Origin of the sequence: Sporosarcina saromensis, assembly GCF_033253735.1 — a bacterium.
Lineage (GTDB): Bacteria > Bacillota > Bacilli > Bacillales_A > Planococcaceae > Sporosarcina > Sporosarcina saromensis.
In genome coordinates this window covers 1-57671 of the sequence record NZ_JAUBDI010000015.1, presented here as the reverse complement: position 1 = coordinate 57671, position 57671 = coordinate 1, and the positions used below count along the sequence as shown (strand labels likewise).

General features: G+C 40.5%; 57 protein-coding genes (1 of these 57 running past the window's edge). 42 read left to right on the top strand and 15 right to left on the bottom strand.

Annotated elements, in window-relative coordinates; genetic code table 11:
* The 19 genes from rpsF to QT711_RS14115 form a co-directional block, all read left to right on the top strand.
* Positions 1-30: the 3' portion of a 30S ribosomal protein S6 gene (gene rpsF, locus QT711_RS14205; RefSeq protein WP_317945294.1), read on the top strand. Its footprint begins 258 nt before the window's first position; the window shows 30 of its 288 coding nt (coding positions 259-288); the start codon falls outside the window, past its left edge; its stop codon occupies positions 28-30.
* 72 nt (positions 31-102) lie between these two features.
* Positions 103-612 carry a single-stranded DNA-binding protein gene (gene ssb / locus QT711_RS14200; RefSeq protein WP_317945293.1) on the top strand — a complete coding sequence of 170 codons (510 nt, stop codon included), beginning with the start codon at positions 103-105 and terminating at the stop codon, positions 610-612.
* 41 nt (positions 613-653) lie between these two features.
* On the top strand, positions 654-890 hold the full coding sequence (gene rpsR / locus QT711_RS14195; protein ID WP_317945291.1) for a 30S ribosomal protein S18: 237 nt from the start codon (positions 654-656) through the stop codon (positions 888-890).
* 355 nt (positions 891-1245) lie between these two features.
* Positions 1246-2184: a YybS family protein gene (locus QT711_RS14190; RefSeq protein WP_317945289.1), complete on the top strand. Its 939-nt coding sequence runs from the start codon at positions 1246-1248 to the stop codon at positions 2182-2184.
* Between the two features lie 12 nt (positions 2185-2196).
* Positions 2197-4164 (top strand): DHH family phosphoesterase, encoded by a 1968-nt coding sequence (locus QT711_RS14185; protein ID WP_317945287.1) that lies wholly within the window; start codon positions 2197-2199, stop codon positions 4162-4164.
* A 2-nt stretch (positions 4165-4166) separates the two neighbouring features.
* Positions 4167-4613 carry a 50S ribosomal protein L9 gene (rplI, locus tag QT711_RS14180; RefSeq protein WP_317945286.1) on the top strand — a complete coding sequence of 149 codons (447 nt, stop codon included), beginning with the start codon at positions 4167-4169 and terminating at the stop codon, positions 4611-4613.
* Positions 4614-4628: 15 nt separating this feature from the next.
* Complete coding sequence (gene dnaB, locus QT711_RS14175; RefSeq protein ID WP_371390766.1) at positions 4629-5984, top strand: replicative DNA helicase; 1356 nt, start codon at positions 4629-4631, stop codon at positions 5982-5984.
* Positions 5985-6332: 348 nt separating this feature from the next.
* Positions 6333-7793, top strand: coding sequence for a M23 family metallopeptidase (locus QT711_RS14170; protein ID WP_317945282.1), 1461 nt, complete (start codon positions 6333-6335; stop codon positions 7791-7793).
* A gap of 847 nt (positions 7794-8640) precedes the next feature.
* Positions 8641-9351, top strand: a complete 711-nt coding sequence (yycF, locus tag QT711_RS14165; RefSeq protein ID WP_317945280.1) for a response regulator YycF — start codon at positions 8641-8643, stop codon at positions 9349-9351.
* A gap of 5 nt (positions 9352-9356) precedes the next feature.
* Complete coding sequence (gene walK, locus QT711_RS14160; RefSeq protein WP_317945278.1) at positions 9357-11180, top strand: cell wall metabolism sensor histidine kinase WalK; 1824 nt, start codon at positions 9357-9359, stop codon at positions 11178-11180.
* Entirely contained in the window at positions 11171-12514 is a 1344-nt protein-coding gene (locus QT711_RS14155) for a YycH family regulatory protein (protein WP_317945277.1), read from the top strand. Before walK ends, QT711_RS14155 begins: the two co-directional genes overlap by 10 nt.
* A complete protein-coding gene (locus QT711_RS14150; protein ID WP_317945276.1) occupies positions 12501-13346 on the top strand; it encodes a two-component system regulatory protein YycI in 846 nt (281 codons plus the stop codon). Before QT711_RS14155 ends, QT711_RS14150 begins: the two co-directional genes overlap by 14 nt.
* A gap of 12 nt (positions 13347-13358) precedes the next feature.
* Positions 13359-14147, top strand: a complete 789-nt coding sequence (locus QT711_RS14145) for an MBL fold metallo-hydrolase (protein WP_317945275.1) — start codon at positions 13359-13361, stop codon at positions 14145-14147.
* A 349-nt stretch (positions 14148-14496) separates the two neighbouring features.
* The gene (locus QT711_RS14140; RefSeq protein WP_317945336.1) at positions 14497-15684 is read left to right on the top strand and encodes a S1C family serine protease; all 1188 of its coding nucleotides are present in this window, start codon (positions 14497-14499) and stop codon (positions 15682-15684) included.
* A 205-nt stretch (positions 15685-15889) separates the two neighbouring features.
* Positions 15890-16054, top strand: coding sequence for a CxxH/CxxC protein (locus QT711_RS14135; protein WP_317945273.1), 165 nt, complete (start codon positions 15890-15892; stop codon positions 16052-16054).
* Between the two features lie 79 nt (positions 16055-16133).
* Positions 16134-16613, top strand: a complete 480-nt coding sequence (rlmH, locus tag QT711_RS14130; RefSeq protein ID WP_317945271.1) for a 23S rRNA (pseudouridine(1915)-N(3))-methyltransferase RlmH — start codon at positions 16134-16136, stop codon at positions 16611-16613.
* 125 nt (positions 16614-16738) lie between these two features.
* Positions 16739-18142, top strand: a complete 1404-nt coding sequence (locus QT711_RS14125; protein ID WP_317945270.1) for a deoxyguanosinetriphosphate triphosphohydrolase — start codon at positions 16739-16741, stop codon at positions 18140-18142.
* A 25-nt stretch (positions 18143-18167) separates the two neighbouring features.
* Positions 18168-18860, top strand: a complete 693-nt coding sequence (locus tag QT711_RS14120; protein ID WP_317945268.1) for a hypothetical protein — start codon at positions 18168-18170, stop codon at positions 18858-18860.
* Between the two features lie 240 nt (positions 18861-19100).
* Positions 19101-19826, top strand: a complete 726-nt coding sequence (locus tag QT711_RS14115; RefSeq protein WP_317945266.1) for a Fic family protein — start codon at positions 19101-19103, stop codon at positions 19824-19826.
* Between the two features lie 203 nt (positions 19827-20029).
* Here the strand turns inward: QT711_RS14115 and QT711_RS14110 are convergent, their stop codons facing one another.
* A complete protein-coding gene (locus QT711_RS14110) occupies positions 20030-20383 on the bottom strand; it encodes a hypothetical protein (RefSeq protein WP_317945265.1) in 354 nt (117 codons plus the stop codon).
* A gap of 20 nt (positions 20384-20403) precedes the next feature.
* Entirely contained in the window at positions 20404-21078 is a 675-nt protein-coding gene (locus QT711_RS14105) for a DUF2225 domain-containing protein (RefSeq protein WP_317945264.1), read from the bottom strand.
* Positions 21079-21604: 526 nt separating this feature from the next.
* Here QT711_RS14105 and QT711_RS14100 point away from each other — a divergent pair.
* Entirely contained in the window at positions 21605-22873 is a 1269-nt protein-coding gene (locus tag QT711_RS14100) for an MFS transporter (RefSeq protein WP_317945263.1), read from the top strand.
* A 317-nt stretch (positions 22874-23190) separates the two neighbouring features.
* Complete coding sequence (locus QT711_RS14095) at positions 23191-23667, top strand: hypothetical protein (RefSeq protein ID WP_317945262.1); 477 nt, start codon at positions 23191-23193, stop codon at positions 23665-23667.
* A 75-nt stretch (positions 23668-23742) separates the two neighbouring features.
* Here the strand turns inward: QT711_RS14095 and QT711_RS14090 are convergent, their stop codons facing one another.
* A complete protein-coding gene (locus tag QT711_RS14090) occupies positions 23743-24510 on the bottom strand; it encodes a DeoR/GlpR family DNA-binding transcription regulator (RefSeq protein ID WP_317945261.1) in 768 nt (255 codons plus the stop codon).
* A 238-nt stretch (positions 24511-24748) separates the two neighbouring features.
* Between QT711_RS14090 and QT711_RS14085 the strand changes: the two genes are divergently transcribed.
* From QT711_RS14085 to phnX, 5 genes are read left to right on the top strand one after another with little or no spacing between them, the layout of a single operon-like run.
* A complete protein-coding gene (locus QT711_RS14085) occupies positions 24749-25507 on the top strand; it encodes an ABC transporter ATP-binding protein (protein WP_317945260.1) in 759 nt (252 codons plus the stop codon).
* Positions 25494-27116, top strand: coding sequence for an ABC transporter permease family protein (locus tag QT711_RS14080; protein ID WP_317945259.1), 1623 nt, complete (start codon positions 25494-25496; stop codon positions 27114-27116). The genes QT711_RS14085 and QT711_RS14080 overlap by 14 nt, the downstream gene beginning before the upstream one ends.
* A 15-nt stretch (positions 27117-27131) precedes the next feature.
* A complete protein-coding gene (locus QT711_RS14075) occupies positions 27132-28112 on the top strand; it encodes an ABC transporter substrate-binding protein (RefSeq protein WP_317945258.1) in 981 nt (326 codons plus the stop codon).
* A gap of 19 nt (positions 28113-28131) precedes the next feature.
* Positions 28132-29226 carry a 2-aminoethylphosphonate--pyruvate transaminase gene (locus QT711_RS14070; RefSeq protein WP_317945257.1) on the top strand — a complete coding sequence of 365 codons (1095 nt, stop codon included), beginning with the start codon at positions 28132-28134 and terminating at the stop codon, positions 29224-29226.
* The gene (gene phnX, locus QT711_RS14065; RefSeq protein ID WP_317945255.1) at positions 29223-30044 is read left to right on the top strand and encodes a phosphonoacetaldehyde hydrolase; all 822 of its coding nucleotides are present in this window, start codon (positions 29223-29225) and stop codon (positions 30042-30044) included. The genes QT711_RS14070 and phnX overlap by 4 nt, the downstream gene beginning before the upstream one ends.
* Before the next feature lie 79 nt (positions 30045-30123).
* Here phnX and QT711_RS14060 read toward each other — a convergent pair whose 3' ends face one another.
* Positions 30124-32196, bottom strand: a complete 2073-nt coding sequence (locus QT711_RS14060) for a S9 family peptidase (RefSeq protein ID WP_317945253.1) — start codon at positions 32194-32196, stop codon at positions 30124-30126.
* A gap of 153 nt (positions 32197-32349) precedes the next feature.
* Here QT711_RS14060 and QT711_RS14055 point away from each other — a divergent pair, with 153 nt between their 5' ends.
* From QT711_RS14055 to QT711_RS14020, 8 genes are all read left to right on the top strand, one after another.
* On the top strand, positions 32350-32952 hold the full coding sequence (locus QT711_RS14055; protein ID WP_317945251.1) for a TetR/AcrR family transcriptional regulator: 603 nt from the start codon (positions 32350-32352) through the stop codon (positions 32950-32952).
* Between the two features lie 15 nt (positions 32953-32967).
* Positions 32968-34449 (top strand): o-succinylbenzoate--CoA ligase, encoded by a 1482-nt coding sequence (locus QT711_RS14050; protein ID WP_317945250.1) that lies wholly within the window; start codon positions 32968-32970, stop codon positions 34447-34449.
* Between the two features lie 4 nt (positions 34450-34453).
* The gene (locus tag QT711_RS14045; RefSeq protein ID WP_317945249.1) at positions 34454-34870 is read left to right on the top strand and encodes a MaoC family dehydratase; all 417 of its coding nucleotides are present in this window, start codon (positions 34454-34456) and stop codon (positions 34868-34870) included.
* Entirely contained in the window at positions 34870-35874 is a 1005-nt protein-coding gene (locus tag QT711_RS14040) for a 3-oxoacyl-ACP synthase (protein ID WP_317945247.1), read from the top strand. The genes QT711_RS14045 and QT711_RS14040 overlap by 1 nt, the downstream gene beginning before the upstream one ends.
* Before the next feature lie 123 nt (positions 35875-35997).
* Positions 35998-36510, top strand: a complete 513-nt coding sequence (locus QT711_RS14035; RefSeq protein WP_317945335.1) for a YehS family protein — start codon at positions 35998-36000, stop codon at positions 36508-36510.
* A gap of 278 nt (positions 36511-36788) precedes the next feature.
* Positions 36789-37733 (top strand): AraC family transcriptional regulator, encoded by a 945-nt coding sequence (locus tag QT711_RS14030; protein ID WP_317945245.1) that lies wholly within the window; start codon positions 36789-36791, stop codon positions 37731-37733.
* Positions 37734-37748: 15 nt separating this feature from the next.
* Positions 37749-38120 carry a DUF1761 domain-containing protein gene (locus tag QT711_RS14025; protein WP_317945243.1) on the top strand — a complete coding sequence of 124 codons (372 nt, stop codon included), beginning with the start codon at positions 37749-37751 and terminating at the stop codon, positions 38118-38120.
* Positions 38121-38363: 243 nt separating this feature from the next.
* Complete coding sequence (locus tag QT711_RS14020) at positions 38364-39566, top strand: DUF4317 domain-containing protein (RefSeq protein WP_317945241.1); 1203 nt, start codon at positions 38364-38366, stop codon at positions 39564-39566.
* Between the two features lie 94 nt (positions 39567-39660).
* Here QT711_RS14020 and QT711_RS14015 read toward each other — a convergent pair whose 3' ends face one another.
* Positions 39661-40563, bottom strand: a complete 903-nt coding sequence (locus tag QT711_RS14015; protein ID WP_317945239.1) for a LysR family transcriptional regulator — start codon at positions 40561-40563, stop codon at positions 39661-39663.
* Between the two features lie 179 nt (positions 40564-40742).
* Here QT711_RS14015 and QT711_RS14010 point away from each other — a divergent pair, with 179 nt between their 5' ends.
* Positions 40743-42149, top strand: a complete 1407-nt coding sequence (locus tag QT711_RS14010) for an SLC13 family permease (protein ID WP_317945237.1) — start codon at positions 40743-40745, stop codon at positions 42147-42149.
* Positions 42150-42165: 16 nt separating this feature from the next.
* Positions 42166-42936 (top strand): SDR family NAD(P)-dependent oxidoreductase, encoded by a 771-nt coding sequence (locus tag QT711_RS14005; protein ID WP_317945235.1) that lies wholly within the window; start codon positions 42166-42168, stop codon positions 42934-42936.
* Between the two features lie 19 nt (positions 42937-42955).
* On the opposite strand, the gene QT711_RS14000 is transcribed toward QT711_RS14005, so the two are convergent.
* A complete protein-coding gene (locus QT711_RS14000; protein ID WP_317945233.1) occupies positions 42956-43321 on the bottom strand; it encodes a DUF3889 domain-containing protein in 366 nt (121 codons plus the stop codon).
* 195 nt (positions 43322-43516) lie between these two features.
* On the opposite strand from QT711_RS14000, the gene QT711_RS13995 reads away from it, so the two are divergent.
* From QT711_RS13995 to QT711_RS13980, 4 genes are all read left to right on the top strand, one after another.
* Positions 43517-44926, top strand: a complete 1410-nt coding sequence (locus QT711_RS13995; RefSeq protein ID WP_317945231.1) for a YfcC family protein — start codon at positions 43517-43519, stop codon at positions 44924-44926.
* 249 nt (positions 44927-45175) lie between these two features.
* The gene (locus tag QT711_RS13990; RefSeq protein WP_317945229.1) at positions 45176-46723 is read left to right on the top strand and encodes a malate:quinone oxidoreductase; all 1548 of its coding nucleotides are present in this window, start codon (positions 45176-45178) and stop codon (positions 46721-46723) included.
* Between the two features lie 110 nt (positions 46724-46833).
* The gene (locus tag QT711_RS13985) at positions 46834-47364 is read left to right on the top strand and encodes a sigma-70 family RNA polymerase sigma factor (RefSeq protein ID WP_317945228.1); all 531 of its coding nucleotides are present in this window, start codon (positions 46834-46836) and stop codon (positions 47362-47364) included.
* Positions 47361-48626 carry a DUF4179 domain-containing protein gene (locus QT711_RS13980; protein WP_317945227.1) on the top strand — a complete coding sequence of 422 codons (1266 nt, stop codon included), beginning with the start codon at positions 47361-47363 and terminating at the stop codon, positions 48624-48626. Before QT711_RS13985 ends, QT711_RS13980 begins: the two co-directional genes overlap by 4 nt.
* Before the next feature lie 39 nt (positions 48627-48665).
* Here the strand turns inward: QT711_RS13980 and QT711_RS13975 are convergent, their stop codons facing one another.
* The 6 genes from QT711_RS13975 to QT711_RS13950 form a co-directional block, all read right to left on the bottom strand.
* Positions 48666-49790 carry a DHHW family protein gene (locus QT711_RS13975; protein ID WP_317945225.1) on the bottom strand — a complete coding sequence of 375 codons (1125 nt, stop codon included), beginning with the start codon at positions 49788-49790 and terminating at the stop codon, positions 48666-48668.
* Between the two features lie 18 nt (positions 49791-49808).
* Positions 49809-51221 (bottom strand): MBOAT family O-acyltransferase, encoded by a 1413-nt coding sequence (locus tag QT711_RS13970; RefSeq protein WP_317945223.1) that lies wholly within the window; start codon positions 51219-51221, stop codon positions 49809-49811.
* A gap of 173 nt (positions 51222-51394) precedes the next feature.
* A complete protein-coding gene (locus tag QT711_RS13965; RefSeq protein WP_317945221.1) occupies positions 51395-51958 on the bottom strand; it encodes a DUF4358 domain-containing protein in 564 nt (187 codons plus the stop codon).
* Between the two features lie 156 nt (positions 51959-52114).
* The gene (locus QT711_RS13960; protein ID WP_317945219.1) at positions 52115-52648 is read right to left on the bottom strand and encodes an ECF transporter S component; all 534 of its coding nucleotides are present in this window, start codon (positions 52646-52648) and stop codon (positions 52115-52117) included.
* 227 nt (positions 52649-52875) lie between these two features.
* Positions 52876-53028, bottom strand: a complete 153-nt coding sequence (locus QT711_RS13955) for a hypothetical protein (RefSeq protein WP_317945217.1) — start codon at positions 53026-53028, stop codon at positions 52876-52878.
* Between the two features lie 111 nt (positions 53029-53139).
* Positions 53140-53724 (bottom strand): LysE family transporter, encoded by a 585-nt coding sequence (locus tag QT711_RS13950; RefSeq protein WP_317945215.1) that lies wholly within the window; start codon positions 53722-53724, stop codon positions 53140-53142.
* Between the two features lie 111 nt (positions 53725-53835).
* On the opposite strand from QT711_RS13950, the gene QT711_RS13945 reads away from it, so the two are divergent.
* Entirely contained in the window at positions 53836-54390 is a 555-nt protein-coding gene (locus QT711_RS13945) for a helix-turn-helix domain-containing protein (RefSeq protein ID WP_317945213.1), read from the top strand.
* A gap of 179 nt (positions 54391-54569) precedes the next feature.
* On the opposite strand, the gene QT711_RS13940 is transcribed toward QT711_RS13945, so the two are convergent.
* From QT711_RS13940 to QT711_RS13930, 3 genes are all read right to left on the bottom strand, one after another.
* Positions 54570-55097: a VC0807 family protein gene (locus tag QT711_RS13940; RefSeq protein WP_317945211.1), complete on the bottom strand. Its 528-nt coding sequence runs from the start codon at positions 55095-55097 to the stop codon at positions 54570-54572.
* The gene (locus tag QT711_RS13935) at positions 55094-55828 is read right to left on the bottom strand and encodes a MerR family transcriptional regulator (RefSeq protein ID WP_317945209.1); all 735 of its coding nucleotides are present in this window, start codon (positions 55826-55828) and stop codon (positions 55094-55096) included. Before QT711_RS13935 ends, QT711_RS13940 begins: the two co-directional genes overlap by 4 nt.
* A gap of 147 nt (positions 55829-55975) precedes the next feature.
* Complete coding sequence (locus QT711_RS13930; protein WP_317945207.1) at positions 55976-56125, bottom strand: hypothetical protein; 150 nt, start codon at positions 56123-56125, stop codon at positions 55976-55978.
* Positions 56126-56369: 244 nt separating this feature from the next.
* Between QT711_RS13930 and splB the strand changes: the two genes are divergently transcribed.
* On the top strand, positions 56370-57398 hold the full coding sequence (gene splB / locus QT711_RS13925) for a spore photoproduct lyase (RefSeq protein WP_317945205.1): 1029 nt from the start codon (positions 56370-56372) through the stop codon (positions 57396-57398).
* The last annotated feature ends 273 nt before the right edge of the window (positions 57399-57671 follow it).

Genomic DNA, 57671 nt, shown 5'->3' with positions numbered 1-57671 from the left:
CGTCATATGGCTGTTCGTTTAGACAACTAATCCATATAAGCACGAAATGTTAGAACCTGTTAAAAGGTGGAACTTGAAAATGATGAGGGAGGTTGCAATCTGATGATTAACCGTGTCGTTTTAGTTGGCCGATTGACAAAAGATCCTGAACTCAAGTATACACAGGGCGGAGTAGCGGTAACACGTTTTACGCTTGCAGTGAATCGGACATTCTCGAACCAACAGGGAGAGCGTGAAGCTGATTTCATTAACTGTGTCACTTGGCGAAAACAGGCGGAGAACACTGCGAACTTTTTACGCAAAGGAAGTCTTGCAGGCATCGAAGGTCGTATTCAAACGAGTAGCTTTGATGGACAAGACGGCAAGCGTGTCTTTATGACGGAAGTTGTAGCGGACAGCGTGCAATTCCTTGAGCCGCGTAGTGCGAATTCTGAGAGGTCTGGAGCTTCCTATGGCGGCTCACCACAGAACGAACAGCCTTATTATCAGAATCAGCAGCCAAACCAGCAATATCAACAACCAAACCAACAAAATTACACACGTACGGACAATGATCCGTTCTCAACTGGTGGCGGCCCGATCGAAGTATCGGATGACGATTTGCCGTTCTGATCCATCATGTTTCGTACGTATAAAAAAGGAGGGAAAGCGATATGGCACCACGCCGTGGAGGTAAAAGACGTCGTAAAGTTTGTTACTTTACTTCAAACAACATTACACACATCGACTACAAAGATACTGATCTACTTAAGAAATTCGTTTCTGAACGTGGAAAAATCTTGCCTCGTCGTGTAACAGGTACAAGCGCGAAATACCAACGTAAACTAACGTCTGCTATTAAACGTGCTCGTATTATGGCACTTCTTCCGTTCGTAGCGGAAGAGAGATAAGTTGATTTTTGTAACCGCCTTATGTCACTGGAATTCCAGTGCAAAGGCGGTTTTTTCATACGTCTTAAAACATGGGCATATTGTATAGGAATTTCTGAAAGCAATTTGTCCTCGTATTTATGAACAGTTAGACCTAGTTTGCACATTATGAAGTCCAATTGGATGAAAGCGTTTCGACAGCGCTGTTTATCCCGTACATATAAAAAAACTGAACGTGTATAGGACTTTACTTGGTCATTGAGATGAGTACGGTCTTTGGTTAATAACTTTAATCGTGATACAATTATAAGAAATCCTATTCGTTTCAGGATACTACTTTAAAAATAGTCCATTGACTGGACGGAGGAACAAATTCATGCAAGACCACTCACAAAATCTTGTTTTTGGTGCGATGATGGTCGCCTTTTTTACAATTCTGTTAGCTGGAGCTTTTTACATACCGCTAATTGGGGTTATCATTTTACCATTCATACCGTTGCCCATCATCCTTTATCGATTACGGTATAATAGAATTTCTACAATTTTTGTTGTTTTTAGCGGAAGTTTGTTAACACTTCTAGTTGGAGGGTTGTACATAATCCCGCTTGCTGTCCTGTTGGGCATGTTAGGTTTTTTAATAGCCGAATCCATTTTGATTGGAAAGTCCAAGTTGTATACGTTCATGGCTTCTGGTATCTATTTAATTGCAATCGGCATGCTGGGGTATATCATTGGCGTACTATTTTTCAACTTCAATGTCGTAGATCTTATTTTTCAAGCAATGAACGAAACAAAAGGCCAATTTCTTCAGTCTTTTGAGGCGACAGGCATGGAACCGAAATTGTACGAAAGCATTGTGGAATCGGCTTTCGTCTATTATCAATCTGCAATTCCAGCGATGTTCATTCTAATGGTATACGTTTTTACATTTCTGATGGTTATTCCGAATTTTGAAGTGCTGAGGAGACTTGGCCATGACGTACCGAAATTTTCACCATTTCGTGAGATGAGATTACCACTCATTACAATCTTCATTTACGGTTTGTTCGTTGTACTTCCATACATGATGGACATGCGACCAGAATCGTCTGCCTATTTGTTCTACGTGAATGCAACGATAATTATTCGAACATTATTAGCTCTTCAAGGGTTTGCGCTAATTTTATACATCATGCATACGTTGAAGTTGCCAAAGGTTGTATCATTTTTTTCAGTCTTGTTAGCGTTTCTATTTAATCCTATAACGACACTTCTCGGTATTCTTGACATCGGCATGAACATTAGGGCATTGATTGGAAAAGACAACTTGAAGTAAGGGGATGAGACGATGAAGTCATTTTTTAGAAAAAGAGCAATCCGGTATCCATTGACTGTCATATCTCTCCTTGGATTGATAGCAGCTTTCCTATTGTTCTTATTAAACTTCTGGGCAGGACTTTTATTTACAATTTGCTTTACGATTTCAATCGGCATTGCTTGGAAATTAGAAGACCAAACGTATATTGAAACAGAAAAACATATTGAAGCCCTTTCATATCGTATGAAGAAGGTTGGAGAAGAAGCGCTATTGGAATTACCGATTGGCATCTTACTCTTTAATGAAAAGCAGATTGTTGAATGGGCAAATCCATATGCAGTTGAGATATTTGAAAAAGAAACGTTGATCGGAGAAGAGCTCCTTGAGTTATCCGATGGCTTTCAATCCGTCTTAAAGAGTGAAGACCAGCAGTCTATGTTGAAAGTCGATGATTCAACATACAAAGTCATTTATCGGGCAGAAGAGAAGTTGCTCTATTTATTTGATGTGACGGAAAGAGTGACAATCGAATCGCTGTACTACAAAGACCGTACTGTCCTTGGCATTATGTTAATCGATAATTATGATGAACTGGCACAGACAATGGATGATCAAACACGTAGTCAGCTCAATTCACTTGTGACGTCTCTTGTGAACCGATGGGCAACAGACAACGGAATCTTTGTAAAACGAATTGCTTCGGATCGGTTTATTGCTGTGTTTAATGAAGCCATTTTGTCCAAGCTTGAAACGGCAAAGTTTACAATACTGGATGATATTCGCGAAAAGACGGCTGTTCAAAATGCAGGAATGACGTTAAGTATCGGTGTTGGAACTGGTTCTGCCTCTCTTACTGAGCTAGGGGAGCTGGCGCAATCAAGCCTTGACCTCGTATTAGGGCGCGGCGGGGACCAAGTTGCCATTAAGCATACAGATGGCAAGCTGAAATTTTTTGGAGGAAAGACGAACCCGGTTGAGAAGAGGACCCGAGTTCGTGCCCGTGTCATTTCCCATGCATTGCGAGATTTGATTCAAGGAAGCGATAAAGTATTGATAATGGGTCATAAGATGCCAGATATGGATGCAATCGGTGCTTCTATTGGCGTGAGAAAAATGGCTAGGATGAATAATATCCAAGGGCAGGTCGTATTAAACTTTGATGAATTGGACGCGAGTGTCACACGTCTAATGGAGGAAATCAAAAAGGACGAAGAGTTATACGCTCAATTCATTGACCCGGATGAAGCGTTAGCGGCAGTCACCGAAAAAACACTACTCATTGTTGTCGATACGCATAAACCGAGCATGGTTATTGATGAACGTTTAATTGATAAGGCTGAGAAAGTCGTTGTGATTGATCACCATCGACGTGGTGAAGAATTCATTAACAATACGATGCTTGTCTATATGGAACCGTATGCTTCCTCTACAGCGGAACTTGTCACGGAGTTACTGGAGTACCAACCGAAGCATGAAAAGCTCACGATGCTGGAGGCGACTGCTCTGTTAGCCGGTATTGTCGTCGATACGAAAAGCTTCACGTTACGGACAGGTTCCCGTACATTTGAAGCCGCGTCGTATTTGCGAACATTAGGCGCAGATACCGTGCTTGTTCAACGGTTATTGAAGGAAGACATTGATACGTATATCGAGCGTTCAAAACTCATTGAGACCGTCGAGCTGACGCCGGAGGGCATTGCAATTGCCAAAGGACAGGACGAGGTCGTCTATGGCTCAGTCCTCATTGCACAGACGGCAGATATATTGTTAACAATGAAAGATGTGATTGCTTCGTTTGTCATTGCGTACCGTTCAGATGGCAAAATTGGCATTAGTGCTCGTTCTTTAGGGGAGTTGAATGTCCAACTCGTCATGGAAGAGCTTGGTGGCGGTGGGCATTTAACAAATGCTGCCTGCCAGCTAGAAGTGGGAACAATAGAAGAAGCGGAAGCATTATTAAAAGCCGCTATAGAAGATAAATTGGAAAGGGGAAATTGAACATGAAAGTAATCTTCTTGAAAGACGTCAAAGGTAAAGGTAAAAAAGGTGAAGTGAAAGAAGTATCGGTTGGTTATGCACAGAACTTCTTGTTGAAAAACAACATGGCCGTAGAGGCAACTCCTGCAAACCTCAGTCAATTAAAGGGCCAGCAAAAACGTGCTGAAAAGGATGCAGCTGAAGAATTAGCAGAAGCAGAAAAGTTAAAAGCACAACTTGAGGAAATTACTGTTGAATTAAAAGCAAAATCAGGAGAAGGTGGTCGACTATTCGGTTCGATTACAACAAAACAAATTGCAAGTGCGCTTGAAAAAGACCATAAGATTAAAGTGGATAAACGTAAAATGGAACTTCCAGATGCTATTCGTGCACTTGGTTATACAAACGTGCCGATTAAGTTGCATCAGGATGTAACAGCTACGCTTAAAGTCCATGTAACAGAAGAATGATAGGGAGCGATTATGATGGATCAGGTATATGATCGCGTCCCTCCACATAACAATGAAGCTGAGCAATCTGTCATAGGAGCGATCTTCCTGCAACCTGAGGCGCTTATAACTGCCTCAGAGATCTTAATTCCGGATGATTTTTACCGGACTGCACATGAAAAAATCTTTAATACGATGCTCGTTTTAAGTGATAGAGGACAAGCAATTGACGTCGTCACTGTGACGGAAGAGCTTTCTGCGAAAAAGGAACTCGAAGATGTCGGTGGCATATCGTATTTGACGGAAGTTGCAAACGCCGTCCCGACTGCAGCAAACATTGAGTATTATGCCAAAATTGTAGAAGAGAAATCCATTTTACGCCGCCTCATTCGTGTTGCGACAAATATCGTCGAAGAAGGTTTTACGAAAGAAGATGAAGTGGAAGCGGTTTTATCCGAAGCGGAAAAACGGATCATGGAAGTATCCAATCGGAAAAACGCCGGAGACTTCAAACATATAAAAGATGTTCTCGTCGAAACATACGATAACATTGAATTATTGCATACGCGAAAAGGTGAAGTAACGGGTATTCCGACAGGTTTCCGAGATCTTGATAAAATTACTGCAGGATTCCAGCGCAATGATTTGATCATTGTCGCGGCGCGGCCTTCCGTCGGTAAGACGGCATTCGCCTTGAACGTGGCACAAAATGTGGCAACAAAAGCAAATGAAAACGTCGCGATTTTCAGCTTGGAGATGGGTGCAGAACAGCTCGTTATGCGTATGCTTTGTGCTGAAGGAAACATCGATGCACAAGTAATGCGTACCGGTAACCTTGAATCGGAAGATTGGCGGAAGTTGACGATGGCGATGGGCAGTTTGTCCAATGCGGGGATTTTCATAGATGATTCGCCAGGTATCCGTATTAACGAAATTCGTTCAAAATGCCGGCGCCTTCAACAGGAGCATGGTCTTGGTATGATCATGATTGACTACTTGCAGCTCATTATGGGTAGTGGACGTTCTGGTGAGAACCGTCAGCAGGAGGTCTCTGAAATTTCCCGTTCCTTAAAAGCGCTTGCCCGTGAATTAAAAATCCCGGTTATTGCACTATCGCAGCTTTCCCGGGGCGTAGAGCAACGTCAAGATAAGCGTCCGATGATGTCTGACTTACGGGAATCAGGAAGTATCGAGCAAGATGCCGATATTGTTTCGTTCTTGTACCGTGAAGACTATTACGACAAAGAGACCGAAAACCAAAATATGATTGAAATTATCATTGCAAAGCAACGGAATGGTCCGACTGGAACGGTTACGCTTGCGTTTGCCAAAGAGTATAATAAGTTCTTAAACATTGATTGGAGTCAGCACGAAAGACCCTCTCATGAATAATGAAAAAAGCCAAGAAGAGTTAGAATTCAGCTCATCTTGGCTTTTTTTTATTCTGTTCATTGTGCAAGTGGAACCGGTTCCATGAAACTAAAGTACTTTGTATGAACTCCATATTTTTCGGGAATCGAGATTTTCCCAAACAATCTAGTGCAAACAACCTTCATTGTTCTCCATAATATTACCTAACATTTGTAAAAAAATAAGAATATTTGGTTGTAATACTACAAATTCGTTACAAATAGTCGGAAAATGACAAGTGAGTTAGCGAGTATGGTAAATTAGAGTGGCGTAAAAATCTTTCAGGATGATTTGCAATTGATACATTGCTAGTCGGAAGGAGTTCCATTCATGTTTTACAAGAAAGTGAACATACAAGAAGAGAATAAGAGAAGTCGTCTATATAAGAAAATGCAGAAAGTAGGACTGGCTACTATTTTATTCGCAAGTATCGGCATGAGTGCTGGTTTTGCTGATGAGGATAAAGCGAGTGGGCTGCAAACAGTTTATCATGTCTATTCAGAAGGTCAATACGTTGGCGTAGTTTCTGACGAGCAAAAGATTGAACAACTCAAGCAAGACGAACTTGAAAAAGCGACTGCCACATATGCCAATCTCCCATTAGTCATCGGAACAGAATTATCCGTCGTGCCTGAAAAAGTGTTTTCAGCAGGAACCGATGATGACCAAGTTCTAACGAAACTTCAAAATCTACTTACAGTAGAAGCGGAAGCCATTGGTATTCAAATCGGAGAGGAAATTCCTCTTTATGTAAAGGATATGGCTGAATACGAAGAAGTGATTAAACAACTGACAATCCAAACTGTTCCTGAAACAGAATTGAATGCTTTCAAAGCTCGTCAACAATCTACTACGGCAATACCCGCATTGAAAGAAGATGAAACACGCCTAGTCGATATTCAATTTACTGCAGATGTTCAACCAATCGAAGGAGAAGTTGCTCCTGATCAGATCAGTAGTGTACAAGATGCGTTGAAGCTGATGAATAAAGGAACATTGGAAGAGAAAAAATACTCCGTACAAGCTGGAGATGTACTTGGTAAAATCGCCGTCGCTCATAATATGCCGACTGCTACATTAATGGAATTGAACCCAGGTGTAACGGAAGATTCCGTCCTTCAAATTGGTCAAGAATTAAATGTCACGGTGCTTGAACCATTTGTAGAAGTAGAGGCATTATATGAATCAAAAGCTATTGAAGCGATCCCTTTTAAGAAACTGACAGAAAAAGACGAAACACAATTCAAAGGTGAAAAGAAGTTAAAGCAAGCTGGAGCAGACGGCAAAAAGTCTGTCACGCGTAAAATTCGCAAGAAAAATGGCACTGTAATCGGTGAAGCAGTTGCTGAAACAGAAGTATTAGTAGAACCGCAACATGAAGTGACTATCGTTGGCACAAAAGTCATTCCATCAAGAGGTACCGGTAATTTCGCTTGGCCAGCTGATGGTGGCTATGTATCGAGTCAAATGGGCAAAAGATGGGGAAGAGTCCATCAAGGAATCGATATTGCCCGTCCATCGACCCGTGCTATTTTTGCAGCTGACAATGGTGTTGTAACAAAAGCAACAAGACATAGTACGTACGGGAATTACATTGTCATTTCACATAACAATGGCTATGAGACATTGTACGCTCACTTATCATCAATCGAAGTCAAAGTGGGACAAACGGTTCCTCAAGGGACAAAAATTGGCGTCATGGGCTCCACTGGCCGTTCTACAGGTGTTCATCTACACTTTGAAGTCATGAAAAATGGATCCAATATCAATCCATTGAGCGTATTACGTTAAACAAAAAGGAGACGCCAGAGCAATCTGTGAGCGTCTCCTTTTTCTTATAGGTATGTAAGCAGGATAAGAACGCCCCTAAATACAGTCGGTTTCCATTATCAGGTGCTGGCATACGGAAAGGGCTTTACGTTAGAATTAAGTAAGGTTCACGTTGGAAAATCGAACGATGTATATAACCTAGATACGTTTACAGCAACAGTCCAATTTGTAAAAGTGGGCAAGGAAAGAAAAAAGCAGATGTGTAGGGGATTAATCATTCTTCTATGATCGAAAAGGCGAAAAATGTAAAAGTTTCGCAACGATATAGAAAGATTGAGCAATAATTAAAAATGAAGTACCCTGCTTTTACGAGATGGGGTGCTTTTTCATTGAATGAGGGAAAGGCTTTTTTGTATTGTGTCTAGAGTGACGTGTATTGCGTACCGCGTCAAATTCAGCTCGTAGTCTCGACCATAGCGTAGCCATTTCAGTCTAAACGCGGCATAACTTCTCAGAACGCCGCATAATCCCTTCAATCGGAGCAAAAAAACGCAGAACGCCGCATATTCCAAGCAAACGCCGCATAACTCCCCAGAACACCGCATAATCGCCTCAAACGCGGCAAAAGCATTAGAAGCCACGCCACGTCTTTGCCTTATGCCTGTCGCAGCTAGACGCCCCCTCCGGTTTTGAGATTCCCCGGGAAATATTTTGGCGAGTTTTGGGGAAGGATTCTTGGAAGTTCCATAGAATAGTAAGACTAGAAGTTATATGTTATATAGCTAGGTAAGTGCGTATTCATCGCAACAATGATAAAGTTATAAGACAATGATAGAGACGCCATGTTAGGCGAGAAAGGGAATGACGTATGCAAAATAAAACGATTCTTGTCGTAGATGATGAAAAACCGATTGCGGATATATTAGAGTTTAATTTGAAAAAGGAAGGTTTTACGGTGCATTGCGCATATGACGGAGATGAGGCCCTTCAGAAATTAGAAGAGGTGCAACCGGATATTATGTTGCTTGATATAATGCTTCCGAAACGGGATGGCATGGAAGTGTGCAGGGAAGTACGAAAGAAATATGATTTCCCGATTATTATGCTTACAGCGAAGGACTCTGAGATTGATAAAGTATTAGGCTTGGAATTAGGGGCGGATGATTATGTGACGAAACCGTTCGGGACGCGTGAATTGATCGCTAGAGTGAAGGCGAATTTACGTAGACATTCCAAAACATTATCGGAAGAACAAGAGGAAGTAACGAATGATATTACGGTCGGCAGTTTAATAATCCAACCAGATGCGTATTTGGTACAAAAGCGTGGGGAATCCATTGAATTGACGCATCGTGAATTTGAATTGCTTCACTACTTGGCAAAACATATTGGGCAAGTGATGACACGTGAGCACCTACTTCAAACCGTTTGGGGTTATGACTACTTTGGTGATGTGCGAACGGTCGATGTAACGATTCGTCGTCTGCGTGAAAAAATTGAAGATACGCCAAGCCACCCGACGTGGATCGTCACAAGACGCGGTGTAGGATATTATTTACGTGACCCGGAACAGGAGTAAGGCACATGCAAAAAGTGGGCTTCTTTCGTTCCATCCACGTTAAATTTATTCTGATTTACATCATGCTCATTCTCCTTGCGATGCAAATCATTGGTCTTTACTTTGCCAAGGAGCTTGAGGATACGTTAAAGAAAAACTTTAGAAACTCGGTTATTGATCGAATCAATCTAGTGGAATTCAGTGTACGTGAGGAAATCACAAAAGAACGTTCATCTGAAGACCCTACAACTCAACAGAGTCTTCGAACCGTTCTTTCTGGCTTCACGTCAGAAGATATTCTCGAAATCCGCGTCATCGATACAAAGTACAAAATACTCGCCACGTCTGCATTGGACAATCAATCACTCGTCGGACAGCGTTCTATGGAAGATAGTGTTCGACGGGCAATTTCTTCGGAATCGGCTCATGAAGCCATCAATTATGATACATCGCTCGGTCAACGAGTAATGGTGTTAGTGAAACCGATTAAGAAAAATGCAGAAGTGGTCGGTACACTTTACGTGACAGCAAATATTGAACGAGTGTTTAAGCAAATCGATGACATTAACCAGATCCTTGCAGGTAGTGTGGCAGTTTCATTGACCATCACAATTATTATCGGCATTTTCATTGCACAAACATTTACGAGACCGATATCAGATATGCGAAGACAAGCGCAAGCGATGGCGCAAGGAAACTTCTCACGGAAAGTGCACGTTTACGGGAATGATGAAATGGGACAACTGGCGATCGCCTTTAACCATCTCACGAATCAGTTGCAAGAATCACAATCGACAACCGAAAGTGAGCAAAGGAAACTCGCATCTGTCCTCGAAAATATGACCGATGGCGTTATTTCTACGGACAGAAAAGGACGGGTAAGCCTCATTAATGATTCTGCACTCATGATGTTGCGCATGACACGTGACCTTGTCATTAACCGGCCGATTGCCAGCATCCTTGGCTTGGAACAATCTTATACGTTTGAAGATCTCATTCAAGTGAGGGACTCCATTGCATTGGATTTCAGTACGGAAGAACAACCGTATATTCTCCGGGCAACTTTTTCCGTCACGCAGCGGGAGACGGGATTTGTGAATGGATTGATTGTCGTCCTTCATGACAATACCGAGCAAGAGAAAATTGATATGGAAAGACGTGAATTTGTATCGAACGTCTCCCATGAACTTCGTACACCACTTACAACGATGCGAAGTTATTTGGATGCACTCGCTGAAGGGGCTTGGCAAAACGAAGAGATTGCACCTTCGTTCCTCCGAGTCACGCAAACAGAGACAGAGCGGATGATTCGACTCGTCAATGACTTGTTGAAGTTATCAAGAATGGACAGCAAGGAATACGAATTGAATACAGAATGGGTGGAGTTTAATCATTTCTTTAACTCCATCATTGAACGATTCGAGTTTTCCAAGTCGCAAAAGGTTCAATTTAAGCGACTATTGCCGTCAGCCGATCTATTTGTCGAAATTGACACGGACAAGATGACCCAAGTTATTGATAATATTATTTCAAATGCGCTTAAATACTCTCCAGATGGCGGAGACGTTCGTTTTGGTGTTACGTTATCAGGTTCTTTTATTAAAGTCATGATCTCTGATGATGGTCTTGGCATACCGAAAGCAAACGTCAATCGGATCTTCGAGCGGTTTTATCGTGCGGACCGTGCAAGATCTAGAGCAATGGGCGGTACAGGACTTGGACTGGCCATTGCAAAAGAAATGATTCATGCTCATGGTGGGGAAATATGGGCGGAAAGTGAAGAAGGAATGGGAACGACCGTGTTTTTCACGTTACCATATGAACAACAAGAGGACGGTGAATGGGATTGAAATACATTGAACCAATCAAATCGATCATCCTCCTGTTGCTCGTATTGATGAGTATCACTTTTACATTTTCAATTTGGACATACTCCCCACAGCTCGCGCCCATTGACCAATCAAAAACCGTCGATATTTCAATCGGTCAACAAAAAGATGTGAAAGATGTCGTTAAACCGTATAAGTTCTTAATCAAATACGAAGAGGAACTAAAAGGTACGACCGATCAAATAGCTATCGACAAAATTTTAAGGGATATGGGGACGTGGAAAGTGTCTCAGCTCCTGCAAGACCCTACGGAAATGAATAAAGTACAGATGAAAGAGTTTTTTGAACAGCCTAACCAGTTTACATTGTACTTCAATGGACAGGTTCCTTTACCTGCCTATGATGAAATATTACCGATTGACGAAATGACGAAAAAGAATTTGCCGGAATTTAGTTTTGATCGATTGATCGTCAGATGGGATCCTAAAGCGATTGCGTTTGAAGTGCATTTTATTAACAGAGCAACAGGTATCCATTTTTACGGAAAAGCGAATCTGGCAGACACGACGAAGTCTTATCAGTCCATCATCATGGAGAGTGAGGAACTGACACACTATGTGGAAGTAAAGAATCAGGAACCGACGTATTTAGCGGTACCCGATGAACCTGTTCCGATGGTACAAAAAACGTACTACCAAGAGGAAATCAGTCCAGGTCGTTTCCGCGATGCTTTATTCAATGACCCAAATGCGGTTAAACGAAGTCAAGTGGATCACAATCATGAGGAATTCGGAGATGACCATGCGTTAATGGTTGTGAATACCGAAACGAAAATGTTGGATTTTGTTCATCCTGCTGCAGAAGCAAGGGAGCCGGCAAAACCGTCTGATTTGTTATTGGATGTGATTGACTCTATTAATGAACACGGTGGCTGGACGGATTCTTTCCGTTACTCTTACATCAATTCACTCTCGCGCTATGTGAAATTCCAATTGTTCATCAATGGATATCCTGTGCATAGTGAAAGTGATGCCTCTGGGTTAACGGAAATTGTACAATTTTATGGGGATGATCGGGTTTTTAGATATATCCGCCCGTATTACACGTTGGAATCATCACTGTCTTTCAATGAAAATATGGATCTTCCTTCGGGGACGAATGTTGTACAATCCCTCATGGAATCGGAAGATCTCGATTTTAGTTTAGTTGAAGAATTGACCGTTGGATACATGATGAAACACGACTTAGAGCAACGGATTTTCGTGTTGGAGCCGGCTTGGTTCTATTTATTCAAAGGAACTTGGAAACGTTATACACCTGAGCAAACAGGGGGTGAGCCATTTGGATTGGAATAAAACAAAAACGATTTTTATCATCGTTTTTTCCATTTTGAATATTTTTCTTTACTCTTTGTATGTGCAACAGCTGACAGACGCGCAAAATGTTCAAGTCATTTCAAAGACTTCAATCGAAGAAGTGATGAAGCAAGAAAACATTACGTATAACCTTCCTCAAGTGAATAAAAATGACTATTCATCTGTGACCGCAACGATTAAGAAGTTTACAAAAGAAGAACTCGAGACACTCGTTAGCCAATCGATTGTCATTGAGAACAACACACATATAGAATCGGACATGAATACAGCTATAGCGATTCAAAATGATAAAGGTGATTTTGATTTCAATGAGTTTATGATGAAGTACGTTTGGCATGGCAACGAGTACACACTATGGGAAGTGAATCAAGAAGAGCAACAGGCAACCTTCTTTCAGATGGTGAATGGTGAACCGATTTTCTACAGTCCAAATGCTATGGTGGTCGTGCATTGGAATGATGACTATGAAGTTACGCATTACGAGCAACGCATGCTTGAGAAGTTCAGTACAGAGTCTAAGAAAAGAGATTTAATGACACAAGACGAAGCGGTGGGTTCCTTGGCAACGCGCGGCTATTTGAAACAGGATTCTAAAGTACTTAGCGTAACGCCAGGCTATTCGTCACTCGTGCCGTTAACCGAAATCCAGGTGTTTGCTCCGACTTGGAACATTCGTGTAGAATTAAAAGATGGTAGTATTGAGGAACATTTCATCAATGCCATTGAAGGTAAAGTGATAGACTTCCAATTGGAGAAAGTTGATGAGCCTCAACTTGATGTTGATGTTGACGTTGATGTAGATGAAGAATAAGGAGTTTTTATAATGCGTTTTAGTGTGCTCGCAAGCGGGAGTACGGGCAATTCTATATATGTCGAGACAGATGACCATGCTTTTTTGGTCGATGCAGGGTTAAGTGCGAAACGAATTGAGCAACAACTTGCGGCAATCGGTCGCTCCATGGAAAATGTGAATGGTATTCTTGTAACGCACGAACATAGTGACCATATAAAAGGTATCGGCGTACTAGCAAGAAGACATAAAGTACCGATCTATGCGAATGAAAAGACGTGGAACGCGATGAATGGACTTGTCGGTGAAGTTCCGTTAGAACAACGTTTTCATTTTAATATGGAAACGTCCCTGTCATTCGGAACGCTCGACATCCAGTCATTCGCCGTTTCGCACGATGCTGTCGATCCGATGTTCTATGTATTTCATGAAAGAGACCGAAAGCTTTCCATCATAACCGACACAGGATATGTGAGCGATCGGATGAAAGGTCATATTGCAGCATCGGATGCGTTTGTTTTTGAAAGTAATCATGACGTTAGCATGTTGCAAATGGGTCGTTATCCATGGTCGATTAAACGACGGATTTTAAGCGATGTCGGCCATGTATCGAACGAGGATGCTGCAATTGCAATGAGTGAAGTGGTTGCGGAAAAGCAAACAAGTATTTATTTATCCCATTTGAGCAAGGATAATAATATGAAAGATCTCGCAAGGATGAGTGTTTCGCAAACATTGGAAGCATGCGGCATCCGCACCGGGGAATTCGTTCACTTACATGATACCGATGCGGAACAACCGACAACGCTTGTCACTGTCTAATAGAAACAAAAAACCTTGCCTACGGGTAAGGTTTTTTTCAATAAAATTCAAGGAATCTACAAAAAGTGGGACAGCGTACTTGATTTTAAACAAGCTATTTAGGGTAAAGTTAAAATAACTGTCTGTTGAAAGGGTGAGGTCTATGGATGAATACAAGCAAGGTCCTCGGCGGGAGGACGACAAACCGAATTCGGATGTCCCTAATATGGAAGGCCCCAATCATTCAGAGGATGAAATACGTCAAGAACCGAATCGTATAGAAGAAGGAATAGGTAATGATTCGAATCATGTAGATGCAGTAAATCACGAGAATCGGACGAATGTGGAACTTGAAAAACAAGCAGAACCGATGCGATACAGTGAGAGACCGAAAAAGGACACAAAGCGTCGAGGCGGTTTTCTTCCAGCCTTGTTGGGAGCTATTATTGGTGGTGTAGTCGTTTGGTTGTTAATGAATGCTACGCTGGGAAATGAATCGAATTCATCTGTTTTAGAGCAAACCACTGGAGATAGCAATTTGACGACTGAACGCGTCTCACTCGATGTCAATACGGATGTCACTGAAATTGTATCGAAAGTGGCGGATACGGTTGTTGGCATCACAAATATGCAAACGGTACGTGATTTTTGGTCATCAACAGAGACGACACAAGAAAGAGGAACGGGTTCGGGTGTCATTTACAAGAAGACAGGCGACAAAGCATACATTGTGACGAATCATCATGTCGTAGAAAACGCCCAAGAGCTTGAAATTACTTTCGACGATGGAACGAAAGTGGATGGCAAACTCATTGGCAGTGACGTATGGACAGACTTAGCGGTCGTCGAGATTGACGCGGAACATGTCAAAACAGCTATTGAATTTGGCGATTCAGATACGTTAAAACGTGGGGAAACGGTGATTGCAATTGGGAACCCACTCGGATTAGGATTCGCCGGCTCTGTCACGATGGGAATTGTGTCAGGAAAAGACCGCTCCATTCCAATCGACCTTGATCAAAACGGAACCGTCGATTGGCAAGCGGATGTTCTTCAAACAGATGCAGCCATCAACCCAGGGAACTCGGGTGGAGCGCTCATTAATGTAGCAGGACAACTGATTGGCATTAACTCCATGAAAATTACGCAAGAAACCGTTGAGGGAATCGGTCTTGCCATTCCAATTAATATCGCCATCCCAATTATCCAAGATCTTGAGATGACTGGAACGGTGAACCGCCCAACGATGGGTGTAAGCCTCCTGGACTTACGAGACGTCCCGTATCAACAGCAACAAGAAGTATTGAAATTACCGAAAGATGTTACGACAGGTGTGATTGTCACGGAAGTATTCCGCAATACGCCAGCAGAAGCAGCTGGTGTCCAACGATACGATGTCATTGTTGAGATGGATGGGGAAAAGATTGAAGACATGGTGAACCTGCGCAAGCATTTATACAACAAGAAAGAAGTTGGCGATCAGATGACCATGAAAGTGTATAGAGAAGGAAAGCTGATCGAGATTGAAATGGAACTAAAAGACGGCAATACATTTTAACGAATTGCCAAGAAAGAGCGCATAAAATTGCATACAATGTTACACTTTTCATAGGGATGTAACAATTTATTTATCCACAACAGGCAGCCTAGCAAAACAACCGCTATTCTGCCTGTTTTTCAATGCAATTTATCGACATGTGGATAAAAATGAAGAAATGTGCATAACATTGTGTAAAATAAACCGATAGAAAGAAGTGTAGACATTGAAAATCCAAAGTTGTGAAAACCATATAGATCAAGCGATTGACGACTTTATTGCAACGGAAGAAACATTTCCGATTCTAGAAGAAATCAAAACCGACGAAAAGATATCCACAACTTGCACGTATTGTGACACACCCGTTAGGTATATTGTGGCGAACGAATAATCGGGCACAAGATGTAGATAAGTCCTGTGGATATGTGCATAAGTTCTGTTTATAACTTTTTAAAAGAGGTGGACAACCTGTGAATATTACAATTGTTTCAGTAGGAAAACTAAAAGAAAAATATTTAAAAATGGGCATCGAAGAATACACCAAACGACTCGGCGCTTACGCCAAAATCGACATCGTCGAAGTGGCCGATGAAAAAGCACCTGAATCGTTAAGTGAAGCAGACATGGAGATTGTGAAGAAAAAAGAAGCCGACCGAATACTCGCTAAAATTGGAGCAGACGCACACGTCATCGCATTGGCGATAGAAGGAAAACAGAAGACCTCTGAAGAATTAGCAACTGCTATTGAATCGTTAATGACGTATGGCAAAAGTAAGATCGTATTTGTCATAGGCGGATCGCTTGGCTTACACAGTGATGTCATCAAACGAGCGGATGAGTTGTTGTCGTTTTCCAAGATGACGTTTCCGCATCAGCTGATGAAGTTGGTGTTGCTGGAGCAGGTGTACCGGGCGTTTCGGATTATGCGGGGGGAACCGTATCATAAGTAAGTGCGGTTTAAAAATTATATAGCAAGTTTTCAAGGAATTTAGTTAAATAGACTGTTCTTTTACTTTGCTCTTGGTAAAATAGAAGTATTAAAGAAAAAATTCACGAAAAAGGGTGGAGTAAAATTATGTTGAATTGGGAAAACCTGTTGTTAGGCGAACGACAAAGAAAGTCCGAAAGTAAAAACCTTCCTCATAGAAATGAATTTGATAAAGATTATGAGCGAATTATTTATTCTTCATCTCTAAGAAGATTACAAGATAAAGCACAAGTATTTCCATTACAAAATAATGATTTTACTAGAACTAGGTTAACACATTCTTTAGAAGTAGCCTCTTTGGGAAGATCACTAGCATGGAATATAGGAGAATGGCTAATTCAAAAAGAAGTATTTAAAGATTTTGCAAAGGCTAAGGAGTTAGCCTCTTTAGTAGAAGTATCATGTTTAGTACATGATTTAGGCAATCCACCATTTGGACATTATGGTGAAGATATTATTCGGACGTGGTTTGAAAGCTGGTTTAATTCTGAAATATATAAATCAGCTAGTGAAAAATTTGGAGAATTAACTGAACAACAGAAATATGATTTTCTATATTTTGAAGGAAATGCGCAGGCAATCCGCATTTTAAGTAAATTACAATTTTTAAATGATGAGTATGGAGCTAATTTCACTCTTGCATCATTGGGGACATTAATGAAATATCCGTGGGCTTCCAATGATGAAAAAAATAAATCTCGTAAGAAAAAGAAATTTGGATACTTTTATTCAGAACAAGAATTATTTGAGGAGATCAAAAATAAAATAGGTATAGATGGATGTAGACATCCTGCGACATATATTTTAGAAGCAGCAGATGATATTGCTTATTTAACTGCAGACATTGAAGATGCCGTAAAAAAGAAAGTTATAAACTGGGATAAAGTTTATAAAGAAATAAAATATGAATTTGAAGAGATGTATCCTAATGAGTTTATAAAATTAGAGGAGTTAAGAAAAAAGGCTTTATTAAATGAAGTACCCAATAGAGATTTAATAAATGTTCAAAACTTTAAAGTATATATTCAAGGGATATTAATATTCGCGGTTGTAAATAGTTTTAAAGATAATTATGACTCAATTATGGAAGGTACCTTTGAGGGAGATTTAATATCCAATTCTACAGCAAGAACTATATCGGAAAAACTGGAAAATGTAGCTTTTGAATATGTGTTTTCTGATAAGGAAGTTTTAACTCTTGAATTAGTTGGGGATAGAGTAATATCTGATCTATTGGATTTATTTATTAATGCTGTTATTAATGTGGATGGTATAACAAAAACTAAAACAAAACATGAAAAGTTAGTCCATTTAATTTCAGAGAACTTTAGACATATTCAACGAGTTTCTAAAAAGGGTGAGCCAACAGTGGAATTTAAAGATTTAACATTGTACAATAGACTTCAATTAGTAACAGATTTTATTTCAGGAATGACTGACGGATACGCTGTAAACTTACATCAAGAACTATTAGGAGTAAAATTACCTTAGTCACTAGTTTTGAGGGGGAGTTAAGATGAGTAAATATGAAAAAAATATAAAAGATCAATTAATTTATTTACTTGGAAAAGATTCTCATACTCTCAGCTTCATTGAAGAATTAGCTAATGTAGGAGATTTATTGTTCTTTGGGGGTTCAATAAGAGACATCTGTTTATTTCCAGATAACCCCCCTCTCCCTAGAGATTTTGATATAGCAATAAAGTTTAAAGATAAAAGTGAATTTGAAGTTATTATAAATAAATACAATAATAAGAGAAATAGATTTGGTGGATACAAATTTAATGTAGCAAATATTGAATTTGATGTATGGGATTTAGAAAATACCTGGGCATTTAAAAATACAAACTTGCAAGCAAGCGAAGAAAACTTAGCAAGGTCTGTATATTTAAATATAGACGGGATTGTATATAACTTTAATAAATCTAAAGTATACGATGAATTATTTAGAACTTCTATAACATCTTGTGAATTAGATGTCATTTTAGAAGCAAACCCACAAGTTGAACTGAATTTACTAAGAGCACTTGTATTTAAAGATAAATATAAAGAAGATTATAAGCTTGACTTTTCAAGTAAGCTTAAAAATATTTTCAAGAAACATTTCGATGATGAATTAGTAAATGATCTTTATGAATTACAATGTATCCATTATAAAAAAGATTATTTATCAAAAGAAAAAATAAAATACGACTTACAACATATATAAACCGCACTTTGACTAGTTACGGTGAACCGTACCATAAGTGAGTGCGGTTTTGAGTAAAGTCATAGAAACAGATAGATTTCATGTTTCTATGGCTTATTTTATTTCATATGAGAGATGTTCTCTTAAAATTTAATTAAGACATTTTATAAAGGGAAATCTTTAATGCGTGTTGCTTGTTTTTTGTGTTCTTTTTCAAAATCCGAGTCACATGATGTAAAGTTACATAAAGGGGTTGAAAATATGTTCGAACAAATTGATTTAAAGAAACAACAGCTAGACGCAAAAAGACCGTTACCGAAATACACAGTACAAAGTTTACGTGAAAAGCTTTTTCTAGAATGGACATATAATTCCAATGCTATCGAAGGTAATACATTAACAATTAACGAAACGAAAGTAGTACTTGAAGGGATTACTGTTGGTGGGAAAACGATGCGAGAGCATTTAGAAGTTATTAATCACCGAGATGCGATTTCCTACGTAGAAGACGTTGTGCATAATGAGGAGCCTTTTTCAGAATGGCAAATTAAAAATTTACACCGCCTTGTTTTAAAAGGGATTGATGATAGTTATGCGGGTGTTTACCGAGACCAACAAGTATTTATTTCAGGTGCAGTGCATACACCTCGACCACCATTCAAAATTCTAGAAGAAATGGATGCATTAATGAGCTGGTATGACGGAGAAGCTCAAAATGTACATCCGATTGTCCGTGGTGCAATGCTGCATGCAATCTTTGTTGGCATCCATCCATTTATTGATGGGAATGGTCGCACATCAAGACTATTATTAAACTTAGAGTTAATGAAGTTTGGTTACCCACCAATTATTATTCGTGTAGAAAATCGATTAGCTTATTATAATGCACTAGATAAAGCACATTCGACAAATGACTATGAGGACTTCGTTGGGTTAGTTGCGAAAGAAGTTGAGGCTTCGCTCGATTTATATTTAAGTGCAATTTAAAACCGCATTTAGTTATAGTGCGGAGAACCGTATGATAAATAAGTGGTGTTTTTAGAAGGTCACATGAATGTTTCTGGCAGAAGATCTAGCATAAATAGGATTGTTAAATAAAAGCCATTATAAAACTTCATGTCTCATTGAACTTATGTGACTCACAACGAGAGGAAGTTTTATAATGGCACACTAGTAGAACTTTCAATTCATTATCTATAATAATATGTACTCGTACGTCGATCATTTCGTTGGATTCGGTTAAACCACTCTTGATCTTTTTCTTCTTGTTTTAATGTGTTGACGATAGAGGTAGAGCAGCTTACGCAGATATTTGAATGTGTTAATTTTCCGCATCGATCACAGGGTGCACCGATATTTGGAAAGATGGTGTTTTTTAGTTTTCCGGATTTCACCCATTTATAAAGCAAGTTGGACGAAACACCTGTTAGTTCAACGACTTCATCATTCGATAAAAGACGATTATTTTTCCTTAGTAAAAAGTGAAGTAATTCCGAAAAAATATCTTCTTCTCTTACGTCTATTTTTTTCCCAAACAGTTGCACAATACTTCGCTCCTTGCTTCTTAATAAATGCTTTCATTCGTATTTTCGTTATACTTATAGTTTTCCCAACGATCGCGAGCTAACTTTCGGTATTTATTTGAAGTGCTCCGATCTGAGATTAAACGGGAAAACCCCTTTTTGGATTCTTTACTATCCCCTAGACGAAGACTAAGCTCTGCTTGTAAATATTGAATTCGTTCATTGCCTTCCTGATTTGAAGCAAAGGACTTGCTATAAAAGTCTCTAGCGGAATCAAGGTAACGCAGTTCAAATTCTGGCTCGTTTTTTAAACGATAGAGCCACGCAATTTTTATTGCGATGTTGGCCAATAGTAAGGGTTCTTCCATCGATGCTTTTGATACGAGGTACGCTAACTTATAGCTTACAATCGCGTCATCTATCGTACGTTCCTGACAAATGTTCACCGGTTTTTTCAATTCTTTGATGTACAATTCATCTATAAGTAGCATGAAAGGTCCATAGGTTCTTGTCATGGACTTGTGATAGGCGTACCCACAATGGGGACAAACAGCGACTTCATATAACAATGGATTTAATCCTTCATAGACCGGCATAAAATCTGTATGTTCCTCAACTAGTTTATAGCGATTTGGACGTACTTTATATGTAGTAAAACGCTTCTTGCAAAACTTGCAGACTACATTACTTTCATAGTAATAAATGTTGAATGCCATAAGAAGTAACTCCTTTACGTGTAGTTTGTTGCCATCTCTTTTGTCCTACTAACAAGCTATATGTAATCGTTCAATATGTTTAAATAATATGCTCTTATTCTATCAGCTATGTGTATTTAGGTACACTCCTTTAGAATTAATTATTTATGATTTTCTCTATTCCTGTAACGATAATAGTAGCATCTTCGGGTTTATTAGTTGAGTCAAAAGTGAATATACACAGTAATTTGAGAAGGTTAGCGGCTCAAAAGCCATTTAGCATGAAGAATTATTAATTTCAACTCGTAACAGGATTTTTTTGGAGTGCAAGAAATAATCGTCATAGGATTGACACAATATCCGTATCGAGTTACTATTGCGAAGGCTGTTTATTAGTTATTCAATCAATAGTATTAAACCGAAAAAAGTTTAGCGCTATTCATTGAGATAATTATGTATATATTGATATTCATTATTTAATTTAATAACAAAATAAGAATACTCAATTTTAAAAACGGCAATCCAATAGTTGAATCGAGGACACATCATGAGTCAGTCAAAGAAGAAGAAAATTCACTATGCTTGGTGGGTTTTAGTAGGTTTAGTTGTAATGGTAGGTGCTGCTAAAGGTGGCATTATGACTACAGGTGGATTATTTCTAACACCTGTTACAGAAGATTTAGGTATTGGAATGGGTAGCTTAACATTGTACTTCAGTATCGCATCAATTGTCACAATGTTATTTTTACCGATTGCAGGAAAATTGATAGCAAAATACAATATTAGAATACTGTTATTAGTAGCTGTTTCGTTGGAGGCAGGATCCTTTGCTATGTTTGGATTCATGAACTCTGTATGGGGTTGGTATTTGTTTGCGATTCCTATGTCAATGGGATCTGTCATCGTAACACAACTAGCTGGTCCTGTACTTATTAATAACTGGTTTAAAAAACATAGAGGATTGGCGTTAGGGATTATGGTGGGAGCAGGTGGTTTAATAGGCGCTTTTCTTCAACCTGTAGCAGGTAACTTAATTGCCAATGAAGGTTGGAGAAATACGTATTTTTTCTTAGGGATAGGCGTAATGGCGGTTGTTATTCCAGTTGTTCTATTAACGATTAGAATGGCCCCACTCCAAAAAGGGTTACAGCCATATGGCGTGGATGAAGTTCAGCAAAATGAAGAAACGAAAGTTCAAACAACAGCTAGCGGCGTGACGTTGGCGATCGCTAAAAAATCGAGTGCATTTTATTTTCTACTATTTTTCTTTTTCTGTGAAACCTCAATAGCTGCTTTTAACCAACATGTAGCGCCATTTGCAATGGGATTAGGGTATGATATCAAGTTTGCGGGTAATGCAATGGGCTCGTGGTCAGTAGGTGTTGTAATCGGAGCATTATTCTTCGGCTACCTCAGTGATAAAATAGGGGTAAAATATTCAGCGATTTTTGCCATGCTTTTAGGATTATTTCCAGTAGGCTTGCTGTTACTCACGCCTGAAAACCCATTGATCTTTACTGTAGCTGCCGGTCTATATGGTTTCGTAGTTGCTTCTCTTGGAACATTAGGGCCTCTTTTAACGACTGCACTTTTTGGCAATAAAGAGTTCAGTCAGATTTATGGACTTGCCATAACAGGATTAGCAGTTGCAGGGATTGTTGCTTTACCGATATATGGCTTTATTTTTGAATATACTGGTAGTTATACGTATGTTTTGTATACGATTTTTATCATGTTGCTTTTGAATGTGGTCTCTATTCTCTTCGCGTTTAAAGGTAAAAAGGCATTAGAAAATGCTGGGTTGTGGAATAGCTAATAGGTATTTAATAATCGGGGTATCCTTGAACAAGGAAGTAGTAGATTCATTTGTCATCAAATGAATTCAACCAGTACTGTAGTAAGGTCAACTTTGATTGTATAGATGAGAAGGTCAAAACTATAAATATGCATGAAGGGATACTCCCCGTCATGCATATTTTTTTAAATTCTATTTAAAAGTCCAGAGCGGAAAGAAGCGGACGATCATTGTTCTGTACTGGCCTCAATTAATTTTCATGAATATCTAATTTAAAGGAGAAATATAAAAGAGATAGAAATAGATAGAGAAGAGTACAAAATGTTAGGAGAATGCATATGGACAACCAACAAGAAAAGTTCTCACATAAACAATTAGCAGTTAATTGTTTTAATCAGACGTGGGATCTATTGGACAAGCGTAATCGTACGCAAGCGGAAGAGGAGCAAATGATTCATCTATGCCACACGTCCTTTTGGCATTGGACACAAGTAGAGGAGCATACACCTCAAAACCTATCGATTGGCTATTGGCAACTTGCAAGAGTGTATGCAGTCGTAGAGAATGGGGAACAGGCATTATATTATGCAAAGCAATGTGTGTCGGTTAGCCATGAAGCAGATCTTGCGCCATTTTTTATTGCGTATGCCTATGAAGCGCAAGCACGAGCGCAATTGCTATTAAGGCAATTAACTGAAGCTAAAAAGAGCTTACTACTTGCTGAAGAGCTCATAAAGGACGTTGAGGAAGAGAATAGTAAGATACTTGTTCAAGATATTCAAGAAATAAAGCTTGCACTTGAAGCTAACGTGTAATCAAAAAACCACTTAAAACATGGAGTACGCATGTTTTAGGTGGTTTTTATGTGTGTTGTGAGTTTCTGCCTTTTCTCATTCCACCTTTTTCACGACAAGATGACTGCCCGCTTTCTTGAAAGAACGTATGAAGGTACTGTCAATTTCGTCGTCTGTAATCAGGTAGTCCACTTTATTGAGAGGGGCAATGTTGATTGTGACATCTTTGCCGAATTTTGAACTGTCAGCAGCGACATACACAAACTTCGAACGCTCGATCATTTTCTTCCGCGTTATCGCTTCTTCCAAGTTGTAATCAGAGATTCCTTTCTCAATTGTAATGCCACTTGCACAGACGAAGGCTTTCAAGATGTTTAGTTCATCAAAGTTAAATAAATAATCGTATGTTACAACCGATTGTTCGTTTTTTCTAATTTTCCCACCTATGATGACGAGTTCTACATCGCTTGTCATCAATTCAGAGATGACAGGTATGGAATTGGTGACGACGGTTAAGTTCTTTCTATTCTTTATGTACTTGGCAATTTGGTAGGTAGTTGACCCACTGTCAATGTAGATGCAATCTCCGTCGGTAATGTATTCACTGCACGCTTGTGCTATGGATTCTTTCTGCGCCAAGTTGCTGATCATTCGTTCATTGATTGTGGACTCCCCGAATTTCGTTTCTACAATTTTCACTCCGCCATAGATTTTCTCGATTTTCCCTGCCTTCGTCAGCAAGTTCACATCTCTTCTCAATGTATCGACAGAAACCTGTAGCCTGTTCGTTAGTTCAGAAATTTTTAAGACTTTGTGGACCGTTAATAATTCGACAATCTTGTTTTGTCTTTCAAGTGGAAACATGCGAATTCCCCCATCTTCCTGTTATTTAGCCTACTTCTACTGTACTGATAATAGAAAACCTATTCAATATATTTACATAAAATATACAATTTGTTCTGTAGAAATGCTAATGAGTTAGGCAAGAGTTATAGATAATATAGGTGGAATATATGCAATCTTTACAGTAAATCAACACAAATCTCGACTTCCATTTACAAAGTGTCTTTATACTAAGGGTGTGTTCAAGGAGGTGAACAGTTTGCTGGAATTGCAAAATATAAGCAAACAATATGATGAAAAGGTCGTTCTGCAAAATATTAATCTTGAGATTAACGCTGGAGAGATTGTTTCTCTATTAGGGCAAAGCGGTAGTGGAAAAACGACGTTACTGAACATCATCCTAGGATTGGTCAAGATGAATGACGGAAAAATTGTCTACAACGGGGTGGATATGAGTAACGTTTGCATGAAAGATCGCGGATTTAACATTGTCTTTCAGGATTATGCATTGTTCCCTCATTTAAATGCTTATGAAAATATTGTCTATGGTCTCCGAAATCATAAAGGGTTAACGACTGAGAAGGAAGTACAGGAATACATCGACTTTTTGGAACTCGCGCCCCATATGAAAAAGAAGATTGGTGAACTGTCTGGGGGGCAAAAACAACGTGTAGCCCTTGCAAGGACATTGGTTATGAAACCGAAGATTTTATTACTCGATGAGCCGTTAAGTGCATTGGATGGGGTCATTAAAGAGTCTATCAAGCAACGAATCCAATCAATAGCACGTGAATTTAAACTGACGACGATCATTGTCACGCATGACCCTGAGGAAGCTTTGACATTGTCGGATAAGATTTTAATTATCCACGAAGGACAAATTGCTCAATATGGGACACCGCAAGAAATTATTCATCAACCTCAAAATCGTTTTGTGAAAGATTTTATTCTACGACAGTTAGCGATTAAACGACAAAACATATACAACTTGTTTGGTGAGCAAAATGCTTACTGTTAAAAAAGAGATGCGGTTTGTATTCATTCCAATCGTAGTATTATTTGCTGTCTTTCTCTTCTTTCCGATTGGTATGTTGTTCATTAAATCGTTTGAAGCGGGAGACGGATTCAGTATAGCGAATTATACATCCATGCTGAAAGAGGAGGCGTTCCGATCGTCCTTCCTAAACAGTATGAAAGTGTCCACGCTAACAGCGATCATCACGACGATTTTAGCATTTCTCCTTGCATATACGGTGCATTGTACAAACGTTTTCAGACCTTTAAAAGGGATGATTCGGATTGGTATTTTACTACCGATGCTACTGCCTACGATTACGTATGGTTTTGCGATTATGTACTCTCTCGGAAACCAAGGATTGCTGACAAAATTGTTTGGGCGAAATCTTTTTGACATCTATGGCTTTAACGGGTTGTTAATCGGCTACGTCCTTTATACGTTACCCGCAGCGTTTTTACTCATTCATAACGCTTTTGTGTTTATTGATAAAAAATATATCATCGTGTCCAAATTGATGGGGGATTCGACGATAAGAAGTTTTGCCAACACGATTATGCGGCCATTACTTGGAACTTTAGGAGGCGCTTTTGTCCTTTCGTTCATTTTAAGTTTTACTGATTTCGGGATTCCGGCTTCGATCGGAGGGACGTATAATGTTGTCGCGACACACTTGTATCAAGAGATGCTCGGTTCTATCCCTAATTTTAATAACGGAGCAGTGATAGCGGTTTTCATGTTAGCGCCTGCTGTATTGGCAATGTTCCTGTTAAGGTATCTGGATCGATTTAATATTCATTACGATAAATTTTCAGAGACAGATCTGGTTCAACATCGGTTCAGGGATACCGTGTTTGGGAGTGTATCGACAATCATTGTAGTCGTTATGCTTTCCGTATTTGCCGTCATGTTCGTCGCGCCGTTTGTTACAAGTTACCCGTATGATCTTTCATTTTCAGTTGTGCATGTGATGAATGTGTTCCAATCGAGTGATTTATTGTCCGTGTATAAGAACTCCATTGTCGTTGCAATCTTGACGGCGTTATTGGGTACAGTTATTGCTTATGGCGCTGCACTTATCAATGTCCGTACCCCTTTGAAAGGGCGATTGACGATGGATGTACTGGCGATGATGACAAATACAATATCCGGGATGGTTTTAGGCTTATCGTATTTATTGCTTTTTAACGGAAGCAGTTTAAAAGGGACATTTACAATTATTATCGCCTGCAATATTGTACATTTCTTTACGACGCCTTATTTACTAGCAAAAAATTCATTGAGCAAGATGAATCCCACGTGGGAAACGACAGGTGAATTGCTAGGAGATCGCTGGTTGAAGACCGTTTATCGTGTTGTATTACCGAATTCTGCGTCTACCGTCATTGAAATGTTCAGCTACTATTTTATCAATTCAATGGTCACCATTAGTGGCATTATCTTTTTAGTATCTGCTCAAACGTCTGTAGTGGCAAGCAAGATTAAAGAGTTACAGCATTTTGGTAAATTTAACGAGATATTTGTCCTATCTTTGCTGATCTTTTGTACAAATTTAGTTGTAAAACTCCTGAGTGAGTCCATTCAAAAAAGGAAAACGAGTCAACAACGATAACAGTGGAGGTGCAACATGAAGAAGTGGTTGCTTGTGTGTATGGTGTTAACGGTTTTTGCTGTAGTTACAGCGTGTAGTAACAAGAGCGATGCAACAGGTGAAAAGGTGGTCATCCAAACGAATAGTGATGAGGAAGCGAAGGCAGCGATGGAGCAAGCATTGAAGGACGCTGGGTATGAAGGACAATACATCCTTCAATCGTTAGGAACATCTGAGTTAGGTGGCAAGCTGCTTGCTGAAGGAAAATTACTTGAAGCCGATTTGGTGACGATGAGTTCATATTTTATTGAAAGTGCGCAACAACAACACAACATGTTTAAGGAATTGCCATTTGAAACAAATGCGCTTGAACAGTATCCATCTTTTTATACGCCAGTATTAGCAATTACAGGTTCTATTTTCGTTAATACACACGTCCTTGAAGAAAAAGGATTGGCAATGCCGACGTCGATAAAAGATTTCACAAAACCGGACTACCAAGACTTGGTATCGATTCCGAATGTAATGGATTCTTCTACGGGTTGGTTGTTGATTCAAGCGATTATTAGCCACTACGGTGAAGAGGAAGGCAAAACCGTTCTTCGTGAATTAATTGCAAACAGCGGTCCACACCTCGAAAGTTCGGGATCAGGACCTATTAAGAAGGTGCAAGCGGGTGAAGTAGCAGTCGGCTTCGGATTGAGACATCAAGCTGTGGCAGCGAAAGAAGCGGGTGCACCAATTGTGAATATCGATCCGGTTGAAGGGAATTTTTCATTGACAGAATCGATTGCAGTTGTGGACAAGGATGAAAAAACGAAGGAGCTAGCGATGGAAATGGCAGAAGTCATTATGAAAAATGCCAGGGAGGATTTGCTAGTAGACTATCCAGTCGCACTTTACGAAGGTGAATCGGTTTCAATTGCCAATACACCTGAATCATTTAACTCGTTTCCGGAAGCATTGACAGTAGAACTGCTAGAACAACATCAGCAATTTTTCCAACAATCAAGGTGAACAGGAGGAACTTTAACGAATGAGCCATTACAAACTGCTAACGCCAGGTCCACTGACAACGACAACAACGGTAAAAGAGGAGATGTTGGTAGATCGTTGCACGTGGGATCAAGATTATAAACAAATTACACAAAAAATACGCTCTCAACTTCTTGGATTTGCCCATGCCACAGAGGACGAATATACAACTGTCCTCATGCAAGGGAGCGGCACATTCGCGGTTGAATCGGTGATGACCACTGCCATCTCACAAGATGATAAAGCGTTAATTATTACAAATGGTGCCTATGGCGAACGGATTGTAAAGATTGCTGATTATACAGGCCTCAATTATGTGACGTATAACGTAGCGTATGATCAATACCCAGACGAAGCGGTCATCCGAACTATTTTAGAGGCAAATCAAGACATTACACATCTAGTCATGGTTCATTGTGAAACGACAACCGGCATAGTTAATCCATTGGACATGATTGCCAAACTTGCTTCGACGTACAATAAAACATTGATCGTTGACGCAATGAGCAGCTTTGGTGGCATCGACATTCATGTACCTGCTTTAGGCATCGATTACTTGATCAGCAGTGCAAACAAATGCATTCAAGGGGTTCCGGGATTTGGTTTTGCCATTGTCAAATTGGAGAAGTTATTGGCGTGCGAAGGGAATGCTCGTAGTTTATCGTTGGATTTGTATGACCAGTGGAAGGAAATGGACAAGGAAGGCAAATGGCGTTTTACGTCACCGACGCATGTAGTGGCGGCGTTCTCAAAAGCCATTGACGAATTGATTGAAGAGGGGGGCGTCACAGCGAGAAATGCCCGCTATACGCATAATAATGAGTTGCTTCGAAAAAGATTGGGACAACTTGGAATCTATGCATATATAGAAGAAGAAAAACAATCGCCTATTATAACGACGTTCCTTTTTCCAAGTGAACAGTTTAACTTTGAAGATTTTTATGCCTATGTAAAAGAAAGAGGGTTCGTCATTTATCCAGGAAAACTGACGGAAGTGGATACGTTCAGGATTGGGAACATCGGTGAAATCTATGAAGATGATGTTGTGCAATTATGCAATGTAATTGAAGAATATATGGGGGTGTTGGCGAAATGAGTAAAATTGAAGGAATCATTTTCGATTGGGCAGGGACTACGGTAGACTTTGGATGTTTTGCACCCGTTAATGTGTTTATTGACATTTTTAAACATGCAGGCATTGAAGTGACAATGGAAGAAGCACGTGAGCCGATGGGCATGTTGAAAATCGACCATATTCGAGCAATGCTAGCAATGCCGAGAGTGTCTAGCTTATGGGAAGAGAAATATGGCAGAGCATTTACCGAACAAGATGTTAAGAACTTGTATGCTGAATTCGAGCCTGCACTCATGAGTTCATTATCTGCATATACAGACCCCATTCCAGGCGTGATAGAGACTGTTCAAGCATTAAGAAATGAAGGACTGAAAATCGGTTCAACAACAGGCTATACGAGAACGATGATGGATGTTGTCATACCAAATGCGGCCGAAAAAGGGTATGCGCCAGATTTTGTGGTCACACCGGATGAAACAGAATCGTACGGAAGACCGTATCCCTATATGATATACAGGAATATGGAGCAGCTGAAACTATCGGCTTCTTGGAAAGTAGTTAAAGTGGGCGATACGGCTTCTGATATGAAAGAGGCTGTACAAGCAGGCGTTTGGGCTGTCGGCGTTATTGTCGGAAGCTCTGAAATGGGCTTGAGTTTTGAAGCGTATCATGCGCTGACTGAATCTGAAAAAGAAGCGATCATTTCTAAAACCGCTCACGCTTTCATGCAAAATGGAGCAGATTTTACGATACAAACGATCAATGATCTTCCACAAGTCATCGAACAAATTAATCGTCTACTTTCTGAAGGGAAACGTCCGAAGTCAAAATCATTATGAGGTAGCAAGAAGTATAGCCCTCCTTGGAGAGATGGCTGTACTTTTTTGCTGTTCCGTATCCATATAAAAAACCCCCGAATTAGCGGGGGTTTGAAGTTTTCACTGCTAGATCAATACCCAGTCGATCGACGATAAATGCATAGCATTCTGCGGCTTCTTTCAATTGGTTGAAGCGGCCGGATTCGCCAAAATGACCGGCGCCCATGTTCGTTTTGAGGACAATATCATGGTCATCGGTTTTCATATCACGAAGGCGAGCAACCCATTTAGCAGGTTCCCAGTAGCCGACGCGCGGATCGTTCAGACCGGTCGTAATGTACAAGTGTGGATAGTTTTTCGCTTCCACGTTTTCGTATGGGCTATACGATTTCATATAGAAATAGTCTTCACGGTTTTGCGGGTTGCCCCACTCGTCCCACTCCAACGTAGTGAGGGGAATACTTGTATCGAGCATCGTTGTAACGACATCGACAAAGGGGACTTCAGGAACGATCACTTGAAATAGTTCACCAGCCATGTTGGCTACAGCCCCTACGAGCAAGCCGCCTGCACTTCCTCCTCGAGCTGCCAATCGATCGGATGTCGTGTAATCGTTGGCAATTAAATGTTTTGCTGCAGCAATGAAATCCGTAAATGAGTTGCGTTTGTTGTGCATTTTCCCATCTTCATACCACTGCCGTCCCATCTCTGATCCGCCACGCACTTGTGCGGTAACGAAGACGATGCCTTCTTCTAGCAAAGGCAGGCGGTATGGGTTGAAATAGGGATCACTATTTGCTCCGTAGGAACCGTATCCAGTCAATAGTAAGGGTGCAGGTCCATGATCGAGAGCACCAGCACGGTAAACAACTGTCATCGGCACTTTGACGCCATCATCAGCCGTCGCCCACAGTTGTTCTTGACGGAAGTTTGAAGAGTCATAGTCCCCATTCACAGGTGCAATTTGTAGCACTAGTTTCTCGCCCGTTTGCAAATTCAACCCGTACGTCGTTTCTGGTGTCAATAAGGACTCAAAGGTAAGAAGTACTTCTGTCGATTCGTAGCTTTGATTGGATATAACTGACACTGTGTAGAGCGACTCGTCCCATTGTAGAGGCGTTAACTCATCATCTTGCAATACCCAAATTTGCGTCAGTCCATTCTCTCTTCCTGAGACGAGAAGTTTATCTTCAAACGGGTACATTGCCTGTAGGTATTTTTTCTCGTCATATGGAACAACGTTGGTCCGTGCATGCACGTCATCGATTGGGCAGCGAAGAAGTTGGAAGTTCAACGCCCCTTCATTTGTTAAAATGAGCAAATCATTTCCCCAGTGCTCAATGTCGTAGAGAATGCCTTCCCGTCTTCCGCCTACTTGTTGGATCGGCGACAACGGTGAATGTGTATCGATCCGTTGAATTTCATTTGTAGTAGTCGAAGACGACGTAACAAAGATGAATCTTCCACTTTGCGAATGAGAAATGAATAGTGAAAACGTCGTATCGTGTTCTTCGTAAATGAGCACGTCATTTTTCGTATCTTCGCCTAACTGGTGACGCCACAATCGGCTAGGTCGTTGGTTTTCGTCAACAGTCACGTAAAAAATGTATGTACCGCAATGGCTCCATTCCATACTGCCATACAAAAATACGTTTTCAATACGATCTGCTAGCAGTTCTCCTGTTACCAGGTTCTTAATGAAAATCGTATAACGATCTGTCCCATCTCGATTTTCCAAGTAAGCTAACTGCTTATGGTCAGCACTTACCCGCTGTTCAGTAACATTTAAATAGTCACCGTCCGTTGCTAGCTCATTCAAATCGAGTAAAATTTCTTCAGCGGTATCCTGCAAGAGGCTTCTGCTCGCTGCTTTTTTTCGTGCGTGAATCGGATATTGTTTCGTTTTATCCATTCGAGCATAATAAAAATAGTCACCCCGTTGGACAGGAACATCTACTTCCGAATCAGGTACCCGATCAATCATGCCTTGGTAAATATGCTCCGTCAGTGCCTCAAGTGGTTGCATGACCTCTTCGTAATAGCGGTTTTCTTCCTCTACATAACGGATGACTTCAGGATCGTTTTTATCCTTCAGCCAATAATAATCATCTTCGCGCACATCGCCATGCAACTTGTGAGCATAAGGAATGCGTTTTGCAATTGGTGGTTTCATAAAATTCTCCTCTCTCATACATATACTTTTCGTGACAGACATTGGAAATCCTTCTTTTCTGTATCTATTCTCCTTTTCACATTCAGATTATTTAAAAACTATATTGTCAATCTATTAACAATGTTCTATACTAAAAACTGAGAGGTGATTCATATGTCAATAAAAAATGTTGATGCTGATAAAACATTAACCCCTAAAGGAATAGAAACCCGCCAAAAGCTGTTAAGAGCAGCTGAAGAGGTGATTGGGAAGAAAGGCTATTTCGAAACATCGATTGTCAATATTTCACAACAGGCAAATGTTGCGCAAGGGACTTTTTATAACTATTTCCCTTCAAAAAAAGACATTTTCGATGAATTGATTCGTAGCTATAGCCGTGACTTGCGTAGTGCAATTAAGGAAGGAATGCAAAATCATACAACATACGAAGAAGCGCAACGAAACGGTTTTTATGCATTTTTCAGTTGGGTGAAAAATCATCCGAATTTATATAGCATCGTTCAGCAAGCGATTGTTGTCGATCAGGAGTTGTTCCGTTGGTATTATGGCAAGCTTGCAAACGGCTTCTTAAAAAGTTTAGCCCAAGGGGTGGAAGCGGGAGAGTTTAAGGATCTTGACCAGGAGACTGTGGCGTACTGTTTAATGTCGATTGGGCAGTTTTTAGGGATGCGGTGGGTGTATTGGGAGAAGAAAGACGTACCTGAAGAAGCGTTTGATGCGGCAATGGCGCTCATTTTTGACGGTTTAAAAAAGTGATGAAGGAGGGGTTTCATGGAAGGGATTGCCTATTGGATCGCAAAATGGGCACTCATACAACCAGATCGTACAGCAATCATTACAGATGAAGAAAAAGTGTCCTACGAACAATTGAATATCATGATTGACACGGCGGCTTGGAAGATGAAAAAAGTTTTAGGTGAGAGGAAAGGTGAACGAATCGCAATTTTATCTCAAAATCGGCTTGAATACATTGTTCTCCTCTTTGCTATTGCAAAAATTGAATGCGTGGCAGTGCCGCTCAACATTCGGTTAAGTGCAAAAGAGCTTGTCTATCAATTAAATGATAGTAGCGCGAGTCTTCTTGTTTATGAAGCAGGTAATGAGCAGTTCATACATTCATTCGTTGAGCAGACAGCTTTGGAGCACCGTCTCGCAATGGAAACTGTATGTGCTAAAACTGAAAGTGTTCCGATATGTACGAGTGAAATCGATGAAGAAGCGCCTTACATTATTTGTTACACGTCTGGCACGACAGGGAAGCCGAAAGGAGCGGTACTGACACAACGGAATATGTTTTGGAATGCTATTAATAACAAGCTTGCGATTAATTTGACTGCGGAAGATCGAAGCATCGTATTGCTGCCTCTTTTTCATATTGGTGGAATTGGCTTATTTGCCCTTCCGACGCTGTTTGCTGGTGGAACAATCGTCATTCCAGGCAAGTTTGATCCTGAAAAAGCATTGCAGATGATAGAGGAGCACAATGTGACAATTGTGATGGGCGTACCGACTATTCACCAGGCACTACTGATGAGTCCTTCATTCGATACAACCGTTTTGAGCACAGTCCGCTGGTTTTATAATGGCGGAGCCCCTTGTCCACGTGAACTCATTGACGCGTATTTTGCGAAGGGCTTCCTATTTGGTCAAGGATTCGGGATGTCCGAAACATCCCCTACACTTTTCATGCTCTCAAAAGAGGATGCTCCTAGAAAAAGAGGGTCCATTGGTAAACCGGTCTTGTTTGTAGCGTATCAGCTTGTCGATGAAAATGGAAATGCAGTCGGTCCAGGTGAGGTTGGAGAACTTGCCGTGAAAGGGCCCAACATTATGAAAGAATATTGGAAGAACCCAGAAGCGACCAATGAAACACTTAAAAACGGTTGGTTGTTCACAGGTGATCTTGCCAGGACTGACGAAGAAGGCTATTTATTCATTGTCGGGCGAAAAAAAGAAATGATCATTTCGGGAGGGGAAAACATCTATCCATTGGAAGTTGAACAAGTAATACGTCAGATACCAGGTGTGTTGGAAGTGGCTGTCGTTGGAAACACCGATCCACGGTGGGGAGAAGTTCCTGAAGCATTTATTGTCCTAGGAAATGAAAGCGTTTTAACAGAAGCGGCAGTTTTAGCGCATTGTAAAAGTTCGTTAGCAAAGTACAAAATTCCAAAACACGTGACGTTTTTAAATGAAATGCCGAAAAATGCCACAGGGAAAATTCTTAAGACACAACTAATAAAAAGAGGGTGATGAAGTGTTCGGTTATGAAATTGGACAGCAAGCGTCGTGCTGTAAAACAATAACGGAAACAGACGTCGTATTGTTTGCCGGGATTAGTGGTGATTTCAACCCTGTTCATATGGATAAAGAATATGCCAAACAAACGAGGTTTAAGGAGCGGATTGCGCATGGTCTGTTAACGTCGAGTTTACTATCCCAGTTGCTTGGCGTTCATCTTCCAGGGAGGGGGTCTGTTTACGTAGAACAAAGTATACGATTTACGGCTCCGGTTTTTATCGGAGATACGATAACAGCAAAAGCGACTGTCCTGGAAATTGATGAGCACAGAAGAATTTTAACACTATTGACGGAGTGTTTTAATCAGGCTGAGCAGACTGTATTGACCGGGACAGCTAAAATGAAAGTGCCACTTGAAGGAGGAGTGATTTGATGAGCGTTGGGATTCAGTCGACAGGGGCTTTTTTCCCTTCCACAGTAGAGACAGCGGCAGATTTGGCCATGAAAACGGGCATACCAGAGCAGGTTATCGTTGAGAAATTTGGGTTAGTGCAAAAGCATGTAGCAGATGACAGCCTTCATGCATCCGACCTTGCAATTGCTGCAGGTAAACAGGCGTTGGAAGGGATTGATCCTTTGGCAATCGATGTCGTCATCTATTTTGGAAGTCCTCATAAGGATTATACTGTTTGGTCAAGTGCACCGAAAATCCAGCATGCGTTAGGAGCTACGAACGCGTATGCGTTTGAGATCATGAATGTCAGTTCTTGTTTTCCGATCGCCTTAAAAGTAGCCAAGGATATGATTGTAGCCGATTCATCCATTCAAAATGTGTTGCTTGTTGCTGGGTGTAGAGAATCGCAAATCGTGGACTACACAAATCCGAGATCGCGTTTCATGTTTAACTTTGCAGATGGTGGAACGGCAGCTTTAGTAACAAGAAATTCATCTGTAAGTGAAGTGTTAGCGAGTGCAGTTTTAACGGATGGATCGTTTCATGATGATGTCCGCGCGGTAGCAGGAGGATCAAAACATTTTGCTAGTCATGAAACGGTTGAAAAGAATTTGCATTATATTGATGTAAAAGATCCTCAATCCATGAAAGAACGGTTAGACCCTGTTTCCATTTCAAACTTTGAACAAGTCATTCGACAAGCGCTTCAAAAAAGCGGACATACACCTCAAGACGTTAGCCTCCTATTGCCTCTGCATACAAAACGATCGATGTTCAAAGAACTTCTGCGTGCACTCGAACTACCTGAAGAACGAGCAATATATTTGAGCCATCACGGTCATATGTCCTCACTCGATCCGTGCGTTGGTCTCCATCTAGCGCAACAAGAAGGTCGATTGAAAAAGGGTGACCTTGCCGTAGCCGTAAGTGCCGGTACAGGCTACACATGGGCTGCCACTGTCATTAGATGGCTTGGCGAGTAAAAAGTAGAGAATATGTTAGAATTGACCTCGTCATTTGATGAGGTCTTTCACTTGCTCATTGGACAATGGTTACACGGAAGCATTATACTGATAACTACTGTTCGAACGGGAAAGGACGATGTGATCTGTATGCAAACAAATGACATTTTAAACAGGCTGCGTTATGCACTTGATATAAAGGACAAAGAAATGGTGGAGATTTTTGCGCTAGGCGGTGTGGAAACGACAACGGAGGAAGTACGTGAAATGTTGGCGAAAGTGCCTGTCGTTGGCGAGGAAAAGAGTAATGAATTTGTTAAAACCATTGACATCCAAACATTGGAGGCCTTTTTAAACGGATTAGTAACGTTAAAAAGAGGCGTTCAAGAAGATGCACCTACGAATGGACAAAAGCAGTTTTTAATGGCAAATGACCACCGGAATGTAAACAATATCTTGTTGAAGAAAGTGAAGATCGCCTTATCACTCACAAGTGAGGATATGATTGAGCTGTTACAGCTAGCAGGCGTGAATCTGTCCAAAAGCGAATTAAGTGCTGTCCTTCGAAAAGAAGGGCACCGAAATTACAAGGAGTGCGGTGACCGATATGCTCGGAACTTCTTGAAAGGTTTGGCATTGAAGTATCGAAATTCTTGAAGCAGTAGGGAGCTTTCAATAATTTATTAGAAATCAAAATTAGGCAATAAAACTATGAGGAAATCTATTGTATCAGCTCATTCGATACGTTAGATTTCCTTTCATTTATGGACGATTTTTCCCCTCGCAAACATATCATTCTTCACGAATAGGTAAAAATGATGTCTGACTAAGACAAAAGGATTAACAGTTAGTGTAGTATGTTGTTAGTAGATGAAACGAATTCTTTGTGAAAGAATGAGCTGTACAAAGCATTGAAAAGGGGGATTGGCCCATCTATGAATTACAGTAATGAACAACATCGGCTTATTAATAGGGTTATTACATATATTGATGAAAATATACATGAACCACTGCCGCTAGAACGATTAGCGAAAGTTTCCACCTATTCACCATTTCATTTTCAACGATTGTTTAAAGAAATTATTGGAGAGACACCGGCGAGTTATGTCAAACGTCTACGATTGGAAAATGCCGCACATCTTTTAATATACGAACAACATTTACCCATTACACAAATTGCACAAATTAGTGGGTATTCTTCTTTGTCGGCCTTTACGTATTCTTTTACGAGTTATTATGAAACGAGTCCAAAGAGTTGGCGAGAGGGGGCTTATTTACAAAAGTTTCCTAGAGAATATTATGAGAGCAAGAAATCTAAACAAGTTCGCATAAATCAAGAAGCTAGCACTGATACTAGTCAGTATAATGAATTCAAATGGTTAGATTTATCAAAAGTACGTGTTGCGGAACTATCACCTTGTTTAACAGTTAACAGGTATCGTATCGGAACTTATACGAAAGGAATTCCTTGTGTATGGGAAGAACTTTATCGATGGTCCAATACAAGAAATCTTATTGGAAAAAACACGATGATGATTGGAGTTCCGAGAAGTAATCCGTACATCACACCACCAGAGAGAAGTCGATATGATTGCCGTATCGTAATTGAAGATCCAGAAAGTCCTGTACTGGAAGGCGAAGAAATCTATCAGTTTTCAGGTGGTAAATATGTACTCTATCCGTTTGAACAACCAATTGATTATCATGACAGGAATACACTAATCGAGTGCTATTCCGAGCTTTATAGTTATTGGTTACCTATTAGCGGATACAAGTATTTAGGCAATCCAATAGAACTCGTAGCGATTAATGAGAAGGACGGGACGCTTGCTCTGTCATGTATGATACAAGCAATTGCTCTAGCCATTGAACCAAAATAGAATGGAGGTAGTAATATGACATTGGATGGTAGCACAGTAAGTGTTCTTGCGATCGTTGCAGGTGCTGTTTTGTATATGGTGTATGGTGGAATCTACTATTCAAAAGTAGTTGGGAAAGAAAGTCAAAGCAAAGGTGCAACAAAATATATTGTGTCAGTCATCGTTGCTTTCATTAGTTCTAGCATGGTCGCCCTTTTGGTAGGTGCAATACCCTCAAGTGGTGTACTTGAAGGGGCGCTAGTAGGTGCAATAATTGGTCTTCTTATTTCATTGGTTTATTTGAAAAATACATTGTTTGGCCTAGTCCAATGGAAAACGTTTTACATTGCGGTTGGAGATCATTTCATTATTTTTACGTTAGTAGGTATTCTTCACGGTTTGCTGTAACGCATATTAATATGCGATAGGTTGTCTATAGGCAATCGTAAGCGTATTATTTTTCGAAGATAATCATCAAGTTAGCTATAAATTGAACATAAAGCAGTTGTAGTGTATTTTGGCATGTAGGTGTTTCGTTCGTTCATTGTTATAATAAAAGAGTATCGAAAGCAGACGCTTTGGTTACTCTTTTTTATTGTGCTGAAGTTGAATGGATAAACGTTATATATGATCTGAGGAGTTGGTGGACTGATGAATAAGAAGGATATTGCAGACATTCGCAAACATTTTAAGCAAGGTACGGATTTGTTAAAAATCACGACAATTTATAATGTATATATTAAGGCGGAAAGTACTGACATCTACCACGAAGAGAGCCAATCATTTTCTTTGCTGGATGAAGAGCAACAGGACTTGTTTTTTACCAATTTTAAAAAAGTGCTCGGTGGTAAACTAGGTGTGAAGCTGTTTGAAGTGAAGTTTGTACGCCAATCGGAAGAAGAGGCGGAAAATGAGGAGCATGCACAAAAACTATTGTATGACGGTCTTCATGCTGATGACGTAACGCAATGGAAAGAAGATATGCAGCGCTTAGCGTTAAAGATGGTACAAAACGGTCATTATGAGAAGGATTTGGTTATTACTTTCATTCGCGGGAATTATTTTAAACCGACGAAACGGAGTCAAGACGAGTCTGAAACGGCCGTTCGGGACGAAGTGTATACGACGCCGTTCATTTTGTGCAGTATGAATCAGACCGATTTGCCGAAGCGTTCACTGATCTTTGATTTTCAGGAAAGAGAGTTTAAATCGAGTATGACGGTGGATCCTGTCGTGAATATTACGTCTCCAATTGGAGGGTTTTTATTCCCTTGCTTTACGGCAAATGCGGCAGACGTGAATCATATTTTGTATGCGTCGGGTAAGGCGAATAAGCCTAATTACCAGTTTATTGAGAATGTGCTGAACGGTGAAGAAGTGATGACGGCAGAAGACGATAAGACGGTTTTTGAAGAAATTGTAAAAGAAGTGATCGGGGATGAAGTCGATTCGCGTACGCTAGCAAGTGTGTATGATGAAATCCAAAGCATGCTCGAAGTGGATGAAGAGGATAAAGATGCGGAAGAGACAACGCCTACATTAGATACAAAAGAAGTCGAGCGTGTGCTTAAGGCGAGTGGTGTGAAAGATGTCGATTCAGATAAGGTGGAAATGGCCTTTCAAAAAGTGCTCGACGACAAAACGTATGAAATGAATGCAGGGCATGTTGTCCCGAGTTATACATCTAAGTCCATAAAAATTAGCACGAAAGTAGCGGATATTTCCATCTGTCCGCAAGACTTGCGCTACGTTCGACGTGTCGATGTGAACGGGAGAAGTTGCATACTCATTGAAGTGGAAGAGGATGCGATGATTGAAGGATTTAAGCTGATCTCAGAGGATTTATTGAAGTGAAAAATTAGTTACTCTGCCTAGTAGAGAACTTGAAAATTACGAAAGACAGTCAGACCAAATAAGGTTCGACTGTCTTTTTTACGTTTACATGTGTTTAACTTCTCGGGAATTTCTCTCTTGCTAATTCAATAAAAGCAAGGGTGGCGGGGGTTAGTTGTGCGCCTTTTCGATAACTGAGAACAATATGGCTTTTAAAAGCTGGGTCTTTTAATGGATACAAGCACGCCTCAATTTTCTCAGAAGCATTTTCAATCACGCATTGCGGGACAATCGTAATGGCGACGCCTTTATTAGCGAGGCGCAACGCGTTTTCTGTATTTGATGTTTCTAAAATAATTTGTGGATGAATTTGGTACTCCGCGAGTATTTGGTTTGTAAATCGCCGCAACCCTACACCAGGCTTTGTCACGATGAATTTTTCACCATCTAATACGGCAGGATCGAATTCGTCTTCTGGTACACAGTTTACGGACAGTGGATGATTGGGTGGAATCACAATGTAATTGTATTCATCGTACAGAAACTCGTAAAGGATGTCATGATTTGTGATCGGCAAAGAATTGAAACATACATCAATCTGATTTTGGACGAGTAACGCCTCCAAAGTTTCGGTTGCGTCTTCCACCAACTCAATTTCAATGCCGGGATAGCGTAGCATAAAGTCAGGTAACAATTGGTGGAGTGTATAGGTGGACAGAAAATGGCTCACACCGATTTTTAGTCTTCCTTTTTTCAAGTTGGAAATACTATGGATTTCGTTTAGCATCGTTTGAATGACGTCATCTACGTCATCCATATAGTGAAGATAGCGTTCACCAGCATACGTTAATGTCACAGGCGTGGATTGCCGGTTAATGACTTCTACCCCTAGTTCCTTCTCGAGCCTTTGTATGTATTTACTTAAGTAGGGCTGGGAAATGAAGAGCCCTTTCGCTGCGTTTGAAATACTGCCGTATTCTGCAATTGCTTTTAAATAACTCGCACTTAGGTCTTTCAATGCAATCTGCTCCCTTTCGAAATTCCTGTTACATATGAAAGTATAACTATTTAGTTATACGTTTTATAGGGAAATTAGTATTACTAATTATGTTCAAATTGTGACATAATTGGCTTTGGTTATAAAGGTCTTTTTAGAAATTGAAACCTTTATAAAAATATAAAGGAGGAGGAAATAGTATGGGTGAAGTGCAAACAGCACAAAAATCGAACAAAAGCATTTTCTTGAAATACTTGATAGTTCTAATCCCGCCGTTGATTATTTATTTACTACCAACTACGGATGCATATACACATGAAATGAAACTATTCTTTGTCATTACAGTTATAGCAATTTTACTATGGGCATTAGAACTAATCAATCTTATTATCGTTGCATTGGTATTGCCTGTGTCTTTCATTTTAAGTGGCGTTGCTACGCCGGCGGATGTATATGCGCCATGGAGTCAGGATTTACCGTACCTCGTTTTGGGAGCGTTAATCCTTTCGGCAGTATTTGATGAATCAGGTCTACTTAAACGACTCGCCTATTGGTTTATTTTACGGGGAGGCGGAACGTATAAAGGAATCATCTTTGCGTTAGCGACTTCCGGATTTATTATTGCTTTTCTCGTACCAGGTTCACTTGCACGTATCGCACTTTATGCGGGTATGGCATTTGGAATTATTAACGCGTTAGGGTTAAAGAAGTTTTCCAAAGGATCGGTTGGTCTACTTTTCGGAGCGTATAACGCAGCAGTCACTGCCTCTTTCGTCAGTTTGACCGGCGTTGAGCCAATGCTCGTCTTCAACAGTCAGTTGGAGAGTATCGGAATTGAAGGCGCGTCTTGGTTACAATACGTCGTGCACAATGTTCCAATTACAATCATTTGGACATATGTCATGGCCTTTGCCATTACGAAAATGTTTAAAGTCGAAGAGGAATTTGAAGGCAAAGCATATTTTAAAGAACAATACGAAGCGCTTGGCAAATTCTCATTAAAAGAGAAAAAGGTCACAATCATCTTATTGATTCTTATTACGCTATTAGCAACAAGTTCTCTACACGGCATTGCGCTTGGATGGATATTCATCGGAATGACGTTTGTCTGCTTCTTACCAGGTGTCGAGCTTGCAGACAATTCAACAATGGCAAAGACAAACTTTGGTATGATTTTCTTCATTACCGCGACGATGGCGATTGGACAAGTTTCTGCAGTCGTTGGAGCAGGTGCATTCATTGCCAATTCTTTGTTCCCACTTATGTCTCTTGGCGGAACGTTCTATACAATCGTTGCAACATGGGTGCTTTCAGTCGGTATTAACTTCGTGCTTACGCCATTTGCAGCATCAGCAACAATGGCCATCCCATTGGCGGAACTTGCGAACAGTTTAGGCATTAGCCCATTGCCGCTAGCCTATTCATTCGTTCACGGGTTGTATCAACTCTTGTTACCTTACGAATCAACGTTGCCATTGCTCTTATTCAGTTACATGGCAATGACGTATAAGCAATTCTTAAAGTATTTCTCCGTACAAATGGTATTGAATGTACTATTCATTGCCTTAATTGCAATTCCATATTGGTTCTTAATCGGATTATTATAAGAAAGGATTGATCAGCATGTTGGATATTTTTTCATTAGAAGGTAAATTAGCAATTGTTACAGGAAGTGCAAGAGGGATTGGACAAGCGTATGCACTTGGATTAGCAAAAGCAGGTGCGACACTTGTTCTTGTCGACATCTTAGAAGATAACTTGCAAGAAACAGCATCATTAATTAAAGAAGCAACAGGCCGCGATTCTAAAACGTACGGAATTGATGTAACGGACAGCACGAAAATTAATGCAATGGTTAGTGAATTGATTGCGGAATTTGGTAAAATTGATATCCTTGTCAATAATGCAGGCATCAACGCGCCGAAACCATTCCTTGAAGTAACAGAAGAAGATTGGAAGAAAATTGTTGGCGTAAACTTGAATAGCCAATTCTTAATGTCTAGCGCTGTTGCAAAAGAAATGGTGAAACGCAACTACGGTAAAATCATTAACATGGCTTCCGTTGGTGGCTTCATGGCATTGAGTGAAACTGCACCATATAATGCAAGTAAAGGCGGCGTCTTGCAGTTAACGAAAACGATGGCAGCGGACTTAAGCCAATACAACTTGAACATTAACGCAATCTGCCCAGGTTTCATCGACACAGGTCTGTTGAAGTCTTCTCCAGAAAGAGAAGCACGTCTTCAAAAAGTATATGCAAACACACCACTTAATCGCTTAGGCGAACCAAGTGATCTTGTCGGCGCATGTGTATTCCTAGCATCTGATGCTTCCAAGTACATGACAGGTACACAAATTGTCGTTGACGGCGGTATGTCTGCAGTTGCAATGTAATAGATGAATGGAAAAACTCTCAACTTCGGTTGGGGGTTTTTTGCATATCTTTCCATACAGGGCGCGCAAACTCTTCAAACTCCACTTTTTTGAACTCCTCAGTAGCCGTAGTATAGGTAACTGTTACAATGACCCCAAATTCCGTGTCACCTTCTTTTAACCAAAGCTGAAATGTTGCAATCGAAAGATCATCTGTTGCAGTAGTACCTTTATACAAGTAATCGACAATTTGAGCATTCGGATAAGCATTTTTCGTTTCAACAAGGGCAAGTCGGGACCATTTTGCATAGGCAGGTGCTTCTTTTTGAATGAATGCAGTTAGCAAAGGTATTTCCGGTGCATAGGTGGCGAATAAAAACCCGATGGCAATGAAAAGATTTTTCATAAATCATAACGCTCCTTTTAGAGTAGAATGCGTTATATAAGTCAATTCATTCTTTAAAATCTAATGCTATTTATATACGTTAAAATGCATACATATAAATTTTATAGTGAATTTCAAATTGACTTGAAGTGAGAATTTGATAGAATAATAGATTATAGTCATTTAGCGACTATATAAAGACGAGGGGGGAAACCTATGAATGAGCAAAGTGTGAACGAAGAGAAGCGAAGTAAAATTCCGCATACATATGCAATCATTTTCATCATTATCATATTAGCGACAGTTGCTTCTTATTTTGTACCTGCTGGGCAATTTGATCGCGTAGAAGTTGATGGGAAAACACTTGTGGTAGCAGGTAGCTACGAAACAATTGAGTCCAATCCTGTAAGCTTCTTCGACATGTTCAAAGCAATTCCACAAGGGATGTCAAAAGGGGCTACCATTATTTTTTACATCTTTTTAGTCGGTGGTGCCTTTGGAATTATCCGTGAAACAGGAACAATTGAAGCAGGTATTAATAAAGTTGTCCGCAAGCTGGAAAGGCGTGAAAAGCTGCTAATACCTTTCACGATGTTTGTCTTTTCCATTGCGGGTGCAACGACAGGGATGTCTGAAGAGAGCATCATCTTCGTTCCAATTGGTATCGCCATTGCAAGAGCAATCGGCTATGATGCAATTACCGGAACGGCAATGATCAGTTTAGGTGCCGCGAGTGGATTCATTGGTGGTATGATGAATCCTTTCACTGTAGGTGTCGCACAATCGATGGCAGAGCTACAATTATTCAGTGGAATCGGTTTCCGTTTTGTCGTCTATATATTCATTTTGGCATTAGCGATTTTTTACGTAATGCGTTATGCGGCAAAGGTGAAGAAAGATCCGACGAAGAGTATTGTGTATGAATTAGAACTTAAAGCGAAGCAACAGAAAGAGCAACAAGATCCAAACACATTGCCTGTATTTAATATCCGACATGCACTTGTCTTACTCATTATTGTGGGTGGACTAGGCTTGAATATGTATGGAGTTTTTAAGTGGGAATGGTATTTAACAGAGTTGACAGCCTCCTTTATCATTATCGGGTTTGCAGCAGGAATTATCGGTGGTTTACGCATTAATAAAATGTTTGACTCGTTTGTAGACGGGATGAAATTGGTTGCATTCGGTGCATTAATTGTCGGTTTCGCCCGCGCTATTCTAGTCGTGTTGGAAAACGGTTTAATTATCGACACAATGATCAACAGCTTGGCTGCGTTAATCGGTTCATTGCCTGGCACATTGAATGCGGTAGGAATGTTCTTCGTGCAAGTCGTGACGAACTTCTTCATCCCATCAGGAAGTGGACAAGCAGCAACGACAATGCCAATTATGGTACCATTGGCAGACTTGTTAGGAATTGAACGACAAGTTGCCGTATTGGCGTTCCAATACGGAGATGGTGTCACAAATTCCATCATTCCGACATCAGCTGCTTTAATGGGTTACTTGGCGGTTGCCGGCATTCCTTACGATCGTTGGGTGAAGTTTGTATGGAAACTAATCGCAGGTTGGTTAGTCATTACGACCATCGCTTTAATTGTTGCTGTAATGATTGGCGTGAAGTAAACGTATTTGACGAGTGATTCTTTAAAGCCTTACACCGATCAGCGGGTGTGGGGCTTTATTGTTCTGCTATATTTTTCGGGAGTTTGTTTTCAGATAATTATAGAAGCTTTTAACGATAAATAATTGGTATATAGTGTGATATAATTGAATGAGCAAAGGTTTGCGACGATGTGAAATCTTGGATAGGGATTTCCTATACAGGAGCGCCTGCATCCTTTCTGCAAATTCAACAATATAAGGATGGTATATATGAGTAACGGAGAAACTAAAACAGATGTCATCTTGATTGGTGCCGGAATCATGAGTGCCACTTTAGGGACACTTCTGAAAGAATTAGTACCGGAATGGAATATTACAGTTTTTGAGAAGCTCGAAAATGCAGGTGAGGAAAGTTCGAACGAGTGGAATAACGCAGGTACCGGGCATGCGGCTCTATGCGAGCTCAATTACACGGTAGAAAAGCCGGATGGAACAGTGGATATTAGCAAAGCGATTAAAATCAATGAACAGTTCCAGCTATCTATGCAGTTCTGGTCTTATCTTGTGAAAAACAACTTGATCAGCAACCCGGAAGATTTCATCATGCCATTGCCACACATGAGTATGGTGCAAGGGCAAGATAACGTATCATTTTTAAAGAAGCGATTTGAAGCGATGACGCAAAATCCGCTCTTTAAAGGGATGGAGTATTCAGAAGATCCACAGAAGCTCATGGAATGGATTCCGCTTATCCTGGAAGGACGTACATCGAAAGAACCGATTGCAGCAACGAAGATCGATACAGGGACAGATGTCAATTTTGGTGCGCTCACACGCATTCTGTTCGATCATTTGAAAACGAAAAATGTTGAACTTAAATACAAACATACGGTTGATAATATAAAACGTACGCCGGATGGTTCTTGGGAGCTGAAAGTACGCAATGATAAAGGAGTCACTGAATCCCATAAAGCGAAGTTCGTTTTCATTGGGGGTGGTGGCGGAAGCCTTCATTTATTGCAAAAAACAGGTATTCCTGAAAGTAAGCATATCGGAGGGTTCCCGGTCAGCGGAATTTTCATGGTATGTAACAATCCGGAAGTCGTTGAGCAACACCACGCGAAAGTGTATGGAAAAGCAAAAGTAGGAGCGCCACCAATGTCGGTGCCACACTTGGATACGCGTTTCATTGACAATAAAAAATCCTTGCTGTTTGGACCGTTTGCAGGCTTCTCACCAAAGTTCTTGAAAACAGGCTCCAACATGGATCTCATCACGTCGGTCAAGCCGAATAACGTCTTTACGATGTTGGCTGCCGGTGCAAAAGAAATGGCGTTGACGAAGTATCTGATTGAACAGGTCATGCTATCAAAAGAAAAGCGTATGGAAGAATTACGTGAATTCATTCCGAACGCAAAAATCGAAGACTGGGATCTTGTAGTTGCTGGCCAACGTGTACAAGTTATTAAAGACACGGAAGCGGGCAAAGGAACATTGCAATTCGGTACAGAAGTAATCAGTTCTTCTGACGGTTCAATTGCAGCATTACTAGGGGCTTCACCAGGTGCATCGACTGCGGTTCACGTTATGCTCGAAGTGTTCAAGAAATGCTTCCCGCAACGTATGAACGAATGGGAACCGAAATTGAAAGAAATCATTCCTTCTTACGGTAAATCGCTAGCGGACAATCCAGAACTATTGGAAGAAGTGCACCGCTTTACTGCAGAAGCACTCTCTTTAAACGAGCAACCGGCAGTAGTAGAAGTGGAAACAGACCCTGAAGTTGTCGTTGAAGGCAAAGTAGAAAACGAAGAATAAGTACATTTTAAGAAACCGAGGACAGTCATTTAAACTGAACCTCGGTTTTTTGTTGGATGAAAATGAACTTTTTACATAGTAGATGACTCTTATAGGGGAGAGGTGAGGGTATGGGGTTTGTTCGTCTAGTGAAAAAAGCGAAAAAAGGAAGTAAAGAGGCATTGCTGCAACTGATTCATGAGCAGCAAGATGCGTATTATCGATTGGCTCTCACCTATATGAAAAATCCACACGACGCAATGGATGCAATGGAGGAAATGATTGTCAGTCTCTATCAATCCATTCACCAGTTACAAAAAGAGGAAGCCTTTTATAGTTGGAGCAAAACAATTCTCGTAAATCGGTGTAAGCAGATGTTGATGAAACGTGAAAAAGTCGTCTTGATGGGAGATGCAGAGGAGACATTTCATACAGGAAAGATACAGGATGTCATGCGGCAAAGTGAACAACGGATGGATTTGCAAGAGATGCTAGCTGTTGTAAACAGCGAACAAAAAGAAGCAATTGAATTGAAGTACTTTCATGATTTGGACTATGAAACGATCGCAAATATCACAAACGTTTCAATAGGGACTGTAAAGTCAAGGGTGTTTAATGGATTGAAGAAGATGCGCGAGCAATTTGGAGGTGATGGAGTTTGACGGAACTTGAAAAACGATTCGCAGAAGAAAAGGAGCGGTTACAAGAAGTGAAAGCACCCGCTGAGTTGGGAGATCGATTACGGTATGCATTGGAACAGACGCCCGTGCGAAGGAAGAGAACGATGCCAAAATGGATCGCCGTCGCTGTGGCCCTTCTCCTCGTTTCTGTTGTCAGCTACAACTATAATGCTTTCGCTTACTATGGAAAAAAGCTATTCGGTTTTGATGAAATAATGACAGGCACGTTGTCTCAACTAAATGAAGAAGGCCGGGGGCAGCCTGTCGATGGAAAGCTAACCTTTCAAGATGGCTCTACTTTAAAACTAGAAGGCATCCTGAGTGATGAAAACCAATTTATACTTTATTACACGATTACCAATCCGGCTGGCGTCAATGCTAATCCAGACTACTATTTTACGGGGGTTACGGGTAGGTTGACTGACGCATCAATCGTGAGTTCCGTTGCTTCACTGAACGATGAAGGAACCGAGTTAAAGGGGATGCAAACGTTTGAACCAGTTAGTCCATTTGCGAAGAAGCTAACGGTTCATCTTACCGAAAATCAAAAAATGGGAAATGTTCGAGACATGGCAATTACGTTCCCGTATAACCCGAATGCTGCGATGGAAACGGTTATGAAACAAGCAATCAACGGAAAAGTTCAAGTCGATCAAGGAACCATTTACTTTGATAAAATTATTGCTACACCGAGTAGAACGACAGTTACCGGAAAGTTGAAAGTTGCTAACTTCGATCGGTATCCGTCTGCATTAGAAGGCGTACAATTGATGGCTGACGGAAAAGTGATTGAATGGAGAGGAAGTGGCACGTCTACAGCACTTAATGGGCAATCATTTGAGATCCACTATGATGCTTTACCAGAAGAACTTGAGGAGTTGAAGGTCGTTGTCGATACGTTTGTCGGTTATACAGATGTAAACGAACTAATTCCTCTCGATGCTATAAATGATGAATCTCTGTTCCTTAACGAGAAAGAATTACTCATTAAGAAAGTGGAAAAAGCGTCAGATGGGATTTTTATAACGATTGCAACAGCAGAAGATGTCATGTTAAAAGGCGTATCTATTCAAGTGAATGACAAATTTACTCCGTTAAAAACAACAGTGAGACAAGATACGATCAATCGCTACAAGGAACGAATGTTGTTGTTTGAGGGAGATGAACTGCCAGACGCTTTGTACATCGAAGGTATGCATTACGAGAAAAAGTATGATGACAAGATAGATATTAAGGTGAAATGAAACAAACAGGCTGCCGCGTGATTGGGCATGCCTGTTTGTTTATTGACGGAGCCAAATGAGGTTCGGGTCGTTAGCAAATGTTGCAATGTTATACAGGACTAACACATCTTGAATACCTTCTTGCTCCATGTAACCGGCTAGGTCCTCGTGCGTATAACGTAAGTCAATCAGATGAATTTCCTCAAAGTGATTTGCTAAAAACGGCACGAGGGCATGTGCATAAGAATCCTTTACAACAAGTAGTTTACGACCGTTGTTGATGGATGAATGGACGATAGTTTTTCCATGATTACCGTTTAAGAACAATGCGTATTGGTCGCGCGTATTTAGCGAATCCCATTCGTATAACGAATCCATTGCGGGTGTATCATCTCCGAATTCAACGCTGTATGTCACATCAAACTTCGGTAAAAAGACATCAATTTCATCAGGTTTTGTCGTAAAGTCATTTGCTTTTGCATCATACGTACCGAAAAAGTCTTTGCTTACTGTTTGAATGGTGAAAGCATCTTTCGTATAGGGCTCAATCCCCATCGCTTGTGCTGCGGCTTGATAAGCGATGAAAGCGCCATTTGTTGTCCAATGGTGGTCGGTTTTATAGTAGATGGATTGGTCTTTTGCCTCTTCTAAAGGTCGGTAGACATCTACCCATTGAATCGACGTGTTCAATTGGTCACGTATGGCAGTAATGGCTGTTAGCTGATCAGCAGTGTACGCGTAGGTCGGTAGTTTCTCTGGATAGAGTGCAATAGACGTTGGAGCGACCATGACGTAGACAGTAGTGTTTTGCAGTTTATCTGCAAAGTCGTTAAGATGCTCGGTGTTTGCAATCAATTGTTGACCAGGTGCTGGAAATCGTTCGAACAAAAAGCCATCTTTTCCGAAATAAATGCCATTGTTTTCTTTTTTGAGCGCTACTTTTTCAGTTGCTGCTTTCAAGTCGGTCCAAAAATCTTTCATCACAAACTGATCACTTAAATACGTCTCGAATTCTTTTGTAAACTTGCCTGAGAGGAATGTATCCCATGAAAAGTCCGGGAATTGGGCGAGTACCCGATTCTCAGAGGCAGAAAATGCACGATCTTCCGTTGTCACGTGCAACAAAGAGATGCTGCCGATGAAAAGCAGAAATCCGATAATGAGTAGTCGATTGGTTGTTTTCACGTAGATCCTCCTTTTGCTCTAAAAACGGAAGTACAGAAACGGGTTATAACTGTCATTGACTAAGTAAGCGGTCGATAGAAATAAGATGATAACGAACGAGCTGATGGAAATGCTTGCAGATAAGTATGCAGGCAATATACGGCTGAGTCGTTCATTCATTCGCTTCAATAAAGGCGTTGACGCGATGACAGCTAGTAAAAGAAGCAAGCCGTTTGTACTTAGAAAATAGAGAAACTGCGTGTCGTAAAGCGGCTGATCGGCAATCCCGAACAGGACTTTTCCAAAGGCGAGTCCTTGTTCATGGTCTTCAAAAACGAAAAGTACCCAACCGAATAACACGATGGTCAGTAAATAAACGTGTTGGAAAATGGCAGGCAGTTTGTTCAAGACGCTTAGCCAACCTAACTTCTCAATGCCAATCAAAACCCCGAAATAGAGTCCCCATAAGACGAAATTCCAGCTCGCTCCATGCCATAACCCGGTAATTCCCCACACAATAAGTAAATTTCGGATTGTCGTCCATGTTCCTTTTCGACTGCCGCCTAGCGGGAAATAAACATAGTCCCGAAACCAGGAGCCGAGTGTCATATGCCAACGTCTCCAAAACTCTGTTACGCTTTTTGAGATGTACGGGTAATTAAAGTTTTCCGGGAAGTTGAACCCGAACATTTTGCCAAGCCCTCTTGCCATATCGGAGTAGCCACTAAAATCGAAAAAGATTTGGAATGAGAACGCCACGATGCCTAACCAAGCAGTGGATGTGGACAGCTGGTCAATGTCTTGCTGTTGGATTGTGAACCATAGCTCGCCAATCGTATTAGCAATGAGCACCTTTTTGCCGAGTCCGATAATGAACAATTTAACGCCATCTGCGAATTGGGCTAGTTGGAATGTCCGATTGGCAAGTTCCTTTTCAATTGTTTCGTATCGGACGATTGGACCCGCAATCAGTTGCGGGAACAACGATACGTATAAGGCTAGCGTAAGTGGATTTCGCTGTGGTTGCACTTTTCCCCGATAGACGTCAATGGAATACGACATTGTCTGAAACGTATAGAAAGAGATGCCAATTGGTAAAGGCAAGTCAAACGGCTGGATAGCAGAACCGAAAAAAGCGTTGACGTTCTCTACTAGAAAGTCCGCATATTTAAAAAAGGAAAGAATTCCAATGTTAACAAGTAAGGAAGAAACGAGTGCTGCCTTTGCGATTCCCGTACGTCGTATTCGGTATTTATGGATGAGAAGCCCATGAAAATAATCGACCGTCGCGGAAAAGATCATGAGTAAGATGTAAATCGGTTCGCCCCATGCATAAAAGAACAAACTGACTGCGAGCAACACAAGGTTTTTCATTTTCTTCGGACAGCTAAAATATAGAATCAGTGCGAGTGGAAGGAAAAAGAATAGGAACGTTAAACTGCTGAAAACCATGACAACATCTCCTGATATGTAAAAAGTGTCTCAGACTGCAAGCAGGTAATGACAGTCTGAGACGGGGTTGAGCTCTTCTCTTTGCGGAGCAAACACTCACTGCATTCGTGATAAGTAGCTTACAATGAATAGGGTAAGCATTGTTCATTTTTTGTAGTCTTTGATCCAATCGATTAGTTGAACTTGCTGTTAAAAGCCTCTTCAACTTTTTCAGGATTCGTGTACGTTACATACAGTAAGTACTTCCCTTTTGTTGTAATGATGTTCTCTTTTACTTTTTCATATTGCTCCGGCAAGTATTGCTTCCACGTTTGGTCTTGGTTTTCCAGTTCTTTTTCAAGTGAAGCTTTTAATGCTTCTACATCTGCTTCATCTTTTGCTTCCAATACGATCACTTCGTCAGCATTGACATTCATCATCGCCGCAATGACGAGGCCGTTCGCTAATTTTTCTTGGTCAACGTTCATTTTCTCAAGCCAGATTGCTACACCTGCATCATCCGTGGAAGCCGTCAAATCTGTTTCCATGTAATATGTAAGCTTGCCATCGACAAGTACTTCTTCCTCTACGCCACCATCTTCTTTCAAGTCTTTTGCGATTGCTTCTTTGATAGAAGTTGTCACTTCGTCAAAGGATACGTTCACTTCTTCCGGTTTTTCAGCATCGTTCTTTTGCGAACAACCTGCAGCAAGCACAAGTACGAGCGCAAATAATAGTACTACTTTCAATTTTCCCATGATGTGTTTCCTCCTGAAATCATTTGTTGTTACATGTCATTGGTCGTGTGAGGGTAGTGAAAGGTTACAGGGATTAAGTATTTTAGTTTGCAGGAATTCAGGAAAAATCTCTTCAGAATGAAAAAAGAGCACTTGATAAATAAGCGCTCTCTCTTTTTATTTGAAAAATGGAGTTTTCTTCAATAAGACACAGACGGGAAGTGCTATGAGTATTCCGACCACCGTTTGTACGAGATCACCTGGAATCGATGTGAGTGGAATGACCCAGCTTTTGAAAATAACGGCTTCCCACAAATAGTAACCTGCCATCATAAGCGGGGTAGAGGCGATGGTTGCTAATAAATTGAAGCGAAAGCTATTGCCGTTTCGTCCGTTCATCCAAGCAATCTTCCCTATAAGATACCCTTGAATCCCACGCGCGACAAAGCTAATTGGTGCCCAGATTGCATAACCAGAAACTAAATCGAACAATCCCATTCCGACCGCTCCGGCAATAGCCCCTTTTTTTGGACCAAATAATATAGAGACGATAAAAAGCATCGCTGTTCCAAGATGAACGAGCCCCCCGTTTACCGAAATCGGTAATTTGATATTTAGTAAAAGTGTAGCAACAAAGACAAGTGCAATGAGCATAGATGATAAAATCAAATCAAACGTCCGGGCGTTTGTAAGTGTAGTCGCTTTTTGCATAACCGCTGGCCTCCTCATATGTGAAAGTTGTTATGCTAACAGTACCAAACAACTGACACTAGCAAAAGTGCCAAATCACAACAAAACATAGAGGTCAGATGAAAGGGGACAGGGGCCAAAACAATTCTGAATTGTTTCGGTGCCTGTCCCCCGAAAAATTCTGAATTGTACCAGCTTGATAACTGTTAAATTCTAAAATTTTAGTTGCTTGCAGATGTTTAGCACATTTAACTGGGCACGTATTCTTCATTAGCGAAAGCTGAATTCGTTCGATTTTGGCGAATCGGTGATAACGGTCGGAGAATCGGTGATAAAGTGCCCAAAGTCGGTGATAACGTCGTTAGAATCGGTGATAACCAGTCCAAAATCGGTGATAACATATTGAAAGCTTTTGAATGGACCGTCGGCGAGCTGTTTTTATATCCCAGGAAATGAATGCAAGGTATAAATTCATGTTGAAAATGGACCTGGTACAAAGATTTTCTAAATACTTAACTCCAAATAATCGACAGCGCACTATAAACGAGTAAAACAGCCATCAGTATATTAAATGCCTTTCTGTAACGACGAATATAGTTTTCCAGAATCGATCCAAATAGACTCCAACAAAACGTACTCGCTACACCTACCATGCCAAGAAATAACGATGCAGTAATGTAGCTAAACAAAGACGTGTAATTCGGCAAAATGAAAGTAGAAACAACTGTGAGTCCATATAAAATTCCTTTTGGATTCACAAATTGCAAGAACATGCCGATGAGGAAAAGGTTTCTGTCATTTTTAGAAGTTTTACTTTCTCCATCTTTGCTCGTCAGAATTTTATAAGCCAAATACAGCATGTATCCAACGCCCAGAATTGTTAAAGGCAGTTGAATGGCTGGGAGAAGGTTGGTTAGAAAGAGATTAAATGAAATGCATGTTAAGGTGATAATAAAAAAGCCGAAACCAACGCCAAAAGAAAAGGTAGTCGTTTTCTTTAATCCGTACTGATTAGCAAAGGCCATCGCCATAATATTGTTCGGACCTGGTGTGAAGCTGGCAACAAAAACAAATAGTAAAAACGATAGATAGGACATGGTCACCCCTCCTTAATAGACGTTATAACGCTCGGTTTGTGTTTTATAACGTAATTCTTTATAGTGTACACAAAGAACGTTATATTGTACATAGGGAAGGAGTGATGATACATGGAGGAACTTCATCGGACGCTTGCAAGAAACTTAAAGGCTATTCGCGAGAAAGAAAAATTAAGTTTGGAAAAGGTCTCTGAGTTAAGTGGGGTAAGTAAAACGATGATTGGCCAGATTGAAAGAGGAGAGTCTAGCCCGACTCTTACGACCATTTGGAAAATCGCAAATGGTTTAAAGACGTCTTTTACAACTCTCATCAATGACCCTCAGCCTGAAGCGAAAGTTGTGTTGCGAGAAGAAATCCAACACTTGTCAGTCGACGACGGACGGTATCGGGTATATCCTACGTTTCCATTTCAGGATGAAACTCGCTTTGAGCTGTATTTTGTGGAGATTGAGACAGGAGGAAGAGTCGTTTCAGATCCACATAAAGAGGGTACTGAGGAATTCATAACAGTATTTGAAGGTGAAGTAACTATTTCTGTAAATGAAGAAGTGTATACAATAAAAAATGGGAATTCTATCCGATTTAAGGCAGACAGACCCCATATATATACAAACGAAGGAACTCGATTAGCGCGGATGAATATGACGATTTATTATCCAGCCTGATGAGTTTTCTATTAAACAGTAGACAGAGCCATCATGTGGAACTGTCTATTATTTATTTAGGCCTACCTTTGTAATGATGGGCGACTCCCACCAATGTGATTCTGTACATAGCGCTTCACAATGGAACCGATAAAGAAATAGCCAACAGTAATTAATCCACCGAAAACCCATCCACTTATTTATAAGTAAATCAACATTTTTCCATAACCCTCAACTCCATATGCATTTAATAGACAAGCTTTTAAGGAACTTTGAAAGATGCTCCGGAGACATAGTAAAGCGGTTAAAAGCTGATACCACATAAATATTCCCTTAGTTTTAAATAAAGATTTGCTATTTTCACGTGAATATCCCTGCAAATACATGAAGTCTACCGCAAAATAGAGCGCAAATGGTTTTTGAAATAAAACAGAAAGTCCAAAAACAACTGCATATCCGTATCCAAGAAAAACTTGATTCCACAGAAGTTGTTCTGCATTACCAGATACTAGATTGACAGTCGTGCTTAAAAATAGCGAAAAAATGATGAAAACACCTGCTATGTTAAATTGCCGTTCATTTATAAAACGATAGATTGTATAAATGAGTCCTGGAACGGTCGAAAGCAGCATCGCATAATAGTCTCCAAAAGGTTCGCGGCCATATTGCCAAAATAACAGTGGAAGTACTGTATAGAAGAGAATATCAAACAGTATTAATTTCTTCATAGCTCGTTAGCCTCTGTTTCATAATAATGTTGGATTGCTTGTTCAATAAACTTCACAAGTTCTTCTTCAAACTGGTAGAAGCCAACTGTCTTCTCATGTTGACTGGCTTGCCATACTTTATTGGCAAGTGTTGTATTTCCTTGATACATCTCGTCGACAAGTGAAAGCCATCGTTTTGCCAAGTCTTGAGCCATTGCAGAGGATGGATCGTTGTGTAAATTTGCACGAACGTCTTTGAGTAATGAAAGAGTAGCATCGGATTGATCGCCTAATCCACCTAAATTCGGAAGGTCAGTCAATGCTGCTACTTCTTCATCTGTGAATTGTTCTGCCCAAAGTGTTTTCATGGCGTCTTTACTGTTTGGAAACGTATAAAACGTCTCAAAGATGGAGGGCCAATCAGTATGTTGTTCAATTTCTGCAAGAGCTAATAATGATTGAATGGATTTTTCCATTGCCATCAATTGTTTCTTTTCCAATTCGATCATTTGCAAGCGCATTGTGAGTACATCTTTGACGTTCCACGTATTGTTAGATACCGCTAATTGTATTTCCGTTAGCGGTAGACCTAAGTTGCGCAAAGTTAATATATAGTGAAGTTTTGAAATGTCTTCATCGGTATAAAAGCGATGCCCGTGCGTGTTCTTTTTTGCAGGCAACAAACCAATTTCATCATAATAACGAAGCGTCCGAATAGAAATATTACTCATCGTAGCTACTTTACCAATCAAATGCATACTCTCCTCAACTCCTTATCCTACTCCCATTATAGAACCTACCGTAACGTAAGGGGCAACACTTATTTGAAAATAGAGAATAAAACAGGGGACAGGCACCAAAACAACTACATCGTAACAAACTGAAAATATTCTCACACTTTAATTTGAAGAATTCGATTGATTTTGGTGAATCGGTGATAAAGTGCTTCGAATCGGTGATAACGGTCGGAGAATCGGTGATAAAGTGCCCAAAGTCGGTGATAACGACGTTAGAATCGGTGATAACCAGTCCAAAATCGGTGATAACATATCGCAAGCTCATGAATGCGCCGCGAGTTACCCGTTTTATCTCCTATTAAATGGGTAGGCGGTGATAAACTTGTGTTAAGCGGTGATAACAGGACGACAAGCGGTGATAAACACACTCCAAGCGGTGATAACCATTTTGCGCATCATGCATTTAAAAGCCGTCATAATTTTATTTGTTTAAGGCAAGCTATGTAAAAAGGAAAAGGTGAGTGTATGGAGAAATGTGTAGTGGGCAGCGAACCATATGAATAAGCCGTTTGTACCACAGTTAGTGTATTTTGAGCCGAATGCACTTGATTATCCGCTGGGAAAAGAGTTAAAGGAAAAGTTTGAGAAGATGGGGATTGAAACACGTTTTACGACGTCGCATAACCAAATTCGGGATTTGCCTGGGGAGACGGATGCGCAAAAGTACAGGATTGCGAAGTCGACGTTAGTTGTTGGACTGCGTAAGACGTTAAAATTTGATACGTCAAAGCCTTCGGCGGAGTATGCCATTCCACTTGCGACGGGATGCATGGGGCATTGCCATTATTGTTATTTGCAAACGACGATGGGGACGAAACCGTATATCCGGACGTATGTAAACATAGAGGATATCTTTGAAGCGGCAGATCGATATATCGAAGAGCGTGCGCCGGAAATCACACGGTTTGAAGCAGCTTGTACATCTGATATTGTCGGAATCGACCATTTAACCCATTCATTAAAACGAGCGATTGAACATATTGGACAAACAGAATTAGGGAGACTTCGTTTTGTAACGAAATTTCACTTCGTTGACCATTTGCTCGATGCCAAACATAACGGCCATACGCGTTTTCGATTCAGTGTGAACGCCGATTATGTCATTAAAAATTTTGAACCAGGGACGTCGCCTTTAGCAAAACGCATCGCGGCGGCTGGGAAAGTGGCGAGAGCGGGCTATCCACTTGGTTTTATTGTTGCACCAATTTACCTTCATGACGGTTGGGAAGAGGGATATCGACACTTGTTCGAGAGACTGGATGAAGAATTGCCTGAGGATGTCCGTGAAGACATTACGTTTGAATTCATTCAACACCGGTTTACAAAGCCTGCCAAGCGGGTTATTGAAAAGAACTATCCAAAGACCAAGTTGGAATTGGATGAAGAAAAACGACGCTATAAATGGGGCAAGTATGGAATTGGTAAGTACATTTATCAAAAAAATGAAGAAGATGAAATAAAAGAACACATATTTGGCTATGTCGAAAAGTATTTCCCAAAAGCGAAAATCGAATACTTCACATAAAAAGGTGACAGGCACCCAAACAATTGCGAATTGTTCGGGTGCCTGTCACCTTCCACTAGCGTTGCATAGTTTACACTAAATACATTAAAATCTATATTTTTACATTATGGTACTCCGGTAAAATTTAAAAAAGGGAACAGGGGTCTACAGTTAAATCAGTTCCCTTTTTTTGTAATTTAATTTATTTAGCTTTGTTTTTCTTTGTTGCTTTTAACTTCTTCTCTTTTTTGATGAAATGTTGTTTATTTATCGGGTCGACAATGGCAGAGTCTT

Coding starts and splice junctions, on each gene's coding strand:
- ssb (WP_317945293.1), top strand. CDS start 103: ATGATTAACCGTGTCGTTTTAGTTGGCCGATTGACAAAAGATCCTGAA.
- rpsR (WP_317945291.1), top strand. CDS start 654: ATGGCACCACGCCGTGGAGGTAAAAGACGTCGTAAAGTTTGTTACTTT.
- QT711_RS14190 (WP_317945289.1), top strand. CDS start 1,246: ATGCAAGACCACTCACAAAATCTTGTTTTTGGTGCGATGATGGTCGCC.
- QT711_RS14185 (WP_317945287.1), top strand. CDS start 2,197: ATGAAGTCATTTTTTAGAAAAAGAGCAATCCGGTATCCATTGACTGTC.
- rplI (WP_317945286.1), top strand. CDS start 4,167: ATGAAAGTAATCTTCTTGAAAGACGTCAAAGGTAAAGGTAAAAAAGGT.
- dnaB (WP_371390766.1), top strand. CDS start 4,629: ATGGATCAGGTATATGATCGCGTCCCTCCACATAACAATGAAGCTGAG.
- QT711_RS14170 (WP_317945282.1), top strand. CDS start 6,333: ATGTTTTACAAGAAAGTGAACATACAAGAAGAGAATAAGAGAAGTCGT.
- yycF (WP_317945280.1), top strand. CDS start 8,641: ATGCAAAATAAAACGATTCTTGTCGTAGATGATGAAAAACCGATTGCG.
- walK (WP_317945278.1), top strand. CDS start 9,357: ATGCAAAAAGTGGGCTTCTTTCGTTCCATCCACGTTAAATTTATTCTG.
- QT711_RS14155 (WP_317945277.1), top strand. CDS start 11,171: ATGGGATTGAAATACATTGAACCAATCAAATCGATCATCCTCCTGTTG.
- QT711_RS14145 (WP_317945275.1), top strand. CDS start 13,359: ATGCGTTTTAGTGTGCTCGCAAGCGGGAGTACGGGCAATTCTATATAT.
- QT711_RS14140 (WP_317945336.1), top strand. CDS start 14,497: ATGCGATACAGTGAGAGACCGAAAAAGGACACAAAGCGTCGAGGCGGT.
- QT711_RS14125 (WP_317945270.1), top strand. CDS start 16,739: ATGTTGAATTGGGAAAACCTGTTGTTAGGCGAACGACAAAGAAAGTCC.
- QT711_RS14120 (WP_317945268.1), top strand. CDS start 18,168: ATGAGTAAATATGAAAAAAATATAAAAGATCAATTAATTTATTTACTT.
- QT711_RS14115 (WP_317945266.1), top strand. CDS start 19,101: ATGTTCGAACAAATTGATTTAAAGAAACAACAGCTAGACGCAAAAAGA.
- QT711_RS14105 (WP_317945264.1), bottom strand. CDS start 21,078: ATGGCATTCAACATTTATTACTATGAAAGTAATGTAGTCTGCAAGTTT.
- QT711_RS14100 (WP_317945263.1), top strand. CDS start 21,605: ATGAGTCAGTCAAAGAAGAAGAAAATTCACTATGCTTGGTGGGTTTTA.
- QT711_RS14095 (WP_317945262.1), top strand. CDS start 23,191: ATGGACAACCAACAAGAAAAGTTCTCACATAAACAATTAGCAGTTAAT.
- QT711_RS14090 (WP_317945261.1), bottom strand. CDS start 24,510: ATGTTTCCACTTGAAAGACAAAACAAGATTGTCGAATTATTAACGGTC.
- QT711_RS14080 (WP_317945259.1), top strand. CDS start 25,494: ATGCTTACTGTTAAAAAAGAGATGCGGTTTGTATTCATTCCAATCGTA.
- QT711_RS14075 (WP_317945258.1), top strand. CDS start 27,132: ATGAAGAAGTGGTTGCTTGTGTGTATGGTGTTAACGGTTTTTGCTGTA.
- QT711_RS14070 (WP_317945257.1), top strand. CDS start 28,132: ATGAGCCATTACAAACTGCTAACGCCAGGTCCACTGACAACGACAACA.
- phnX (WP_317945255.1), top strand. CDS start 29,223: ATGAGTAAAATTGAAGGAATCATTTTCGATTGGGCAGGGACTACGGTA.
- QT711_RS14060 (WP_317945253.1), bottom strand. CDS start 32,196: ATGAAACCACCAATTGCAAAACGCATTCCTTATGCTCACAAGTTGCAT.
- QT711_RS14055 (WP_317945251.1), top strand. CDS start 32,350: ATGTCAATAAAAAATGTTGATGCTGATAAAACATTAACCCCTAAAGGA.
- QT711_RS14050 (WP_317945250.1), top strand. CDS start 32,968: ATGGAAGGGATTGCCTATTGGATCGCAAAATGGGCACTCATACAACCA.
- QT711_RS14040 (WP_317945247.1), top strand. CDS start 34,870: ATGAGCGTTGGGATTCAGTCGACAGGGGCTTTTTTCCCTTCCACAGTA.
- QT711_RS14030 (WP_317945245.1), top strand. CDS start 36,789: ATGAATTACAGTAATGAACAACATCGGCTTATTAATAGGGTTATTACA.
- QT711_RS14025 (WP_317945243.1), top strand. CDS start 37,749: ATGACATTGGATGGTAGCACAGTAAGTGTTCTTGCGATCGTTGCAGGT.
- QT711_RS14020 (WP_317945241.1), top strand. CDS start 38,364: ATGAATAAGAAGGATATTGCAGACATTCGCAAACATTTTAAGCAAGGT.
- QT711_RS14010 (WP_317945237.1), top strand. CDS start 40,743: ATGGGTGAAGTGCAAACAGCACAAAAATCGAACAAAAGCATTTTCTTG.
- QT711_RS14005 (WP_317945235.1), top strand. CDS start 42,166: ATGTTGGATATTTTTTCATTAGAAGGTAAATTAGCAATTGTTACAGGA.
- QT711_RS14000 (WP_317945233.1), bottom strand. CDS start 43,321: ATGAAAAATCTTTTCATTGCCATCGGGTTTTTATTCGCCACCTATGCA.
- QT711_RS13995 (WP_317945231.1), top strand. CDS start 43,517: ATGAATGAGCAAAGTGTGAACGAAGAGAAGCGAAGTAAAATTCCGCAT.
- QT711_RS13990 (WP_317945229.1), top strand. CDS start 45,176: ATGAGTAACGGAGAAACTAAAACAGATGTCATCTTGATTGGTGCCGGA.
- QT711_RS13985 (WP_317945228.1), top strand. CDS start 46,834: ATGGGGTTTGTTCGTCTAGTGAAAAAAGCGAAAAAAGGAAGTAAAGAG.
- QT711_RS13970 (WP_317945223.1), bottom strand. CDS start 51,221: ATGGTTTTCAGCAGTTTAACGTTCCTATTCTTTTTCCTTCCACTCGCA.
- QT711_RS13965 (WP_317945221.1), bottom strand. CDS start 51,958: ATGGGAAAATTGAAAGTAGTACTATTATTTGCGCTCGTACTTGTGCTT.
- QT711_RS13960 (WP_317945219.1), bottom strand. CDS start 52,648: ATGCAAAAAGCGACTACACTTACAAACGCCCGGACGTTTGATTTGATT.
- QT711_RS13955 (WP_317945217.1), bottom strand. CDS start 53,028: ATGTTATCACCGATTTTGGACTGGTTATCACCGATTCTAACGACGTTA.
- QT711_RS13950 (WP_317945215.1), bottom strand. CDS start 53,724: ATGTCCTATCTATCGTTTTTACTATTTGTTTTTGTTGCCAGCTTCACA.
- QT711_RS13945 (WP_317945213.1), top strand. CDS start 53,836: ATGGAGGAACTTCATCGGACGCTTGCAAGAAACTTAAAGGCTATTCGC.
- QT711_RS13940 (WP_317945211.1), bottom strand. CDS start 55,097: ATGAAGAAATTAATACTGTTTGATATTCTCTTCTATACAGTACTTCCA.
- QT711_RS13930 (WP_317945207.1), bottom strand. CDS start 56,125: ATGTTATCACCGATTTTGGACTGGTTATCACCGATTCTAACGTCGTTA.
- splB (WP_317945205.1), top strand. CDS start 56,370: ATGAATAAGCCGTTTGTACCACAGTTAGTGTATTTTGAGCCGAATGCA.